At 70.5% G+C, this 53,615-nt stretch carries 65 protein-coding genes (1 of these 65 cut by a window edge); 12 read left to right on the top strand and 53 right to left on the bottom strand.

The features are described from left to right. Window positions 1-268, bottom strand: partial view of a tRNA (adenosine(37)-N6)-threonylcarbamoyltransferase complex dimerization subunit type 1 TsaB gene (gene tsaB / locus ACIGXE_RS26825; RefSeq protein ID WP_399751429.1) — the 5' portion only. 389 nt of this gene lie to the left of the window's left edge; 268 of the gene's 657 nt are visible here — the first part of the coding sequence; it begins with the start codon at window positions 266-268; its stop codon lies off the left edge, out of view. Window positions 269-377: 109 nt separating this feature from the next. On the opposite strand from tsaB, the gene ACIGXE_RS26820 reads away from it, so the two are divergent. Next, window positions 378-944, top strand: coding sequence for a L,D-transpeptidase (locus ACIGXE_RS26820; protein WP_399751428.1), 567 nt, complete (start codon window positions 378-380; stop codon window positions 942-944). Window positions 945-1,465: 521 nt separating this feature from the next. On the opposite strand, the gene tsaE is transcribed toward ACIGXE_RS26820, so the two are convergent. The 7 genes from tsaE to ACIGXE_RS26785 all read right to left on the bottom strand — a co-directional run bounded on the left by tsaE (window position 1,466) and on the right by ACIGXE_RS26785 (window position 8,985). After that, a complete protein-coding gene (gene tsaE / locus ACIGXE_RS26815; protein ID WP_399751427.1) occupies window positions 1,466-1,966 on the bottom strand; it encodes a tRNA (adenosine(37)-N6)-threonylcarbamoyltransferase complex ATPase subunit type 1 TsaE in 501 nt (166 codons plus the stop codon). A 14-nt stretch (window positions 1,967-1,980) separates the two neighbouring features. Then, on the bottom strand, window positions 1,981-3,120 hold the full coding sequence (locus ACIGXE_RS26810; RefSeq protein ID WP_399751426.1) for an alpha/beta fold hydrolase: 1,140 nt from the start codon (window positions 3,118-3,120) through the stop codon (window positions 1,981-1,983). 78 nt (window positions 3,121-3,198) lie between these two features. Beyond that, on the bottom strand, window positions 3,199-4,350 hold the full coding sequence (gene alr / locus ACIGXE_RS26805; protein WP_399751425.1) for an alanine racemase: 1,152 nt from the start codon (window positions 4,348-4,350) through the stop codon (window positions 3,199-3,201). 90 nt (window positions 4,351-4,440) lie between these two features. Next, entirely contained in the window at window positions 4,441-5,889 is a 1,449-nt protein-coding gene (locus ACIGXE_RS26800) for an NAD(P)H-hydrate dehydratase (protein ID WP_399751424.1), read from the bottom strand. Between the two features lie 68 nt (window positions 5,890-5,957). After that, window positions 5,958-6,326 (bottom strand): holo-ACP synthase, encoded by a 369-nt coding sequence (locus ACIGXE_RS26795; protein WP_399751423.1) that lies wholly within the window; start codon window positions 6,324-6,326, stop codon window positions 5,958-5,960. A 16-nt stretch (window positions 6,327-6,342) separates the two neighbouring features. Further along, entirely contained in the window at window positions 6,343-8,190 is a 1,848-nt protein-coding gene (glmS, locus tag ACIGXE_RS26790) for a glutamine--fructose-6-phosphate transaminase (isomerizing) (protein WP_399751422.1), read from the bottom strand. A 39-nt stretch (window positions 8,191-8,229) separates the two neighbouring features. Beyond that, window positions 8,230-8,985 carry a hypothetical protein gene (locus ACIGXE_RS26785; RefSeq protein ID WP_399751421.1) on the bottom strand — a complete coding sequence of 252 codons (756 nt, stop codon included), beginning with the start codon at window positions 8,983-8,985 and terminating at the stop codon, window positions 8,230-8,232. A gap of 189 nt (window positions 8,986-9,174) precedes the next feature. On the opposite strand from ACIGXE_RS26785, the gene coaA reads away from it, so the two are divergent. Both coaA and ACIGXE_RS26775 read left to right on the top strand, forming a co-directional pair. Continuing rightward, on the top strand, window positions 9,175-10,173 hold the full coding sequence (gene coaA / locus ACIGXE_RS26780; protein ID WP_399751420.1) for a type I pantothenate kinase: 999 nt from the start codon (window positions 9,175-9,177) through the stop codon (window positions 10,171-10,173). A 2-nt stretch (window positions 10,174-10,175) separates the two neighbouring features. Further along, window positions 10,176-11,120 carry a DUF389 domain-containing protein gene (locus ACIGXE_RS26775; protein WP_399751419.1) on the top strand — a complete coding sequence of 315 codons (945 nt, stop codon included), beginning with the start codon at window positions 10,176-10,178 and terminating at the stop codon, window positions 11,118-11,120. A 156-nt stretch (window positions 11,121-11,276) separates the two neighbouring features. Here the strand turns inward: ACIGXE_RS26775 and glmM are convergent, their stop codons facing one another. From glmM to ACIGXE_RS26755, 4 genes are all read right to left on the bottom strand, one after another. Next, complete coding sequence (gene glmM, locus ACIGXE_RS26770; RefSeq protein ID WP_399751418.1) at window positions 11,277-12,635, bottom strand: phosphoglucosamine mutase; 1,359 nt, start codon at window positions 12,633-12,635, stop codon at window positions 11,277-11,279. Between the two features lie 212 nt (window positions 12,636-12,847). Further along, complete coding sequence (gene rpsI / locus ACIGXE_RS26765; protein ID WP_399751417.1) at window positions 12,848-13,360, bottom strand: 30S ribosomal protein S9; 513 nt, start codon at window positions 13,358-13,360, stop codon at window positions 12,848-12,850. A gap of 44 nt (window positions 13,361-13,404) precedes the next feature. Then, the gene (rplM, locus tag ACIGXE_RS26760; RefSeq protein WP_399751416.1) at window positions 13,405-13,848 is read right to left on the bottom strand and encodes a 50S ribosomal protein L13; all 444 of its coding nucleotides are present in this window, start codon (window positions 13,846-13,848) and stop codon (window positions 13,405-13,407) included. A gap of 204 nt (window positions 13,849-14,052) precedes the next feature. Then, window positions 14,053-14,460 carry a winged helix-turn-helix transcriptional regulator gene (locus ACIGXE_RS26755; protein WP_399751415.1) on the bottom strand — a complete coding sequence of 136 codons (408 nt, stop codon included), beginning with the start codon at window positions 14,458-14,460 and terminating at the stop codon, window positions 14,053-14,055. A 115-nt stretch (window positions 14,461-14,575) separates the two neighbouring features. On the opposite strand from ACIGXE_RS26755, the gene ACIGXE_RS26750 reads away from it, so the two are divergent. Continuing rightward, complete coding sequence (locus ACIGXE_RS26750; protein ID WP_399751414.1) at window positions 14,576-15,514, top strand: NADP-dependent oxidoreductase; 939 nt, start codon at window positions 14,576-14,578, stop codon at window positions 15,512-15,514. A 103-nt stretch (window positions 15,515-15,617) separates the two neighbouring features. On the opposite strand, the gene ACIGXE_RS26745 is transcribed toward ACIGXE_RS26750, so the two are convergent. Then, window positions 15,618-17,240, bottom strand: coding sequence for an ABC-F family ATP-binding cassette domain-containing protein (locus ACIGXE_RS26745; protein ID WP_399751413.1), 1,623 nt, complete (start codon window positions 17,238-17,240; stop codon window positions 15,618-15,620). 56 nt (window positions 17,241-17,296) lie between these two features. Between ACIGXE_RS26745 and ACIGXE_RS26740 the strand changes: the two genes are divergently transcribed. Next, the gene (locus ACIGXE_RS26740) at window positions 17,297-18,244 is read left to right on the top strand and encodes a hypothetical protein (protein ID WP_399751412.1); all 948 of its coding nucleotides are present in this window, start codon (window positions 17,297-17,299) and stop codon (window positions 18,242-18,244) included. Here ACIGXE_RS26740 and truA read toward each other — a convergent pair. From truA to ACIGXE_RS26575, 33 genes are all read right to left on the bottom strand, one after another. After that, complete coding sequence (truA, locus tag ACIGXE_RS26735; protein WP_399751411.1) at window positions 18,215-19,072, bottom strand: tRNA pseudouridine(38-40) synthase TruA; 858 nt, start codon at window positions 19,070-19,072, stop codon at window positions 18,215-18,217. The two genes, ACIGXE_RS26740 and truA, sit on opposite strands and share 30 nt — an antisense overlap. Window positions 19,073-19,150: 78 nt before the next feature. Continuing rightward, window positions 19,151-19,621, bottom strand: a complete 471-nt coding sequence (gene rplQ, locus ACIGXE_RS26730; protein WP_382532495.1) for a 50S ribosomal protein L17 — start codon at window positions 19,619-19,621, stop codon at window positions 19,151-19,153. A gap of 135 nt (window positions 19,622-19,756) precedes the next feature. Further along, window positions 19,757-20,779, bottom strand: a complete 1,023-nt coding sequence (locus tag ACIGXE_RS26725) for a DNA-directed RNA polymerase subunit alpha (protein ID WP_003966937.1) — start codon at window positions 20,777-20,779, stop codon at window positions 19,757-19,759. Window positions 20,780-20,927: 148 nt separating this feature from the next. Then, window positions 20,928-21,332 (bottom strand): 30S ribosomal protein S11, encoded by a 405-nt coding sequence (rpsK, locus tag ACIGXE_RS26720; RefSeq protein WP_003956432.1) that lies wholly within the window; start codon window positions 21,330-21,332, stop codon window positions 20,928-20,930. Between the two features lie 66 nt (window positions 21,333-21,398). Beyond that, the gene (gene rpsM, locus ACIGXE_RS26715; protein ID WP_015035595.1) at window positions 21,399-21,779 is read right to left on the bottom strand and encodes a 30S ribosomal protein S13; all 381 of its coding nucleotides are present in this window, start codon (window positions 21,777-21,779) and stop codon (window positions 21,399-21,401) included. Between the two features lie 187 nt (window positions 21,780-21,966). Further along, window positions 21,967-22,080 (bottom strand): 50S ribosomal protein L36, encoded by a 114-nt coding sequence (gene rpmJ / locus ACIGXE_RS26710; protein WP_003956441.1) that lies wholly within the window; start codon window positions 22,078-22,080, stop codon window positions 21,967-21,969. Window positions 22,081-22,142: 62 nt separating this feature from the next. Then, window positions 22,143-22,364, bottom strand: coding sequence for a translation initiation factor IF-1 (gene infA / locus ACIGXE_RS26705; RefSeq protein ID WP_003956442.1), 222 nt, complete (start codon window positions 22,362-22,364; stop codon window positions 22,143-22,145). Window positions 22,365-22,536: 172 nt separating this feature from the next. Continuing rightward, window positions 22,537-23,388 carry a type I methionyl aminopeptidase gene (gene map, locus ACIGXE_RS26700; RefSeq protein ID WP_399751410.1) on the bottom strand — a complete coding sequence of 284 codons (852 nt, stop codon included), beginning with the start codon at window positions 23,386-23,388 and terminating at the stop codon, window positions 22,537-22,539. 100 nt (window positions 23,389-23,488) lie between these two features. After that, entirely contained in the window at window positions 23,489-24,136 is a 648-nt protein-coding gene (locus tag ACIGXE_RS26695; protein ID WP_399751409.1) for an adenylate kinase, read from the bottom strand. Next, window positions 24,136-25,455, bottom strand: coding sequence for a preprotein translocase subunit SecY (gene secY / locus ACIGXE_RS26690; protein ID WP_399751408.1), 1,320 nt, complete (start codon window positions 25,453-25,455; stop codon window positions 24,136-24,138). Before secY ends, ACIGXE_RS26695 begins: the two co-directional genes overlap by 1 nt. A gap of 214 nt (window positions 25,456-25,669) precedes the next feature. Further along, complete coding sequence (gene rplO, locus ACIGXE_RS26685; protein ID WP_399751407.1) at window positions 25,670-26,125, bottom strand: 50S ribosomal protein L15; 456 nt, start codon at window positions 26,123-26,125, stop codon at window positions 25,670-25,672. A 1-nt stretch (window position 26,126) separates the two neighbouring features. Beyond that, complete coding sequence (gene rpmD, locus ACIGXE_RS26680) at window positions 26,127-26,309, bottom strand: 50S ribosomal protein L30 (RefSeq protein WP_005313525.1); 183 nt, start codon at window positions 26,307-26,309, stop codon at window positions 26,127-26,129. Continuing rightward, on the bottom strand, window positions 26,309-26,914 hold the full coding sequence (gene rpsE / locus ACIGXE_RS26675; protein WP_030201551.1) for a 30S ribosomal protein S5: 606 nt from the start codon (window positions 26,912-26,914) through the stop codon (window positions 26,309-26,311). Before rpsE ends, rpmD begins: the two co-directional genes overlap by 1 nt. Before the next feature lie 45 nt (window positions 26,915-26,959). Further along, on the bottom strand, window positions 26,960-27,343 hold the full coding sequence (rplR, locus tag ACIGXE_RS26670) for a 50S ribosomal protein L18 (RefSeq protein ID WP_030759358.1): 384 nt from the start codon (window positions 27,341-27,343) through the stop codon (window positions 26,960-26,962). Window positions 27,344-27,346: 3 nt separating this feature from the next. After that, window positions 27,347-27,886, bottom strand: a complete 540-nt coding sequence (rplF, locus tag ACIGXE_RS26665; RefSeq protein WP_382532502.1) for a 50S ribosomal protein L6 — start codon at window positions 27,884-27,886, stop codon at window positions 27,347-27,349. A 20-nt stretch (window positions 27,887-27,906) separates the two neighbouring features. Further along, on the bottom strand, window positions 27,907-28,305 hold the full coding sequence (rpsH, locus tag ACIGXE_RS26660; RefSeq protein ID WP_132912404.1) for a 30S ribosomal protein S8: 399 nt from the start codon (window positions 28,303-28,305) through the stop codon (window positions 27,907-27,909). Window positions 28,306-28,528: 223 nt separating this feature from the next. Beyond that, a complete protein-coding gene (locus ACIGXE_RS26655) occupies window positions 28,529-28,714 on the bottom strand; it encodes a type Z 30S ribosomal protein S14 (RefSeq protein WP_003956452.1) in 186 nt (61 codons plus the stop codon). Between the two features lie 5 nt (window positions 28,715-28,719). Further along, window positions 28,720-29,277 (bottom strand): 50S ribosomal protein L5, encoded by a 558-nt coding sequence (gene rplE, locus ACIGXE_RS26650; protein WP_265864084.1) that lies wholly within the window; start codon window positions 29,275-29,277, stop codon window positions 28,720-28,722. After that, a complete protein-coding gene (rplX, locus tag ACIGXE_RS26645) occupies window positions 29,274-29,585 on the bottom strand; it encodes a 50S ribosomal protein L24 (protein ID WP_189974770.1) in 312 nt (103 codons plus the stop codon). The genes rplE and rplX overlap by 4 nt, the downstream gene beginning before the upstream one ends. A 2-nt stretch (window positions 29,586-29,587) precedes the next feature. Continuing rightward, window positions 29,588-29,956: a 50S ribosomal protein L14 gene (rplN, locus tag ACIGXE_RS26640; protein WP_003956455.1), complete on the bottom strand. Its 369-nt coding sequence runs from the start codon at window positions 29,954-29,956 to the stop codon at window positions 29,588-29,590. Window positions 29,957-30,059: 103 nt separating this feature from the next. Next, window positions 30,060-30,341, bottom strand: a complete 282-nt coding sequence (gene rpsQ / locus ACIGXE_RS26635; protein WP_147980755.1) for a 30S ribosomal protein S17 — start codon at window positions 30,339-30,341, stop codon at window positions 30,060-30,062. After that, on the bottom strand, window positions 30,341-30,565 hold the full coding sequence (rpmC, locus tag ACIGXE_RS26630; RefSeq protein ID WP_128985131.1) for a 50S ribosomal protein L29: 225 nt from the start codon (window positions 30,563-30,565) through the stop codon (window positions 30,341-30,343). The genes rpsQ and rpmC overlap by 1 nt, the downstream gene beginning before the upstream one ends. Continuing rightward, complete coding sequence (rplP, locus tag ACIGXE_RS26625; protein ID WP_030494257.1) at window positions 30,565-30,984, bottom strand: 50S ribosomal protein L16; 420 nt, start codon at window positions 30,982-30,984, stop codon at window positions 30,565-30,567. Before rplP ends, rpmC begins: the two co-directional genes overlap by 1 nt. Window positions 30,985-30,989: 5 nt before the next feature. Then, window positions 30,990-31,817: a 30S ribosomal protein S3 gene (gene rpsC / locus ACIGXE_RS26620; RefSeq protein ID WP_128985132.1), complete on the bottom strand. Its 828-nt coding sequence runs from the start codon at window positions 31,815-31,817 to the stop codon at window positions 30,990-30,992. Further along, window positions 31,817-32,164, bottom strand: a complete 348-nt coding sequence (gene rplV / locus ACIGXE_RS26615; protein WP_030359020.1) for a 50S ribosomal protein L22 — start codon at window positions 32,162-32,164, stop codon at window positions 31,817-31,819. The genes rpsC and rplV overlap by 1 nt, the downstream gene beginning before the upstream one ends. Before the next feature lie 44 nt (window positions 32,165-32,208). After that, window positions 32,209-32,490 carry a 30S ribosomal protein S19 gene (rpsS, locus tag ACIGXE_RS26610; protein ID WP_389204795.1) on the bottom strand — a complete coding sequence of 94 codons (282 nt, stop codon included), beginning with the start codon at window positions 32,488-32,490 and terminating at the stop codon, window positions 32,209-32,211. A gap of 12 nt (window positions 32,491-32,502) precedes the next feature. Then, the gene (gene rplB, locus ACIGXE_RS26605; RefSeq protein ID WP_046908246.1) at window positions 32,503-33,339 is read right to left on the bottom strand and encodes a 50S ribosomal protein L2; all 837 of its coding nucleotides are present in this window, start codon (window positions 33,337-33,339) and stop codon (window positions 32,503-32,505) included. A gap of 39 nt (window positions 33,340-33,378) precedes the next feature. Then, complete coding sequence (rplW, locus tag ACIGXE_RS26600; protein ID WP_282694359.1) at window positions 33,379-33,696, bottom strand: 50S ribosomal protein L23; 318 nt, start codon at window positions 33,694-33,696, stop codon at window positions 33,379-33,381. Continuing rightward, window positions 33,696-34,346, bottom strand: a complete 651-nt coding sequence (gene rplD / locus ACIGXE_RS26595; protein WP_399751406.1) for a 50S ribosomal protein L4 — start codon at window positions 34,344-34,346, stop codon at window positions 33,696-33,698. The genes rplW and rplD overlap by 1 nt, the downstream gene beginning before the upstream one ends. 4 nt (window positions 34,347-34,350) lie before the next feature. Continuing rightward, a complete protein-coding gene (rplC, locus tag ACIGXE_RS26590; RefSeq protein WP_389656392.1) occupies window positions 34,351-34,995 on the bottom strand; it encodes a 50S ribosomal protein L3 in 645 nt (214 codons plus the stop codon). A gap of 13 nt (window positions 34,996-35,008) precedes the next feature. Further along, window positions 35,009-35,317, bottom strand: coding sequence for a 30S ribosomal protein S10 (rpsJ, locus tag ACIGXE_RS26585; RefSeq protein WP_003948644.1), 309 nt, complete (start codon window positions 35,315-35,317; stop codon window positions 35,009-35,011). 453 nt (window positions 35,318-35,770) lie between these two features. After that, window positions 35,771-36,730, bottom strand: coding sequence for a hypothetical protein (locus ACIGXE_RS26580; protein WP_399751405.1), 960 nt, complete (start codon window positions 36,728-36,730; stop codon window positions 35,771-35,773). Window positions 36,731-36,830: 100 nt separating this feature from the next. After that, window positions 36,831-38,006, bottom strand: coding sequence for a hypothetical protein (locus tag ACIGXE_RS26575; protein ID WP_399751404.1), 1,176 nt, complete (start codon window positions 38,004-38,006; stop codon window positions 36,831-36,833). A gap of 122 nt (window positions 38,007-38,128) precedes the next feature. Between ACIGXE_RS26575 and ACIGXE_RS26570 the strand changes: the two genes are divergently transcribed. Continuing rightward, window positions 38,129-38,920 (top strand): RNA repair domain-containing protein, encoded by a 792-nt coding sequence (locus ACIGXE_RS26570; protein ID WP_399751403.1) that lies wholly within the window; start codon window positions 38,129-38,131, stop codon window positions 38,918-38,920. A 75-nt stretch (window positions 38,921-38,995) separates the two neighbouring features. Then, complete coding sequence (locus ACIGXE_RS26565; protein ID WP_399751402.1) at window positions 38,996-40,987, top strand: PIG-L family deacetylase; 1,992 nt, start codon at window positions 38,996-38,998, stop codon at window positions 40,985-40,987. Window positions 40,988-41,079: 92 nt separating this feature from the next. Here ACIGXE_RS26565 and ACIGXE_RS26560 read toward each other — a convergent pair whose 3' ends face one another. From ACIGXE_RS26560 to ACIGXE_RS26535, 6 genes are all read right to left on the bottom strand, one after another. Continuing rightward, window positions 41,080-43,761: a peptidoglycan recognition protein gene (locus ACIGXE_RS26560; protein WP_399751401.1), complete on the bottom strand. Its 2,682-nt coding sequence runs from the start codon at window positions 43,759-43,761 to the stop codon at window positions 41,080-41,082. A 174-nt stretch (window positions 43,762-43,935) separates the two neighbouring features. Beyond that, the gene (tuf, locus tag ACIGXE_RS26555; protein ID WP_128985141.1) at window positions 43,936-45,129 is read right to left on the bottom strand and encodes an elongation factor Tu; all 1,194 of its coding nucleotides are present in this window, start codon (window positions 45,127-45,129) and stop codon (window positions 43,936-43,938) included. A 150-nt stretch (window positions 45,130-45,279) separates the two neighbouring features. Next, a complete protein-coding gene (fusA, locus tag ACIGXE_RS26550) occupies window positions 45,280-47,406 on the bottom strand; it encodes an elongation factor G (RefSeq protein ID WP_399751400.1) in 2,127 nt (708 codons plus the stop codon). 39 nt (window positions 47,407-47,445) lie between these two features. Beyond that, a complete protein-coding gene (gene rpsG / locus ACIGXE_RS26545) occupies window positions 47,446-47,916 on the bottom strand; it encodes a 30S ribosomal protein S7 (RefSeq protein ID WP_345486254.1) in 471 nt (156 codons plus the stop codon). Window positions 47,917-47,918: 2 nt separating this feature from the next. Beyond that, window positions 47,919-48,290, bottom strand: coding sequence for a 30S ribosomal protein S12 (gene rpsL, locus ACIGXE_RS26540; RefSeq protein ID WP_003948652.1), 372 nt, complete (start codon window positions 48,288-48,290; stop codon window positions 47,919-47,921). 643 nt (window positions 48,291-48,933) lie between these two features. Further along, window positions 48,934-49,392, bottom strand: coding sequence for a helix-turn-helix domain-containing protein (locus ACIGXE_RS26535; protein ID WP_399751399.1), 459 nt, complete (start codon window positions 49,390-49,392; stop codon window positions 48,934-48,936). A gap of 244 nt (window positions 49,393-49,636) precedes the next feature. On the opposite strand from ACIGXE_RS26535, the gene ACIGXE_RS26530 reads away from it, so the two are divergent. From ACIGXE_RS26530 to ACIGXE_RS26520, 3 genes are read left to right on the top strand one after another with little or no spacing between them, the layout of a single operon-like run. Continuing rightward, window positions 49,637-49,990 (top strand): WhiB family transcriptional regulator, encoded by a 354-nt coding sequence (locus tag ACIGXE_RS26530; protein WP_399751398.1) that lies wholly within the window; start codon window positions 49,637-49,639, stop codon window positions 49,988-49,990. Then, the gene (locus tag ACIGXE_RS26525) at window positions 49,983-50,738 is read left to right on the top strand and encodes a hypothetical protein (RefSeq protein ID WP_399751397.1); all 756 of its coding nucleotides are present in this window, start codon (window positions 49,983-49,985) and stop codon (window positions 50,736-50,738) included. Before ACIGXE_RS26530 ends, ACIGXE_RS26525 begins: the two co-directional genes overlap by 8 nt. Next, window positions 50,732-50,941 (top strand): hypothetical protein, encoded by a 210-nt coding sequence (locus ACIGXE_RS26520; protein ID WP_399751396.1) that lies wholly within the window; start codon window positions 50,732-50,734, stop codon window positions 50,939-50,941. The genes ACIGXE_RS26525 and ACIGXE_RS26520 overlap by 7 nt, the downstream gene beginning before the upstream one ends. A 120-nt stretch (window positions 50,942-51,061) precedes the next feature. Here ACIGXE_RS26520 and ACIGXE_RS26515 read toward each other — a convergent pair whose 3' ends face one another. Continuing rightward, window positions 51,062-51,889, bottom strand: coding sequence for a hypothetical protein (locus ACIGXE_RS26515; RefSeq protein ID WP_399751395.1), 828 nt, complete (start codon window positions 51,887-51,889; stop codon window positions 51,062-51,064). A 309-nt stretch (window positions 51,890-52,198) separates the two neighbouring features. Here ACIGXE_RS26515 and ACIGXE_RS26510 point away from each other — a divergent pair, with 309 nt between their 5' ends. Both ACIGXE_RS26510 and ACIGXE_RS26505 read left to right on the top strand, forming a co-directional pair. Continuing rightward, window positions 52,199-52,606 carry a hypothetical protein gene (locus ACIGXE_RS26510; protein WP_399751394.1) on the top strand — a complete coding sequence of 136 codons (408 nt, stop codon included), beginning with the start codon at window positions 52,199-52,201 and terminating at the stop codon, window positions 52,604-52,606. 186 nt (window positions 52,607-52,792) lie between these two features. Beyond that, on the top strand, window positions 52,793-53,401 hold the full coding sequence (locus ACIGXE_RS26505; RefSeq protein ID WP_399751393.1) for a phage tail protein: 609 nt from the start codon (window positions 52,793-52,795) through the stop codon (window positions 53,399-53,401). The last annotated feature ends 214 nt before the right edge of the window (window positions 53,402-53,615 follow it).

Genomic DNA, 53,615 nt, shown 5'->3' with positions numbered 1-53,615 from the left:
CGGGCACGCCGAGCGCGGAGGCGAAGGTGGCGGCGGTGACGAGGCCGACGCGCAGTCCGGTGTACGGGCCGGGGCCGACCCCGACCACGAGCCCGGTCACGGCGTCGAGGGCCGACCCGGCCTCCTTCAGGACGCGGTCGACGGCGGGCAGCAGCAACTCCCCGTGGCGGCGCGCGTCGACCTGGCTCGACTCGGCGACGACGGAGTCGCCGTCGTGCAGGGCGACGGTGACGGCGGGTGTGGCGGTATCCATGGCGAGCAAGAGCACGCGAACAGCCTACGGGGCCGGAGCGGCGGGGGCGGCGCCCCGGCGGCGGGCAGCGGCGGCTGCTACGGTCGGGCACCGATACGTACGTACGACAGAAGGTGGGCGCACGGTGGGACGGAGCAGCTCGGGATTCGTGGCCGGGCTCACCGCGGCGGCCCTCGCCGCGGTCGGTTTCCTCGCCTATCAGGCCTCGGCCTCGGCGCCGTCGCCGGCGGAGCTGGCGGCGCGGCCTACGACACCGAGCACGGCGCCCTCGGCCGCGGCGAGCGACCGGCCGAAGCCGCCGAAGGACCCGCTGGCGCTGCCCGCGGGCTCCGGCACCGGCGAGCGGGTGGTGTACGCGCTCAGCGAGCGCCGGGTGTGGCTGGTGAACGCGAAGAACCAGGTCACGCACACCTTCTCGGTGATGCCGAGCACGGTGTCCCCGGCGCCCGGCGCGTACGCGGTGACCTCCCGGTCCGGTGCGGTGCGCGGCTCGGACGGGGTGCAGATCGAGCACGTCGTGCGGTTCGCGACGGTCCAGGACGTGTCGATCGGCTTCAGCGCGGCCGTGGACGGCTCGACGCCGACGCCGGACCCGTCCCGTAAGACGGGCGGCATCCGGATGAAGCGGGCGGACGGCGACGCGTTGTGGACCTTCGCGGCGATCGGCGCGAAGGTCGTCGTCGTCGCCTAGGCTCCGTCCGGCTCTGATCCGTCGGGCGGACCACGGACCGACCGCGGACAGACCATGGGGACCCCGAGCGGGCCCGGCTCTGAGCCGCCGGACAGGCCGCGGGCAGGCCCCGGGGCCCCGAGCGGGCCCGGCTCCGACACGTCGGACGGACCACGGACGGACAGTCCACGAACAGACCCTGGGGACCCCGAGCGCGCAGGCCGCCGGGACACCTTCCGGCCGTGCCTCGGCCGGGGGTGGCTCAGGCGGCCTCGTCGCGTACGGGCTCGGGCTCCTCGTGTTCCGAGGGCTCGGGGCGGCGCGGCGGGGTCGACACCGCGCTCGCCGCGGCGCACGACGCCAGCAGGTCTCTCATCGGGACACTGTCCGCGGTGCGGTCCTCGCGCTCCGGCGTCGCCATCCATGCCTCCCGTAGGTTAGGTACACCTAACCAGCTCGTGCATCCATGTCACCACGCCTCGGAGCACCCGCGCAACATTTTCCCGACAGGTTGTCGGAACCTACGTACGTTCGGCGTACGGTCAGGCCAGCGCGAGGTCCTCGGCCGCCCAGCGGGCGCCGATGCCGTTGAGCACGACGGTGCGCCGGTCGTCGTCGGCGTCCTCCGCGTTCCCCACCACCCGGTGGATCAGCACGTGCAGCCGGTCGTCGGTCAGGTCCTCGACCTTGCCGTCGCCCCACTCGACGACGACCACCGAGTCCGGCAGCGACACGTCGAGGTCCAGGTCCTCCATCTCGTCGAGGCCGCCGCCGAGCCGGTACGCGTCGACGTGCACCAGCGCCGGGCCGCCGACCAGGGACGGGTGGACGCGGGCGATGACGAAGGTCGGCGAGGTGACGGCGCCGCGCACCCCCAGGCCCTCGCCGAGGCCGCGGGTCAGCGTGGTCTTGCCGGCGCCGAGTTCGCCGGTGAGCATCACGAGGTCGCCGGGGCGCAGCAGCTCGGCCAGCCGCCGGCCGAGCTCCTGCATCCGTTCGGGGGAGTCCACTTCGAGGGTGGCCTGGGTGTGCGGAGTGTCCATGTCCGCCAACTTACCTATCGGCGGACGGGGACCGCTCCCACCCTCCCGAGCAGGTCGGCGATCCGGTCGGTGACCGCCTCCGGGTGTTCGAGCATCACCAGGTGCCCGGCGTCGGGCACGATGACCAGCTCCGCGTCCGGCAGCAGATCGGCGATGGCCTCGGTGTGCGAGCTGGGCGTGACCAGGTCGTGGTCGCCGGCGAGGGCGAGCACCGGGAGCTCGCGGAAGGCGGCCAGGGCGGCCGCCTTGTCGTGCTCGGCGAACGCCGGATAGAACTCGGCGACGACGTCGATCGGGGTGGACTCGATCATCCGCTCGGCGAACCGGGCGACGGCCGGGTCGACGTCCTTCGAGGAGAACGAGTACTTCTTGATCAGCCCGGCGAACAGGTCGGCGGTGGCCCGCCGGCCCCGCTCCACCAGCTCCGCCTGCGAGCCGAGCGCCCGGAGCACGCCGGGCAGCACCCGGCGCACCACGTTGACGCCGGCGGTCGGCAGCCCGTAGTTGACCTCGCCGAGCCGGCCGGCCGAGGTGCCCACGAAGCCGACGCCGACCACCCGCTGCCGTACGAGGTCCGGGAACAGCTCGGCGAGGGCCATGATCGTCATGCCGCCCATGGAGTGCCCGATGAGGACCAGCGGCCCCTCGGGCGCGGCCGCGTCGATGACGGCCTTGAGGTCGCGCCCCAGTACGTCGATCGAGACGGGCACCGCGTCCGGGCCGGACTGGGCGACCCCGCGCGCGGAGCGCCCGTGGCTGCGCTGGTCCCAGTGCACGGTGCGGACCAGCCCGCGCAGGGCGGCCCGCTGGAAGTGCCAGGCGTCCTGGTTGAGGCAGTAGCCGTGGCTGAGGACGACGGTGACCGGGGCGGGCTCCCTGCGCCCGAAGAGGCGTCGCCTGCGGGGCCCGGCCACCTCGGGGTCGATCTCGTCGACCTCGTAGTAGAGCGCGGTGCCGTCCTCGGCGAAGGCCCGCCCCGGCGTGCCGCGCAGGGCGCCGTACGGGCCCTCGGCGTCGAGCGCGAGCCGCGCCTTCTCCCGTACCGAACGCCCCACCGTCAGCCGCTCGACGGCGACGCCGGCCGCCGCTCCGGCGGCCAGCACGCCTATCGCGGCACCGGCCCAGCCGGCGCGCCGCCAGGTCTCGTCGCCCACGCCGGCCCTCCCTCCCTGAGTTCTGCTCGCGTACTCGCCTGTCCGCCAGTCCGCCTGCTCGCCTGTCCGCCTGTCCGCCTACTCGCCCACGTAGACGCGCGGGACGCGTGCGCCGATGCGCGTGACGATCTCGTACGCGATGGTGTCGGCGGCCTCGGCCCAGTCCTGGGCGGTCGGTTCGCCCCCGTCGCCCGGCCCGAACAGCACGGCCTCGGCGCCCGGCTCGGGTGTGTCGCCGTCGAGGTCGACGACGAACTGGTCCATGGCGACCCGGCCCGCGACGGTCCGGATCCGGCCCCCGACCAGGACCGGCCCGCGCCCGGACGCGTGCCGCGGGATCCCGTCCGCGTACCCCACCGGGATCAGTCCGAGCGTGGTCTCGCCGGGGGTCGTGTAGTGGTGCCCGTACGAGACGCCGTGGCCGCCGGGTACGTGCTTGACCAGGGCCACGGTCGCCTTGAGCGACATCACGGGCCGCAGCCCGAACGCGGCGGAGGGTCCGACCGCCACCGGATCGGGTGACACGCCGTACATGGCGATGCCGGGCCGGACGAGGTCGAAGTGGGCCTCGGGCAGCGTGAGCGTGGCGGGCGAGTTGGCGATGTGCCGCACCTCGGGCTCGACGCCGGCCTTCTCGGCGTGGTCGAGCATCGTCCGGAAGACGTCCAGCTGCGCGGGGATCGACGGGTGGCCGGGTTCGTCGGCGCAGGCGAAGTGCGACCACAGTCCGGTGATCTTCACGAGGCCCTGCGCCTCGGCCTTGAGGGCCTCGCCGACGAGTTCGGGCCAGTCGGCGGGCTGGCAGCCGTTGCGGCCGAGGCCGGTGTCCGCCTTGAGCTGGATCCGCGCGCGCCGGCCGGTCCGGCCCGCGGCCTCGACGACCTCGCGCAGGGCCCACATCCCGCTCACGGTCATGTCGAGCCCGGCCTCGATGCCCTCGTCCCACGGGTCGCCGGGGGTCCACAGCCAGCACAGGATCCGCGGCTCGGTCAGCCCGGCCGCGCGGAGGGCCAGGGCCTCCTGGGGGGTCGCCGTGCCCAGCCACGTCGCGCCCGCGGCCAGTGCGGCGCGGGCGCAGGGGACGGCCCCGTGTCCGTACGCGTCGGCCTTGACGACGGCCATCACCTGGACGTGGGGCGCGACGCGGGCGCGCAGCGTGCGGACGTTCGCACGCAGCGCGCCGAGGTCGATCTCGGCGCGGGCTCGGCGGGTCTGTGCTGTCTGAGTCATCGCGCCCAGTCTCTCAGGTATCGCCCCCCACCCCACGTAACCCCGGTGTAGCCCACCTCACCTCACCCCTCGCGGGGCGCCTCCCGAGGGTCAGGGGGTGGTGGTGTCGTGCCAGGTTGCGGGGAGGGCGGTGGCTACGTCGGTGGCGGTGATCGGGGCCGTTCCGCCCGACGCCCGGCGGGCCGCGAGGCCGTGGAGGTAGGCGCCTACGGACGCGGCGTCCAGGGCCCCCAGGCCCGCCGCCAGGAGGGAGCCGGTCAGGCCGGAGAGGACGTCGCCGCTGCCGGCCGTCGCGAGCCAGGACGTGCCCGTGGGGTTCACCCGGACCGGCCCCGCCCCGCCCGGCCCGCAGATCAGCGTCGTCGAACCCTTGAGGAGGACGGTCGCCCCGTACCGCCCGGCGAGTTCGCGGACCGCCGTCAGCCGGGCCGACTCGACCTCCTCGCGGGACGCGCCGAGCAGCGCCGCCGCCTCCCCCGCGTGCGGGGTGAGCAGCGTGGGCGCGGTCCGCGCCTTGACCGCCTCCGGCGGCAGGTCGCGCAGCCCGTCCGCGTCCACCAGGACGGGCACGTCCGAGGTCAGCACCTCCGGCACGCCGGGCCCGTCACCGAGCCCCGGCCCGACGACCCACGCCTGGACGCGCCCCGCCTTGTCCGGGGGCCCGGCGTGCACCAGCGTCTCGGGATGCGCCGCGATCACGGCGTCGCCGGCCGGACCGACGTACCGCACCGCGCCCGCGCCGCCCCGCAGCGCGCCCTCGACGGCGAGGACGGCCGCGCCGGGGTAGCGGGCGGAGCCGGCCACGATGCCGACGACTCCGCGCCGGTACTTGTCGCTCTCGGCGCCGGGCACCGGCAGCAGCCGGGCCACGTCCTCGTGCTGGAGCGCCTCCAGATCGGGCACCGAGGGCAGGGTCGCGTCGAGTCCGATGTCGACGAGCCGCAGCGCGCCCACGTACTCGCGCGCCGGATCGACGAGCAGCCCCGGCTTGTACGTGCCGAAGGTGACCGTCGCGTCGGCCCGCAGCGCCTCACCCCTGACCTCCCCGGTGTCCGCGTCCACGCCGCTCGGCAGGTCGACGGCCACCACGACGGCGTCGGAACCACGCGCCGCCCGCGCCACGGGCACGGCCTCGGGGCGCAGCCCGCAGCGCCCGCCGATGCCGGTGATCCCGTCGAGGACCAGATCGGCGGCGGCGAGCGCGTCGTACGGGTCGTCGTGCGCGCCGACGACCCGCCCGCCGGCCGCGCGGAGCGCCCCGAGCCCGCCCTCGTGGGCGCGGGCGCCGAGCAGGACGGCGGTGACCCCGGCGCCGCGCCGGGCGAGCCGGGCACCGGCGTACAGCGCGTCGCCCCCGTTGTCGCCGCTGCCGACGAGCAGCACGACCCGCGCCCCGTACACCCGGCCCCGCCCGAGCAGCGAGAAGCACGCGGCGGCGAGCCCGGCGGCGGCCCTCTGCATCAACGCCCCTTCGGGCAGCCGCGCCATCAGCTCGGCCTCGGCGGCCCGTACGGTCTCCACGCGATAAGCGGTACGCATGGCACCCACCCTGGCGGCTCGGCCCGCGCCGCGCCACCTCCACCGCGGACACGGAGGAGCCGCGCGGCTCAGCCCTCCGCGATCACCACCGCCGACGCCACTCCCGCGTCATGGCTGAGCGACACGTGCCAGTGCCGTACGCCCAGCTCCGCGGCCCGCGCCGCGACCGTGCCGCGGACCCGCAGGCGCGGCTGGCCGGTGGTCTCGACGTACACCTCGGCGTCCGTCCAGTGCAGATTGCCCGGTGCCCCGAGGGCCTTCGCCAGGGCCTCCTTGGCGGCGAAGCGGACCGCAAGGGAGGCCGGGCCGCGCCGTTCGCCGCTCGGGAGCAGCAGCTCCCGTTCGACGAACAGGCGCTGCAGCAGTCCCGGCGTACGCTCCAGCGAAGCGGCGAAGCGGTCGATCTCCGCCACGTCGATCCCCACCCCGATGATCATCTGCTCACTGCCTCACTCACTCCACCGTCACGGACTTGGCCAGGTTGCGCGGCTGGTCGACCTCGTTGCCCCGGGCCGTCGCCAGTTCGCAGGCGAACACCTGCAGCGGCACCGTGGAGACCAGCGGCTGGAGCAGCGTAGGCGTGGCCGGGACGCGGATGAGGTGGTCGGCGTACGGGACGACCGTCTCGTCGCCCTCCTCGGCGATGACGATCGTGCGGGCGCCGCGGGCCCGGATCTCCTGGATGTTGGAGACGATCTTGTCGTGGAGGACGGACCGCCCGCGCGGCGAGGGGACGACCACGACGACCGGGAGGTCCTCCTCGACGAGCGCGATCGGCCCGTGCTTCAGCTCGCCCGCCGCGAAGCCCTCGGCGTGCATGTAGGCGAGCTCCTTGAGCTTGAGCGCGCCCTCCAGGGCGACCGGGTAGCCCACGTGCCGGCCGAGGAACAGGACGGTGTCCTTGTCGGCGAGGGACCGGGCGAGCTCGCGTACCGGCTCCATGGTCTCCAGGACCCGCTCGACCTCGTCCCCGATCCGGGCGAGCTCGCGGACGACGGCGTGGATCTCGTCGCCCCACTGGGTGCCGCGCACCTGGCCGAGGTAGAGCGCGAGCAGGTAGCAGGCGACGAGCTGGGTGAGGAAGGCCTTCGTCGAGGCGACGGCGACCTCGGGGCCGGCGTGCGTGTAGAGCACGGCGTCGGACTCGCGCGGGATGGTCGACCCGTTGGTGTTGCACACGGCGAGGACCTTCGCGCCCTGCTCGCGGGCGTGCCGCAGCGCCATCAGGGTGTCCATGGTCTCGCCGGACTGGGAGATGGCGATGACGAGGGTGCGCTGGCCGAGGATCGGGTCCCGGTAGCGGAACTCGCTCGCCAGCTCGACCTCGCAGGGGATGCGGGTCCAGTGCTCGATCGCGTACTTGGCGATGAGCCCGGCGTGGAAGGCGGTGCCGCACGCGACGACGACGATCTTGTCGGCCTCGCGGAGCACGGCGTCGGGGATGCGCACCTCGTCGAGGCGGAGGCGCCCGTCGGCGCCGATCCGGCCGAGGAGGGTGTCGGCGACCGCCTTGGGCTGCTCGGCGATCTCCTTGAGCATGAAGGAGGCGTAACCGCCCTTCTCGGCGGCCGAGGCGTCCCAGTCGATGTGGTACGACCGTACGTCGGCGGGCGCGCCGTCGAAGTCGGTGACGACGACACCGTCACGGGTGAGCTCGACGACCTGGTCCTGGCCGAGCTCGATGGCCGAGCGGGTGTGCGCGATGAAGGCGGAGACGTCGGAGGCGAGGAAGTTCTCGCCCTCGCCGACGCCCACGACCAGCGGGGAGTTGCGCCGGGCGCCGACGACGACGTCCGGCTGGTCGGCGTGCACGGCGACCAACGTGAAGGCACCCTCCAGCTGCTTGCACACCAGGCGCATGGCCTCGGCGAGGTCGCCGACGGAGGAGAACTGCTCGGCGAGCAGATGGGCCACGACCTCGGTGTCCGTCTCGGACAGCAGGTCGTGGCCCCGGTCGGCGAGCTCCGCCCTGAGGGTCGCGAAGTTCTCGATGATGCCGTTGTGGACGACGGCGACGCGGCCCGCGTTGTCGAGGTGCGGGTGCGCGTTCGCGTCGGTGGGGCCGCCGTGGGTGGCCCACCGGGTGTGTCCGATGCCGGTGGACCCGCTCGCCAGCGGGCGGTCCACCAGCTCCTTCTCCAGGTTGACGAGCTTCCCGGCCTTCTTGGCCGCGGCGAGCCCTCCGTCGGAGAGCACGGCGACTCCCGCCGAGTCGTAGCCGCGGTATTCGAGCCGCTTGAGGCCCGCGATCACCACTTCGAGCGCCGACTGACCGCCGACGTAGCCAACGATTCCGCACATGGCGGCAGCCTACGGCCGAACGGCCCCGACCGGCCGGACTCAGCGCAGCTTGGCCGCCTGCGCGTCGACCAGGGCCTTGGGCATCTCCTTGACCTTGCCGCTGAGGCTCAGGGTCATGAAGCCGGCGAGGTTGTTGCCCTTGCGGAAGACGACCAGGTTGGCGATGAAGGGCTTGCCCTCCATCTTCGTGGTGAGCGTCCAGGCCAGGGCCTCGTCGCCGGCGGTCACGCTCTCCGGGGCCACCTTGGCGACCGTGGTCCTCTCCCCGCTCGCGAGCAGGGTGAAGCCGCCCGCGCAGTCGGTCCCGGCCGTCTTCAGGGCGGCGAAGGTCTGCTGGGCGCCCGCACCGGCGTACGAGCCGAGGGTGACGGTGGTGGCGGGCGTGGCGAGCACGCCGAGGGCGTTCTCGGGGGTGGCGGCGGAGTCCTTCGAGGGGACCTTGACGGCCTTGCGCCTGGCGCTGGCGCCCGGGCTGCCGGGGGCGACCCCGGACAGGGCCTCGGCGAGCGGCTCGCACGCCGGCTTGTCGGCGCTGACGTCCCCGGGGTTCAGCAGGTCCCCGGCCTCGGCCTTCTTCACCTGGTAGCCCTGGACGTCCGCCTGCGCCACGACCAGCTTCTCCAGCTCGGCGGCGGACAGCGCCTTCACGTCGGGCTTGGCCGCCGCGGAGGCGGAGGCGTCGGCCTTGCCCGAGTCGTCGGTCTTCTTCTCCTCGCCGCCGCACGCGGTGAGGAGGAGGGCCAGGGAGGCGGCGGTCGCGGCGACGGCGGTACGACGGAACAGGGTGGCGCGCATCTTCCAACTCTCGACTCGGGTCCGTAAATCCGTGCGAACTCTATCCGTGCGTCCCGGCGCCACCCCCACGGCTGCCGCCCGCGGACCCCCTCCCCGGACCGCCGAGGCCGCGCCCCTCTCCACCCCCCGACCCCGCCACGTGACCCACCCCACCCCCCACGGGCGCCCCACACCCACGACAATGGCGGGGTGATCACTTCGCCGCCACGAAGCCCCAACGGAAACGGCGCCGGTTCCCGGCGGGTCGCCGAGCCGACGCCGTACGTCGACCTCACGCGGGCCGAGTGGAGCGCGCTGCGGGACAAGACCCCGCTGCCGCTGACCGCCGACGAGGTCGAGCGGCTGCGCGGCCTCGGGGACGTCATCGACCTCGACGAGGTCCGCGACATCTACCTGCCGCTGTCGCGCCTGCTGAACCTGTACGTGCAGGCCACCAGCGGGCTGCGCGGCGCGCTGAACACCTTCCTGGGCGAGAAGGCCGAACAGCGCGGCACCCCGTTCGTCATAGGGGTCGCCGGCTCCGTCGCCGTCGGCAAGTCGACCGTCGCCCGGCTCCTCGAGGCGCTGCTCGCGCGCTGGCCCGAGCACCCGCGGGTGGAGCGGATCACCACCGACGGGTTCCTGTACCCGATGGAGGAGCTGAAGGCCCGCGGGCTGATGTCCCGCAAGGGCTTTCCCGAATCGTACGACCGGCGGGCGCTGACCCGGTTCGTCGCGGACGTCAAGGCGGGCAAGGACGAGGTCACCGCACCCGTCTACTCGCACCTCATCTACGACCGGGTGCCCGACGAGCGCCTCGTCGTGCGCCGCCCGGACATCCTGATCGTCGAGGGGCTCAACGTCCTGCAGCCCGCCCTGCCGGGCAAGGACGGGCGCACCCGGGTGGGTCTGGCCGACTACTTCGACTTCTCCGTGTACGTGGACGCCCGCGCGGAGGACATCGAGCAGTGGTACCTCAACCGGTTCCGCAAGCTGCGCCAGACCGCGTTCCAGGACCCCTCCTCGTACTTCCGCCGCTGGACCCAGGTCTCCGAGGAGGAGGCCCTCGACTACGCCCGCACGATGTGGCGGACCGTCAACAAGGTGAACCTGCTGGAGAACGTGGCGCCCACCCGGGGGCGGGCGACACTCGTCGTGCGCAAGGGAGCGGATCACAAGGTGCAGCGACTCAGCCTCCGTAAGCTCTGACCGTGCTGCACCTGCGACTGATCGTTCCGCCCGACCGGACCGAGGCGGCCGTCGCCCTCGTCGAGCGGACCGTCGGCACCACCCACCTGGTGGTGCTGCCCGGCGCCGCCCGCGAGCCGGCCGGGGACCTCGTGCTGTGCGACGTGGCGCGCGAGGCGGGGCAGGAACTCCTCCACGGGCTGCGCGAGCTGAGGATCGATCAGGACGGTTCGATCGCCGTCGACAACATCGAGCTGTCGCTGTCGGCGCGGGCCACCGCCGCCGAGGAGGAGGCCCCGGGCGAGGCCGCCGACGCGGTGATCTGGGAGCAGCTGACCGACGCCACCCACGAGGAGTCGACGCTCACCATCACCTACAGCGCCTTCATGATCCTGGCGACCATGATCGCGGCCTGTGGTGTCGTGCTCGACAACGCGATCCTGATCGTGGGCGCCATGGCGGTGGGGCCGGAGTTCGGCCCGCTCGCCGGCATCTGCACGGGGATCGTGCGGCGCGCCCCGAAACTGGTGCTGCGCTCCTCGTACGCGCTGCTCGTCGGCTTCGCCGCGGCGATCGTCGCGACGACGGTGTTCAGCCTGGGCATGGACGCGCTCGGCCTGTTCAGCGTGGAGCAGCTCGACGGGCCGCGCGCCAACACCAGCTTCATCTGGAAACCCGACCCGTTCTCCTTCGTCGTCGCCCTGCTCGCGGGGGCGGCCGGTACCCTCTCGCTCACCTCGACGAAGTCGGGGGCGCTGATCGGGGTGGCGATCTCCGTGACGACGGTCCCGGCCGGCGCGAACGCCGCCGTGGCGCTGAGCTACGCCCAGTACTCCCAGATGTGGGGCTCCGTCGAGCAGTTGCTGCTCAACCTGACCGGCATCATCCTCGCCGGCACCGTCACGCTGTTCGGGCAGGTGCTGCTGTGGCGCACCCAGCGCGGCCGCTGGACCCGCAAAGGCAGGTAGCCCCGGACGGGCCCCAGGGCCGGTCCGGCGGCGCGGACCCGGTCATGATCCACCGGACGGGCGCCGGCGGGGGAAGCTCCGGCGGGCGCCTGCCGGAACGCCGTCGGCCCCCGTCCCGGACGTACCGGAGCGGGGGCCGACGGCGTGTCGTCCGGTCTAGCCGAGGGCCGACTTCACGACGTCCGCGAGGCGGCCGGCCACCGACCGGGCCTGCTCGATGTCCGCCGCCTCGACCATGACCCGGACCAGCGGCTCGGTGCCGGAGGAGCGCAGCAGGACGCGGCCCGTGGTGCCCAGCTCGCGCTCGGCCTCGGTGACCGCGTGGGCCAGCTCGGCGGAGGTCGCCACGCGCGACTTGTCCACGTCCGGCACGTTGACCAGGACCTGCGGCAGCCGCTCCATGACCGCGGCCAGCTCGGCGAGCGACCGGCCGGTGGCGGCGACCCGGGCCGCGAGCATCAGACCGGTCAGGGTGCCGTCACCGGTGGTGGCGTGGTCGAGCACGATGACGTGGCCGGACTGCTCGCCGCCGAGGGCGTAGCCGTGCTCCTTCATCGCCTCCAGGACGTAACGGTCGCCGACCGCGGTCTGCACCAGCGAGAGACCCTCCCGCTCCATCGCCAGCTTGAACCCGAGGTTCGACATGACGGTGGCGACGACGGTGTCGCCGCGCAGCGTGCCGGCCTCGCGCATGGCGAGGGCGAGGACGGCGAGGATCTGGTCGCCGTCGACCTCGGCACCCGTGTGGTCCACGGCCAGGCAGCGGTCGGCGTCGCCGTCGTGGGCGATGCCGAAGTCGGCCTGGTGCTCGACCACGGCGGCCTTGAGCAGGTCGAGGTGGGTGGAGCCGCAGCCGTCGTTGATGTTGAGGCCGTCCGGCTCGGCGCCGATGGTGACGACGGTCGCGCCGGCCCGGGAGAAGGCCTCGGGCGAGACGCGGGCGGCGGCGCCGTGCGCCTCGTCGAGGACGATCTTCAGCCCGTCGAGCCGGTTGGGGAGCACGGCGATCAGGTGGGCGACGTACTTGTCGAAGCCCTCGTCGTAGTCGCGGACCCGGCCGACGCCCGCGCCGGTCGGACGGTCCCAGGGGGCGCCGGTGCGGTGCTCCTCGTAGACGGCCTCGATGCGGTCCTCCAGCTCGTCGGCGAGCTTGTGCCCGCCGCGGGCGAAGAACTTGATGCCGTTGTCGGGCATGGCGTTGTGGGAGGCGGACAGCATGACGCCCAGGTCGGCGCCGAGCGCGCCGGTCAGGTAGGCGACGGCCGGGGTCGGCAGCACGCCGACGCGGAGCACGTCGACGCCCGCGCTGGCGAGGCCCGCGACGACGGCGGCCTCCAGGAACTCTCCGGAGGCGCGCGGGTCGCGCCCCACCACGGCGGTCGGCCGATGGCCCTCGAAGGTGCCCGCCTCGGCGAGCACGTGCGCGGCCGCGACCGACAGGCCGAGCGCCAGCTCCGCCGTCAGGTCGGCGTTGGCCACGCCGCGCACTCCGTCCGTGCCGAAGAGTCGTCCCACAGCTGTCCTCCGAAAGTGCTCCGAGAATGCGATCCCCTGCACGGCTGATGCCCGTTCTCCGTCCGAGCCGCGCAGCAGGTGCTCACGTGTGTGCCCAGCATGATGACCGGGTCCTGCCCAAGATTATGAAAGCAAGGTGTGAAAATGCCGTACGCCCCGGCAGCACGGGCAGTGCCGCCGGGGCGTACGGACAGAAGCAGCCGAGCAGGCGATTAACGCTTGCTGTACTGCGGGGCCTTGCGGGCCTTCTTGAGACCGGCCTTCTTGCGCTCGACCGCACGGTCGTCGCGGGAGAGGAAGCCGGCCTTCTTCAGCGGGCCGCGGTTGTTCTCGACGTCGGCCTCGTTGAGGGCGCGGGCCACGCCGAGGCGCAGGGCGCCGGCCTGGCCGGACACGCCGCCACCGGCGATGCGGGCGATGACGTCGTAGCGGTTGTCGAGCTCGAGCACCTTGAAGGGCTCGTTGACTTCCTGCTGGTGCACCTTGTTCGGGAAGTAGTCCTCGAGGGTGCGACCGTTGATCTTCCACTTGCCGGTGCCCGGAACGATCCGGACGCGGGCGATGGCGTTCTTGCGACGGCCCAGGCCGGCGGCCGGCTGCGGGTCGCCGAAGCGGGAGGCGAGGGACTCGGACGTGTAGTCGCCCTCGACAACCTCGGTCTCGGTGGTGTACTCCTCGACGCCCTCGTACTCGTCGACGGGGGTCTCGGGGGTGGTCTCGGCCACGATGCTCCTCAGATTTCTTTCGTTCTTAGGGGGTGTGGCCGGAACTACTGCGCGACCTGGGTGATCTCGAACGGGACCGGCTGCTGGGCAGCGTGCGGGTGGTTCTCGCCCGCGTAGACCTTCAGCTTCGAGAGCATCTGACGGCCCAGGGTGTTCTTCGGGAGCATGCCCTTGACGGCCTTCTCGACGGCCTTCTCGGGGTTCTTGTCCAGCAGCTCGTCGTAGCGGACCGAGCGCAGACCACCCGGGTAGCCGGAGTGGCGGTACGCCATCTTCTGGGTCTTCTTGTTGCCGGACAGGTGGACCTTGTCGGCGTTGATGATGATGACGAAGTCGCCCATGTCCATGTGGGGGGCGTACACGGGCTTGTGCTTGCCTCGCAGGAGGGTCGCGGCCGTGGTCGCCAGACGGCCCAGGACGATGTCCTGCGCGTCGATGATGTGCCACTGGCGAGTGACATCGCCGGGCTTGGGGCTGTACGTACGCACTTCGTAGCCTTCGCTTCTTCAGTGGATGGAGTCCAGACACACCTGAAGCGATCATGCAGCTGGGGCCTGCACTGCCGGGAACTCCGCCCGTATGCGAGCCACTGGTAACTGCTCCAGGGAACTTGCGTAAGGGCTCTTTCGCGTGAGAACGACGAAGCCAATACGCATACGAAGCAGAAGCGTACCCGGGCTCCCCCGAGCGGGTCAAAACGCGTCGGCGCCCCGGTCGTACGCCTCCCGCGCCGAGGCCACCTCCTCGATGTGCCCGTCCGCCCACTCCTTCACGGCCCGCACCACCGGCAGCAGGCTCGCGCCCAGCGGGGTCAGGGCGTAGTCCACCCGCACCGGCACGGAGGGAGTGACCGTGCGGGCCACCAGCCCGTCCCGCTCCAGGCCCCGCAAGGTCTGCGTGAGCATCTTCTGGCTGATCCCGGCGACCGTGCGCCCCAGCTCGGCATAGCGGCGCGGGCCGTCCGCGAGGGCGTTCAGGAGGAGCGTGACCCACTTGTCGGAGAGCCGGTCGAGCAGCTGCCGGGCGGGGCACTCGGCGAGGTACGCGTCATAGGCCCGCCGGGCCTCCTCCCGGCGCTGGGCGGCGGTACGGGTGCCCATCGGCACGCTCCTTCCGGTGCGGTACGCACTCCCGGGTACGTCCTTCCCGAGGGAGCGTAGCTCTCCCTAGGTTCGTGGGGTCAGCACCACCGCTCCCCCAGGGAAGGTCCCGGCCATGCGCGCTCTCGTCATCGACTCCTTCGGCGGTCCCGAGGTCCTGCGGATCGCCGAGGTCCCGGTGCCCCCGACAGGGCCCGGAAGGGTGCGGATCAGGGTCGGGGCCGCCACCGTCCACCCGGTCGACCTCGCGACCCGCGCGGGCGTGCTCGCGGAGGCCGGCCTGATGGCCGGCCGGGGCCGCACCGGTCTCGGCTGGGACGTCGCCGGCGTCGTCGAGGAGACCGGGCCGGATGTGACCGGACTCTCACCGGGCGACCGCGTCATCGGCCTGAACGACCGCCTGGACGTGCCGCTCGGCACCCAGGCGGAGTTCGTGGTCCTGGACGCCCACGCGGTGGCCCCGGCCCCCGCGGGGCTCGCCCCGGCTGCGGCCGCGACGCTCCCGCTGGCCGGGCTCACCGCCCTCCAGGCCCTGGACGCGCTGGACCTGCCCGCCGGCGAGACCGTCCTGGTCACGGGCGCGGCGGGCGCGGTCGGCGGCTACGCCGTACAACTGGCCGCCGCGCGCGGCCTGCGGGTCGTGGCGACGGCCCGTGCCGCCGACGAGTCGCCCGTACGGGACCTGGGCGCCGAGCTCTTCGTGTCCGCCGACGCCCCGCGCCTGGGCGAGGCGGTCCGGGACGTGGTGCCCGGCGGCGTGGCCGCGGCCCTGGACGGCGCCGTCCTCGGAGCCGCCGCCCTGGACGCGGTCCGCACCGGGGGCGCCTTCGCGGCCCTGGTGGCGGGCGGCGCCCCGTACCCCCTGCGGGGCATCCGGGTCGTCCCGGTCTGGGTGCGCGCCGACCCGGCCGGCCTGGCCCGTCTGGCGGCCCTCGCCGACACCGGCGTCCTCACCCCGCGCCTGGCCGGAACCCTCCCCCTGGCGGAGGCGGCCCGGGCGCACCGGCGCCTGGCGAAGGGCGGCCTGCGCGGCCGCCTGGTGCTGGTCCCCTGAGGAAACCCCGGCTCCCCCGGCGGCCCCGCCCGCCCGTGCGGCTCCCCCCGCGGCCCCGCCCGCCCGCGGCCCTGTCGGCGGCCCTGCCCGGCCCCGCGCCGCCTCAGCGGGCCCGCTCGACCCGTCGCTCGTCCCACACCGGCTCGGTCGTCTCCCGCACCACCCCGTCGGACCCGAAGACCAGGTACCGGTCGAAGCTCTTCGCGAACCAGCGGTCGTGGGTCACGGCCAGCACGGTGCCCTCGTACGACTCCAGACCGTCCTGCAGCGCCTCCGCCGACTCCAGGTCCAGGTTGTCCGTCGGCTCGTCCAGGAGCAGCGCCGTCGTGCCGGCCAGCTCCAGGAGCAGGATCTGGAAACGGGCCTGCTGGCCGCCGGAGAGCTTCTCGAAGGCCTGGTCGCCCTGGCGCTCCAGCTCGTAGCGCCGCAGCACCGACATGGCGCCGCCCCGGTCCTTGGCGTGCTCCGTCCACAGGATGTCGACGAGGGAGCGGCCGAAGAGCTCCGGGTGGGCGTGGGTCTGGGCGAAGTGCCCCGGCACCACCCGGGCGCCCAGCTTCCACGTTCCCGTGTGGGCGACCGACGGGTCACCGGCGAGCAGCCGCAGGAAGTGGGACTTGCCGGAGCCGTTGGAGCCGAGGACCGCGACCCGCTCCCCGTAGAAGATCTCCAGGGAGAACGGCTTCATCAGGCCGGTCAGCTCCAGGTTCTCCACGGTGACCGCCCGCACGCCGGTGCGGCCGCCCCGCAGCCGCATCCGGATCTCCTGCTCACGCGGCGGCTCCGGCGGCGGGCCGGCCTCCTCGAACTTCTTCAGCCGGGTCTGCGCGGCGGCGTACCGCGAGGCCATCTCGTGGCTGACCGCCGCCGCCTGCCGCAGGTTCACCACCAGCTTCTTCAGCTGGGCGTGCTTCTCCTCCCAGCGCCGCTTCAGCTCCTCGAAGCGGGCGAACCGCTCCCGCCGCGCGTCGTGGAAGGTGTCGAAGCCGCCACCGTGCACCCACACGTCGGAGCCGGCCGGACCGGGCTCCACGGCCACGATCTTCTGCGCCGCCCGGGCGAGCAGCTCCCGGTCGTGCGAGATGAAGAGCACGGTCTTACGGGTCTCCCGCAGCCGCTCCTCCAGCCAGCGCTTGCCCGGCACGTCCAGGTAGTTGTCCGGCTCGTCGAGCAGCAGCACCTCGTCGTTGCCGCGCAGCAGGTACTCCAGGACCAGCCGCTTCTGCTCGCCGCCGCTGAGCGTGCGCACCTGCCGGAACTGGGCCTTGTCGTACGGGACGCCCATCGCGGCCGTGGTGCACATGTCCCACAGGGTCTCGAACTCGTATCCCTGCACCTCGGCCCAGTCGCTGAGCGCCTGCGCGTACGCCATCTGCGCGGCCTCGTCGTCGACCGTCATGATCCGGTGCTCGGCCTCGTCGACGGCCTTCGCGGCCGTGCGGATCCGCGCCGGGGCGACCGAGACGAGCAGGTCACGGACCGTGGACTCGTCCCGTACGGAGCCGACGAACTGCGGCATCACGCCCAGCCCGCCGCTGACGGTGACCGTGCCGCCGTGCGGCTGCAGCTCCCCGGAGATCAGCCGGAGCAGGGTGGTCTTGCCGGCGCCGTTGGCGCCGACCAGGGCGACCACGGCGCCCTCGCCGACCCGGAAGGAGGCGTCCCCGAGCAGGACCCTCCCGTCCGGAAGGTAGTACTCCAGGTGTGCGGCCTCGACATGTCCCATGAGGGGCATTGTCACCGCCGCCGCCCCCTGATCCCAAGCGGATTAGGATGCGCGGCATGAGCTTTGGGGGACCGCAGTGGCCGCAGCAGGGCCAGGGGCAGGGACAGGGACAACAGCCGTACGGACAGCCGCAGCAGCCGTTCGGGCCGCAGCCCCCGTACGGACAGGCGCCGGCGAACCCGTTCCCGGGCGCCCAGGGCGGCACGGACACCCCTGACTGGGGCGCCCTCGCCGAGGCCTCGGCCGCCCGCGCCAAGCGGAAGCGCTGGCTGGTGATCGGCGGCGGCGCGGTCGCCGCGCTCGCCGTGGGCGCGGCCGTCGCCACGGCGATCGTCACCACCAACAAGAGCAACGACGAGGCCCGGAACGGCGGGGTCGCCCCGACCGGCTCGGCCACCCCCACGGACACCGCGAGCCCGGCCCCGACCTTCTCCTCGGTCGCCCCGCTGCCGCCGCCGAACCCGATGGACTTCATCTCCGACGCGAAGAAGGACAAGGCGCCGCTGAGCGCCGAGGGCCTCTTCCCCGGCAAGAAGCTGACCATGAGCGGCCGCCCGTACCAGAAGGGCGCGACCTCCTCCACGACCGACTGCGCGGCGGTCACCCAGGGCGGCCTCGGCGCCGTCCTGAAGAACAACGGCTGCACGCGGGTGATCCGCGCCACGTACGTGAAGGACGGCATCGCCGTCACCGTCGGCGTGGCCGTCTTCCCGACCGACGAGCAGGCGCTCAAGGCGAAGAAGCAGGCGAGCGGCGGCATCGCCCCGCTCACCGGCGCGGGCGTCGGTGACTTCTGCCACAAGACGGTCTGCCTGCGCCGCACCAACTCGATCGGCCGGTACGTCTACCTGACCCAGACCGGCCACACCAGCGGCCAGAAGGTCACCACCGGCGACAAGCCGGTCTTCCAGACCGCCGACGACCTGGGCACCTTCGCCTTCAACCAGATCTACGCCCGCGGCCGCGCCCAGGCCTCAGCAGCAGCCGGCGCTCCCGGGGAGTGACCGCTTGTTGCGTGCCTCCCTGCTGCGCGCGGCGAGCTGGTCGTCGGCCGGGTAGCCGACCTCTTCGAGGGTGAGGCCGTGCGGCCGTACGACGTGCACGGCCGAGTCCCGCACACCGGCGGCCAGCACCTTGCCCGGCCATTCGACGGGACGGTGCCCGTCGCCGACGAACAGCAGCGCGCCCACCAGCGAGCGGACCATGTTGTGGCAGAAGGCGTCGGCCTTGACCGTGGCCTCCAGGATGCCGCCGGGGCGGCGCTCCCAGCGCAGCTCCTGGAGCGTGCGGATGGTCGTGGCGCCCTCGCGCTTCTTGCAGTAGGCCGCGAAGTCGTGCTCGCCGACGAGCCGCTCGGCGGCGGCGTTCATGGCGTCCATGTCGAGCGCCCAGTCGTGCCACAGGACGTGTCCGCGCAGCAGCGGGTCGACACCGCCGGGGTGGTCGGTGACCCGGTACGCGTACCGGCGCCAGATCGCCGAGAAGCGGGCGTTGAAGCCCGCGGGGGCCTCGGTGAGGCGCCACACCCGCACGTCGTGCGAGAGCCGCCCGGCGAGCCGCCTGAGCAGCTTCTCGCGGTGCTCCTCCCACAGGGCCACGGGCAGGTCGACGTGCGCGACCTGGCCGCGGGCGTGCACGCCGGCGTCGGTGCGGCCGGCGACGGTCAGCTCGTACGTCTCCTGGGAGCGGGTGACGGTCCGCAGGGCGTCCTCGATCTCGCCCTGGACGGTGCGCCGGCCCCGGGCCTGCTTGGCCCATCCGGAGAAGTCCCTGCCGTCGTACGAAAGGTCGAGCCGTACGCGTACGAACCCGGGCTGCACGTCATCACTCACGCCGTAAATCCTCTCAAACACGCGGAACGGGCCCGCACCCCGAGGGGTGCGGGCCCGGCCACGAGATCGTCAGAACGCTCAGGCGTCCTGCGCGTCCTCGGTGGTCTCCTCGGCCTTGGCGGCCTCGTCGGCCTCCTTGACGGCACGCTTGGTGGCGGCCTCGGCCTCGGCGACGGTCGCCTTCTTGGCGATCTCGCCCTCGACCAGCTCGATCACGGCCATCGGGGCGTTGTCGCCACGACGGTTGCCGATCTTGGTGATGCGGGTGTAGCCACCCGGACGCTCCGAGTAGCGCGGGGCGATCTCGGTGAAGAGGGTGTGGACGACGCCCTTGTCGGTGATCGTCTGCAGCACCAGGCGACGGTTGTGGATGTCGCCCTTCTTCGCCTTGGTGATGAGGCGCTCGGCGACGGGACGCAGACGGCGGGCCTTGGCCTCGGTCGTCGTGATGCGGCCGTGCTCGAACAGCGACTTCGCCAGGTTGGCGAGGAGCAGCTTCTCGTGAGCGGCGGAACCGCCGAGGCGGGCACCCTTCGCGGGACGCGGCATGGTGTTTCTCCTAGGTGTCTGCCCCGGCCGTGTGAGGTACCGGGGTCAGTATCCGAGCAGGCGGTCGCCTGTCGGAGATCCGGGAGCGGCCCCTGAGGGCGCTCCCGGAGGGTACGGACCGTGAGGTCCGAGCTCTTAGTACTGCTCGGTCTCGACGAAGCCCGCGTCCGCGTCGTCGTCGGCGCCGAAGGCGTCGGCGGCGGCGGTCGGGTCGAATCCGGGCGGGCTGTCCTTGAGGGCCAGGCCCATGCCGGCCAGCTTCGCCTTGACCTCGTCGATCGACTTCGCACCGAAGTTGCGGATGTCGAGCAGGTCGGCCTCGGAACGGGCGACGAGCTCACCCACGGAGTGGATGCCCTCGCGCTTGAGGCAGTTGTACGACCGAACGGTGAGCTCCAGCTCCTCGATCGGCAGCGCCAGGTCGGCGGCCAGGGCGGCGTCCGTCGGGGACGGGCCCATGTCGATGCCCTCGGCGTCGATGTTGAGCTCGCGGGCCAGACCGAACAGCTCGACCAGGGTCTTGCCGGCCGACGCCATGGCGTCACGCGGACGCATGGCCTGCTTGGTCTCGACGTCGACGATGAGCTTGTCGAAGTCGGTGCGCTGCTCGACTCGGGTCGCCTCGACCTTGTAGGTGACCTTCAGCACGGGGCTGTAGATGGAGTCGACCGGGATACGGCCGATCTCCTGGCCCACCTGCTTGTTCTGGACGGCGGAGACGTAGCCGCGACCGCGCTCGACGGTCAGCTCCATCTCCAGCTTGCCCTTGCCGTTCAGCGTGGCGAGCACGAGGTCGGGGTTGTGCACCTCGACACCGGCCGGGGGCGCGATGTCGGCGGCGGTGACCAGACCCGGGCCCTGCTTGCGCAGGTACATCACGACCGGCTCGTCGTGCTCCGAGGAGACGACCAGCTGCTTGATGTTCAGGATGAGGTCGGTGACGTCCTCCTTGACGCCCGGCACGGTGGTGAACTCGTGCAGGACACCGTCGATCCGGATGCTGGTGACAGCGGCGCCCGGGATCGAGGAGAGGAGGGTGCGGCGGAGGGAGTTGCCGAGGGTGTAGCCGAAGCCCGGCTCCAGCGGCTCGATGACGAACCGGGAGCGGAACTCGTCGACGACCTCTTCGGTCAGCGAAGGACGCTGAGCGATAAGCATGTCTTCGTTTCCTTCAGTCGTGGACGCCCACTATTTGACGCCCGACGGGTACTGCAGTACTGCGTACTGCAAGGGTACGGGCGGCACGCCCCCGAAGGGGGCATGCCGCCCGAAGTCCCACATCAGCCCAGGTGCGGCGGCACCAGGGTCAGACGCGACGCCGCTTCGGCGGACGGCAGCCGTTGTGCGGGGTGGGGGTGACGTCCTGGATCGAGCCGACCTCGAGGCCGGTGGCCTGGAGGGAGCGGATCGCGGTCTCACGGCCGGAGCCGGGACCCTTGACGAAGACGTCGACCTTGCGCATGCCGTGCTCCTGCGCGCGGCGGGCGGCCGACTCGGCGGCCATCTGCGCGGCGAAGGGGGTGGACTTGCGCGAGCCCTTGAAGCCGACGTGGCCGGCGGAGGCCCAGGAGATCACGTTGCCGGACGGGTCCGTGATCGAGACGATCGTGTTGTTGAACGTGCTCTTGATGTGCGCGTGGCCGTGAGCGACGTTCTTCTTTTCCTTGCGGCGCACCTTCTTGGCAGCGCCCTGACGACCCTTGGGGGGCATCTATAACTCCTACGGGAGGTGGTCGGTCCTACAGCGAAGACCGTGTGGTCAAGCGTCCGCTGTGGACTACTTCTTGCCCGGCTTCTTCTTGCCGGCGATGGCGCGACGCGGGCCCTTGCGGGTACGAGCGTTCGTGCTGGTGCGCTGACCGCGGACCGGCAGGCCACGGCGGTGACGGAGACCCTGGTAGCAGCCGATCTCGACCTTGCGGCGGATGTCGGCGGCGATCTCACGGCGGAGGTCACCCTCGGTCTGAAGGTTGGCGTCCACGTACTCGCGGATCTTGACGAGGTCTTCCTCGGCAAGGTCACGGACACGGGTGGACGGGTTCACGCCGGTCGCGGCGAGGATCTCCTCGGACCGGGTGCGCCCGATGCCGAAGACGTAGGTGAGTGCGACCACCACACGCTTTTCGCGCGGGATGTCAACACCGGAAACGCGTGCCATTCAATGGCTCCTGTGTTCTCGGGGGTCTGCCGCAAAGTCGTTCCCGGCCGCCGTACGAGGTACGAACCGGGTCCCCGGCCCCCGCCGGAGGTGTCGCCGACCCTGACGGGCTGGGCGGACTCTGCTGATGTACGTGTTGCTATGCGTCGCGCGAAGAACTGCGGAGGTGCAGGTCGGTCGGCGTGCGTCAGCCCTGGCGCTGCTTGTGGCGCAGGTTGTCGCAGATGACCATGACCCGGCCGTGGCGGCGGATCACCTTGCACTTGTCGCAGATCTTCTTGACGCTCGGCTTGACCTTCATGGGATGTGAGGTTCTCCGGGTCAGTGCCACCACCCGCGCGGAATGCGGGGTGCGGGCAAGATCTACTTGTACCGGTAGACGATCCGGCCACGCGTCAGGTCGTACGGAGACAGCTCCACGACGACCCGGTCGTCCGGGAGGATACGGATGTAGTGCATCCGCATCTTGCCGGAGATGTGCGCGAGGACCTTGTGACCGTTCTGGAGCTCCACCTTGAACATGGCGTTCGGCAGGGACTCGATCACGGTGCCCTCAATCTCGATGGCACCTTGCTTCTTGGCCACGCTTCGCCCTTCGAATCGGCTACCTTGATCGACTCTCGCCGCCGTGTGCGGACACACGGGTACACGAGAGCCGACGCATCAGTCTACGTCAGGCCCCCCGGAAAAGACGAATCGGGAAGTCTGCCCACCGTAGAAGATCCTTACGCGAGGGCGCTCCGGGCGCCTCTCGCCCTTACGCCAGCGGGTCCGGCGCCGCCGTGACGCCGAGCTCGGCCAGCTTCGCCTTGCCGCCGTCGACGGCCGTGAGGACCAGCGGGCCCTCCTCCGTCAGCGCCACGCTGTGCTCCCAGTGCGAGGACCAGGTGCCGTCGGTCGTGATGACCGTCCAGTCGTCGGCGAGGACCTCGGTGCGCGGGGTGCCCAGGGAGACCATCGGCTCGATGGCCAGGCAGAAGCCGGGCACCAGCTTCGGGCCCTTGCCGCGCTTGCGGGAGACGTAGTTCAGCAGGTGCGGGTCCATGTGCATCTCGGTGCCGATGCCGTGGCCGCCGTAGTCCTCGATGATCCCGTAGCGGCCCAGGCTGTGGTCGCCCACGGCCGGACGCGGCTGGCGCTTGATGTAGGTCTCGATCGCCTTCGAGATGTCGACCAGGCGCGCACCCAGCCGCATCGCGGCGATGCCGGCCCACATCGACTCCTCGGTCACCCGGGAGAGCTCGATCAGCTCCGGCGCGTGCCCGGTGCCGACGAAGGCCGTGTACGCCGCGTCACCGTGCCAGCCGTCGACGATCGCGCCGGCGTCGATGGAGATGATGTCGCCGTCCTTGAGCACGGTCTTCTCGTCCGGGATGCCGTGGACCACGACCTCGTTCACCGAGGTGCAGATGGTCGCGGGGAACCCGCCGTACCCGAGGAAGTTCGACTTCGCGCCGTGGTCGGCGATCACCTTGCGCGCGACCTCGTCCAGGTCCTTCGTCGTGGCGCCCGGAACGGCGGCCTCACGGGTCGCCGCGTGGATGGCCGCGACGACCAGCCCCGCCTCGCGCATCTTCGCGATCTGCTCGGGGGTCTTGATCTGCACCATCGTGGTCGGGGCCTTTCCTCTGCGCGTACACGGGTCGGAACAACGATACGGCCGCGGCGCCCCTCCCGGGGCACCGCGGCCGTATCGACGAACCGTGGGGTTACTTCTTCAGCGCGGCCATCGCCCGCGCCGTGACCTCGTCCACCTTGCCGAGCGCCGAGATCGTCACGACCAGGTTCTGCGCCCGGTAGTAGTCGATGATCGGCTCGGTCTGCGTGTGGTAGACCTCCAGGCGCCGGCGGACGGTCTCCTCGGAGTCGTCCGGACGCTGGAACAGCTCGCCACCACAGGTGTCGCACACGCCCGCGGTCTTCGGGGCGTTGTACTCCACGTGGAAGACGTGCGAGGAGTCGTTGCGGCAGACGCGGCGACCCGCGATCCGCTTCACGACCTCGTCCTCGGGGACCTCCAGGTCCAGGACCGCGTCCAGCTGCATGTCCTCGGCCTTGAGGACCACATCCAGAGCCTCGGCCTGGGCCACGTTGCGCGGGAACCCGTCGAGCAGGAAGCCGTTGACGGCGTCGTCCTGCTCCATGCGGTCCTTGGCCATCCCGATGGTCACCTCGTCCGGGACGAGGTCACCGGCGTCCATGTAGGACTTCGCCTTGAGGCCCAGCTCCGTGCCCTGCGAGATGTTGGCACGGAACAGGTCGCCCGTGGAGATGTGCGGGATGTCCAGGTTCTTGGCGAGGAACGCGGCCTGCGTTCCCTTGCCGGCCCCGGGCGGTCCGACGAGGACGATTCGCATCAGCGGAGGAACCCTTCGTAATTGCGCTGCTGGAGCTGGCTCTCGATCTGCTTCACGGTCTCGAGGCCCACACCCACGATGATGAGGATGCTCGTCCCGCCGAACGGGAAGTTGGCATTGGCACCGCCGAAGCCTGCCAACGCCATCGTCGGCACAAGAGCGATCAGACCCAGATACAGCGAGCCCGGCCAAGTGATCCGGTTGAGCACGTAGCTCAGGTACTCGGCAGTAGGTCGACCAGCCCGGATACCCGGGATGAAGCCACCATACTTCTTCATGTTGTCGGCGACTTCCTCGGGGTTGAACGAGATCGCCACGTAGAAGAAGGCGAAGAACACGATCAGAAGGAAGTACGCGGCGATGTAGTAGGGGTGGTCACCCTTGACGAAGTGGGCTTCGATCCAGGTCTTCCAGCCGGCGGTGGAGTTCGAGAACTGCGCGACCAGGGCCGGAATGTAGAGCAGCGACGACGCGAAGATGACAGGAATCACACCTGCCTGGTTCACCTTCAACGGGATGTAAGTGGACGTACCGCCGTACGACCTGCGGCCGATCATGCGCTTCGCGTACTGCACCGGGATGCGGCGCTGGGCCTGCTCGACGAAGACGACGAGGGCCACCATCACGAAGCCGACGAGGATGACGGTGCCGAACTCGATCCAGCCCTTGGCGAGCTTGCCGCTCTCCTTGATGGCCCACAGGGCGCCGGGGAAGCCGGCGGCGATCGAGATGAACATGAGGATCGACATGCCGTTGCCGATGCCGCGGTCGGTGATGAGCTCACCGAGCCACATGACGACGCCGGTACCCGCGGTCATGGTGATGACCATGGTGGCGGTGGTGAAGATCGACTGGTCGGGAACGACCTGGCTCGCGACCGTGCAGCCGCTGAACAGGGCGCCGGTGCGGGCGGTGGCGACGAGGCCGGTGCCCTGCAGGATGGCGAGGGCGACCGTCAGATAACGCGTGTACTGCGTGATCTTGGCGGTGCCGGACTGGCCTTCCTTCTTGAGGGCTTCCAGGCGCGGGATCACGACGGTCAGCAGCTGCAGGATGATGCTCGCCGTGATGTACGGCATGATGCCGAGCGCGAAGATGGTGATCTGCAGCAGCGCCCCGCCACTGAACATGTTGACCAGGCCGAACAGGCTGTTGTTGCCCTGGCTCGCCTGATCCACACACTGCTGGACGGCCTCGTAGCTGACGCCGGGGACGGGGATGTGTGCCCCGAGCCGGTACAGCACGATGATGCCGAGCGTGAAGAGCAGCTTCTTGCGCAGGTCGGGCGTCTTGAACGCCCGGGCGAACGCGGTGAGCACGGTGCCTCCTGCGACCCCCGCGCACGTGCGTCAGAGGTGACGGTCTTGAGGTTCGACGATGAGAGTTGCCGTCCAAAGCACTCGCGGGCATACCGCACGCACTCTAGACAGTGGACGCCACCTTACCGGCGACCATGGCCCCCTAGGAACGACCAACCGGGGATGCCCCTTTTGGGAGGCATCCCCGGTCGGATGTTCAGGCCATCGAGTCGTCTCAGACGAGCTCGGTGACGGTGCCGCCGGCGGCGGCGATCTTCTCCTTGGCGGAGCCGGAGACGGCGTCAACCGTCACCTGCAGCGCCACGGAGACCTCGCCCTGGCCCAGGACCTTGACGAGCTGGTTCTTGCGAACGGCACCCTTGGCGACCAGGTCGGCCACCGTGACCTCGCCACCCTGCGGGTAGAGCGCGGCCAGCTTGTCCAGGTTCACGACCTGGTACTCGGTGCGGAAGGGGTTCTTGAAGCCCTTCAGCTTCGGGAGACGCATGTGGAGCGGCATCTGGCCACCCTCGAAGCGCTCCGGAACCTGGTAACGGGCCTTCGTGCCCTTCGTACCACGACCGGCCGTCTTACCCTTCGAGCCCTCACCACGACCGACACGGGTCTTGGCGGTCTTGGCTCCCGGGGCGGGACGGAGGTTGTGGACCTTCAGCGGGTTGTTCTCCGCCATGTCAGTCGACCTCCTCGACCGTCACGAGGTGGCGGACGGTGTGCACCATTCCGCGGAACTCGGGGCGGTCCTCCTTGACGACCACGTCGTTCAGGCGCTTGAGCCCGAGCGAACGCAGGGTGTCGCGGTGGTTCTGCTTGCTGCCGATGTACGACTTCGTCTGCGTGATCTTGAGGCGAGCCATTACGCACCCGCCCCGGCACGCGCACGAAGCAGAGCCGCGGGGGCGACGTCCTCGAGGGGCAGACCGCGGCGGGCCGCGATCTCCTCGGGACGCTGCAGGCCCTTCAGGGCCTCCACGGTCGCGTGCACGATGTTGATCGCGTTGTCGGAGCCGAGCGACTTCGACAGGATGTCGTGAACGCCGGCGCACTCGAGCACGGCGCGCACCGGGCCACCGGCGATAACACCGGTACCGGGGGAAGCCGGCTTGAGCAGGACGACGCCCGCGGCCTTCTCACCCTGGATCGGGTGCGGGATGGTGCCCTGGATACGGGGGACCTTGAAGAAGTGCTTCTTGGCCTCCTCCACACCCTTGGCGATGGCGGCCGGCACCTCCTTGGCCTTGCCGTAACCGACACCCACGGTGCCGTCACCGTCGCCCACCACGACCAGCGCGGTGAAGCTGAAACGACGACCACCCTTGACAACCTTGGCGACGCGGTTGATCGCGACTACGCGCTCAACGTACGCGGTCTTCTCGGCGGCGGCAGCGCCACCGTCGCGGCCCTTCCGGTCCCGCCGCTCGCCGCCACCGGCACCGCTGCCGCGGCGCTGGGGTCCAGCCATTGGAATACCTCTCTCTGTTACGTCCGTTAGTCCCGGAACCGGGGCTTAGAACTTCAGCCCGGCTTCGCGGGCGGCGTCAGCCAGAGCGGCAATGCGCCCGGCGTACCTGTTGCCACCACGGTCGAACACGACGGCCTCGACACCGGCGGCCTTGGCGCGCTCGGCGACCAGGGCGCCGACCTGCTGGGCCTGCGAGGACTTGGAGCCCTCGCCACCGCGGATCGAAGCGTCCAGGTGGGACGCCGACGCCACGGTGTGACCCTTCAGGTCATCGATGACCTGCGCGGTGATGCCGCGGTTGGAACGCGTCACGACGAGGCGCGGACGCTCCGCCGTACCCGACACGTTCTTGCGGATGCGCAGGTGACGGCGCGCCTTCGCAGCGCGCTTGTAAGCGTCGCCCTTGGCGATCTTGACACCGTATGCCATGGCTTACTTACCAGCCTTTCCGACCTTGCGGCGGATGACCTCGCCCGCGTACTTGACGCCCTTGGCCTTGTACGGGTCGGGCTTCCGCAGCTTGCGGATGTTGGCGGCGACCTCGCCGACCTTCTGCTTGTCGATGCCCTCGACCGAGAACTTGGTCGGCGACTCGACCTTGAAGGAGATGCCCTCGGGGGCCTCCACCAGGATCGGGTGGCTGTAGCCGAGCTGGAACTCCAGGTTGGAGCCCTTCGCGGCCACGCGGTAACCGACACCGCTGATCTCGAGCGCCTTCGTGTACCCCTGGGTCACACCGGTGATCATGTTGGCCACCAGCGTGCGGGACAGGCCGTGGAGGGCCTTGTTCTGACGCTCGTCGTTCGGACGGGTGACGTTCAGAACGCCGTCCTCGCCCTTAACGATCTCGATCGGGCTGGCAACGGTGTGGGTCAGGGTGCCCTTGGAACCCTTCACCGTGACCGTGCGGCCCTCGATGGTGACGTCCACGCCGGCGGGAACCGGGATGGGGAGCTTGCCAATGCGAGACATAGCTTTTCCTCCGTTCCCGACTACCAGACGTAGGCGAGGACTTCCCCACCCACGCCCTTCTTCTGCGCCTGCTGGCCGGTCAGGAGACCGTGGGACGTGGAGATGATCGCCACGCCCAGGCCGCCGAGAACCTTCGGCAGGTTGGTGGACTTCGCGTAAACCCGGAGGCCCGGCTTCGAGATCCGCTTGATGCCCGCGATGGAGCGCTCACGGTTCGGACCGAACTTGAGGTCGAGCACGAGGTTCTTGCCGACCTCGGCGTCCTCGACCTTCCAGCCCGTGATGAAGCCCTCCTGCTGGAGGATTTCCGCGATGTGAGACTTGATCTTGCTGTGCGGCATCGTCACGGTGTCGTGGTACGCCGAGTTCGCGTTACGCAGACGCGTGAGCATGTCTGCGATCGGATCAGTCATGGTCATGAATTGGCCTTCGGCCTCTCTCGCCGGGGTTTCCTGGTGCACCATCCCTCTCCCCGATCCGAGACGGGGCGGGTGCGGTGCGGTGGACCTACGGCGTAGTAAGTCGTACGGGCGGCGGACGCCCAACCCTGCAAGCCTACGGCATGCGGGGTCGGACCTCCGCCCGCCCAATGCTTACCGAGAGACTCCGGTGATTCGCCAACGCCCTACGGGCGAGGGGGAATTACCAGGAGCTCTTGGTCACGCCCGGCAGCTCGCCACGGTGAGCCATCTCACGAAGGCACACGCGGCACAGGCCGAACTTGCGGTACACGGAGTGAGGACGACCGCAGCGCTGGCAGCGGGTGTACGCACGCACACCGAACTTGGGCTTGCGGGCAGCCTTCGCGATGAGAGCCTTCTTCGCCATCTCGCTTACGCCTCCTTGAACGGGAAGCCGAGGTGACGCAGAAGGGCACGGCCCTCGTCGTCGTTGGTCGCCGTGGTCACCACGGTGATGTCCATACCCCGGACGCGGTCGATCTTGTCCTGGTCGATCTCGTGGAACATGACCTGCTCCGTGAGACCGAAGGTGTAGTTGCCACGGCCGTCGAACTGCTTCGGGGACAGGCCGCGGAAGTCGCGGATGCGCGGCAGCGCGAGCGACAGGGTGCGGTCCAGGAACTCCCACATGCGGTCGCCACGGAGCGTGACGTGAGCACCGATGGGCTGGCCCTCACGCAGCTTGAACTGCGCGATGGACTTGCGGGCCTTGGTGACGGCCGGCTTCTGGCCGGTGATCGTGGTGAGGTCGCGGATGGCGCCCTCGATCAGCTTCGAGTCACGGGCGGCGTCACCGACACCCATGTTGACCACGATCTTCACGAGGCCGGGGATCTGCATGACGTTCTCGTACTTGAACTCGTCACGCAGCTTGCCCGCGATCTCCTCGCGGTACTTCGTCTTGAGACGCGGAGTGGTGGTAGCCATCAGATGTCCTCACCCGTCCGCTTGGCAACGCGGATCTTGTTGCCCTCGTCGTCGAAGCGGTAACCGACACGCGTGACGACCTTCTTGCCGTCCTTCTCCACGACCAGCTGGACGTTGGAGACGTGGACCGGCGCCTCGGTGGTCACGATGCCGCCGGCCTGGTTCGGGCCGGCCTTCGTGTGCTTCTTGACCCGGTTGACACCCTCGACGAGAACGCGGGAGTCGGCGGGGTAGGCCGCGATGACCTTGCCCTGCTTGCCCTTGTCCTTACCGGTGATGACCTGGACCAGGTCGCCCTTCTTGATCTTCATGCTTACAGCACCTCCGGCGCGAGCGAGATGATCTTCATGAACTTCTTCTCGCGCAGCTCACGGCCGACCGGGCCGAAGATACGGGTGCCACGAGGGTCGCCGTCGTTCTTGAGAATGACAGCGGCGTTCTCGTCGAAGCGGATGTACGAGCCGTCCTGGCGGCGGCGCTCCTTGACGGTGCGAACGATGACCGCCTTGACGACGTCACCCTTCTTCACGTTGCCACCGGGGATCGCGTCCTTGACGGTGGCGACGATGACGTCACCGATGCCCGCGTAGCGGCGACCCGAACCACCGAGAACACGGATGCAAAGGATCTCCTTGGCACCAGTGTTGTCGGCGACGCGAAGTCGCGACTCCTGCTGGATCACGTCTATCTCCTGATTGTCTGCCGGTTCCCGGTGGGGGCCTCAGCGGATGAGGCCCCGCACCGAGCCTGGCGGAACTGTTCCTAGGGGGTCCCCCTAGGAGGGATTACTTGGCCTTCTCGAGGATCTCGACGACGCGCCAGTGCTTGGACGCCGACAGCTTCCGGGTCTCCATCAGGAGGACGCGGTCGCCGACGCCGGCAGCGTTCTGCTCGTCGTGAGCCTTGAGCTTGTTCGTACGGCGGATGACCTTGCCGTACAGCGCGTGCTTGACGCGGTCCTCGACAGCGACGACGACGGTCTTGTCCATCTTGTCGCTGACGACGAGGCCCTCACGGACCTTGCGGGCGTTGCGCTCGGTCTTCTCAGTCACGTTGTTCTCGCTCATCAGGCGTTCTCCACCGTCTCGATGCCCAGCTCGCGCTCACGCATCAGGGTGTAGATCCGGGCGATGTCCTTACGGACGGACTTGAGCCGACCGTGGTTCTCGAGCTGGCCCGTCGCCGCCTGGAAGCGGAGGTTGAACAGCTCTTCCTTGGCCTCGCGGAGCTTGGCGACAAGCTCCTCGTTGCCCAGCTCGCGCAGCTCGGACGCCTTGGTACCGGCCGACATCACAGCTCACCTGCCTCGCGCTTAACGATCTTGCACTTCATCGGCAGCTTGTGGGCCGCACGAGTCAGAGCCTCACGCGCGATCTTCTCGTTCGGGTAGGACAGCTCGAACATCACCCGACCGGGCTTGACGTTCGCGATCCACCACTCCGGGGAACCCTTACCGGAACCCATGCGGGTCTCGGCAGGCTTCTTCGTGAGCGGACGGTCCGGGTAGATGTTGATCCAGACCTTGCCGCCACGCTTGATGTGGCGGGTCATCGCGATACGCGCGGCCTCGATCTGGCGGTTGGTCACGTAGGCCGGGGTGAGGGCCTGAATGCCGTACTCGCCGAACGCAACCTGCGTGCCACCCTTGGACATACCGTTGCGCTTCGGGTGGTGCTGCTTGCGGTGCTTGACCCTACGGGGGATCAGCATTTCGGTCAGGCCTCCGTTCCGGTGCTCTCAGCAGCCGGAGCGGCGGCGGCGTCGGCCTTGGGGGCCTCGGCAGCGGGAGCCTGCTGCGGCTTGCGACCGCGACCGCCACGCTCGCCACCGCGGCCACCACGGGCCGGGCGGTCAGCGCCACCACGGGCCGGGCGGTTGCCGGCGCGGGCAGCAGCGTTCTCGGCGCGGACCTCGGCGATGTTCTTGACGTCGCCCTTGTAGATCCAGACCTTCACGCCGATGCGGCCGAAGGTCGTCTTGGCCTCGAAGAAGCCGTACTCGACGTTCGCGCGGAGGGTGTGCAGCGGCACACGGCCCTCGCGGTAGAACTCCGAGCGGGACATCTCGGCGCCGCCGAGACGGCCACCACACTGGATCTTGATGCCCTTGGCGCCGGCCTTCATGGCGGACTGCATGCTCTTGCGCATGGCCCGACGGAAGGAGACGCGGGAGGACAGCTGCTCGGCCACGGCCTGGGCCACGAGCTGAGCGTCGACCTCGGGGTTCTTGACCTCGAGGATGTTCAGCTGAACCTGCTTGCCGGTCAGCTTCTCCAGCTGGCCACGGATCTTGTCGGCCTCGGCGCCACGGCGACCGATGACAATGCCCGGACGAGCGGTGTGGATGTCCACGCGGACACGGTCACGGGTGCGCTCGATCTCAACCTTCGAGATGCCGGCGCGCTCCATGCCGGACGTCAGCATCCGACGGATGGCGACGTCTTCCTTGACGTAGTCCTTGTACAGCTTGTCGGCGTACCAGCGCGACTTGAAGTCGGTGGTGATGCCGAGCCGGAACCCATGCGGGTTAACCTTCTGGCCCATTACCGGGTTCCTTCCTTGCTGCTGACGACCACGGTGATGTGGCTGGTCCGCTTGCGGATCCGGTAGGCACGGCCCTGGGCACGCGGACGGAACCGCTTCAGGGTCGGGCCCTCGTCAACGAACGCCTCGCTGATGAACAGCGAGGAGGCGTCCGTGTGGTCGTAGTTGTGCGCGGCGTTGGCGATGGCGCTGTCGAGCACCTTGCCGACCGGCACGGAGGCTGCCTGCGGAGCGAATCGCAGAACAGCCTGAGCCTCCGTGGCATCCATGCCACGGATAAGGTCCACCACGCGGCGGGCCTTCATGGGCGTAACGCGGATGTACCGCGCCTGGGCCCTGGCTTCCATGGTTGTCCCTCTCAGTTACTTACGTGTCTGAATGCGATCCGCTACTAGCGGCGCTTCGACTTCCGGTCTTCCTTGACGTGACCCCGGAAGGTGCGCGTCGGCGAGAACTCGCCGAGCTTGTGGCCGACCATCGACTCGGTGACGAACACCGGGACGTGGGTCTTGCCGTTGTGCACCGCGATGGTGTGACCCAGCATGCTGGGGATGATCATCGAGCGACGGGACCAGGTCTTGATGACGTTCTTGGTGCCGGCTTCGTTCTGGGCGTCCACCTTCTTTACGAGGTGGTCGTCGACGAAGGGCCCCTTCTTGAGACTGCGCGGCATCTAAACCCGCTCCTAGCGCTTCTTGTTCGTCTTGCGGCGGCGGACGATGTACTTGTTCGAAGCCTTCTTCGGCGAACGAGTACGACCCTCCTTCTGACCCCACGGGGAGACCGGGTGGCGACCACCGGAGGTCTTGCCCTCACCACCACCGTGCGGGTGGTCAACCGGGTTCATCGCCACACCGCGGACGGTCGGGCGAACGCCGAGCCAGCGCTTGCGGCCGGCCTTACCCCAGTTGATGTTCGACTGCTCGGCGTTGCCGACCTCGCCGATGGTGGCGCGGCAGCGGGCGTCGACCAGACGGATCTCGCCGGAAGGCATGCGGAGGTGGGCCATGGTGCCCTCCTTCGCGAGCAGCTGCACGGAGGCACCTGCGGAGCGGGCGAACTTGGCGCCACCGCCGGGACGGAGCTCGATCGCGTGGATCGTGGTACCGACCGGGATGTTACGGAGGGCCAGGTTGTTGCCGGGCTTGATGTCGGCCGTGGGGCCGTTCTCCACCCGGTCACCCTGCGACAGACCACGCGGGGCGATGATGTAGCGCTTCTCGCCGTCCGCGTAGTGGAGCAGCGCGATGCGCGCGGTGCGGTTGGGGTCGTACTCGATGTGAGCGACCTTGGCCGGCACGCCGTCCTTGTCGTGACGACGGAAGTCGATCACGCGGTAGGCGCGCTTGTGGCCACCGCCCTGGTGACGGACGGTCACACGACCGGTGTTGTTACGGCCACCCTTGCTGTGCAGCGGGCGGACCAGCGACTTCTCCGGCGTGGACCGCGTGATCTCGACGAAGTCGGCGACGGAGGAGCCACGGCGGCCCGGCGTCGTCGGCTTGTACTTGCGGATACCCATTTCTCAGTCCTCGTCCGATATCGGACGACTCGACCGCCCTTAGGCGGTCGGGCCGCCGAAGATGTCGATTCGGTTGCCCTCAGCAAGGGTCACGATGGCGCGCTTGGTGTTGGCGCGCTTGCCGAAACCGGTGCGGGTGCGCTTGCGCTTGCCCTGACGGTTGATCGTGTTGACCCCGGCGACCTTGACCGAGAAGACCGCCTCGACGGCCTGCTTGATCTGGGTCTTGTTGGCGGTGGGCGCGACGATGAACGTGTACTTGTTCTCGTCGAGCAGCGCGTAGCTCTTCTCGGAGACGACCGGCTTGACGAGGATGTCGCGCGGGTCCGTGAAGGTCTTGCTGGTGATCTCGGCCATCAGGCTTCGTTCCCCTCGTTGTCATCGGCCTTGGGGCCAGACACGAAGGACTCGAGGGCGGCCTGGGTGAAGACCACGTCGTCGGATCGCATCACGTCGTACGTGTTCAGCTGGCCCGGCTCCAGGATGTGGACCTGGGGCAGGTTGCGGGCGGACAGCCACGCGGCCTCGTCGCTGCGCTCGGCGACCAGGAGCAGGTTCTTGCGCTCCGAGATCTTGCCGAACAGCGTCTTGGCGGCCTTGGTGGAGATGCCACCCTCGACCACGCCGCTGACGACGTGGATGCGGGAGTGGTTCGCCCGGTCGGAGAGGGCACCGCGGAGGGCGGCGGCCTTCATCTTCTTCGGGGTCCGCTGCGAGTAGTCACGCGGCACGGGACCGTGCACGACGCCACCACCGGCGAACTGCGGGGCGCGGGTCGAACCCTGACGGGCGCGGCCGGTGCCCTTCTGGCGGTAAGGCTTCTTGCCACCACCGCGGACCTCGCCACGCGTCTTGGTCTTGTGGGTGCCCTGGCGGGCAGCCGCAAGCTGCGCGACGACGACCTGGTGGATCAGCGGGATGCTGATCTTGGCGTCGAAGATCTCGGCCGGGAGCTCGACGGTCCCGGTCTTGTCGCCGGAGGGCGACAGAATGTCAATGGTGCTCATATCCTCAGGCCCCCTTGGCCGCGGTGCGGACCAGGACGAGGCCGCCGTTCGGACCAGGAACCGCGCCCTTGATGAGGAGCAGGCCCTTCTCCGCGTCAACGGCGTGAACGGTCAGGTTCTGGGTGGTCACGCGCTCGTTGCCCATGCGGCCGGCCATGCGCATGCCCTTGAAGACGCGGCCCGGGGTGGCGCAGCCACCGATCGAACCGGGCTTGCGGTGCACGCGGTGGGCACCGTGGGAGGCCTTGCCGCCACGGAAGTTGTGACGCTTCATGGCACCGGCGAAGCCCTTGCCCTTGCTCTTGCCGGTGACGTCGACCTTCACGCCGGCCTCGAAGACCTCGGCGGTGATCTCCTGGCCGAGCGTGTACTCGGAGGCGTCAGCGGTGCGGAGCTCCACCAGGTGGCGGCGCGGGGTGACGTCGGCCTTGGCGAAGTGACCCTTGAGGGGCTTGTTCACCTTGCGCGGGTCGATCTCGCCGAAGGCGATCTGGACCGACTCGTAGCCGTCGATGTCATTCGTACGGACCTGGGTCACGACATTCGGGCCGGCCTTGACGACGGTCACCGGGACGACCCGGTTGTTCTCGTCCCAGACCTGCGTCATGCCGAGCTTCTCGCCCAGGATGCCCTTGATGTTCTTAGCCATCTCGCGCGTCACCTCAGAGCTTGATCTCGATGTCGACGCCCGCCGGCAGGTCGAGACGCATGAGCGAGTCAACCGTCTTCGGCGTGGGGTCGAGGATGTCGATGAGGCGCTTGTGCGTGCGCATCTCGAAGTGCTCGCGCGAGTCCTTGTACTTGTGCGGCGACTTGATGACGCAGTACACGTTCTTCTCAGTGGGCAGCGGCACCGGGCCCGCGACCGACGCACCAGTGCGGGTCACCGTCTCGACGATCTTCTTCGCCGAGGAGTCGATGACCTCGTGGTCGTAGGCCTTGAGCCGGATGCGGATCTTCTGTCCCGCCATGGCTACTCAGTAGTCCTGTCTCTCGTAACGCTCTGGAACCCGGGGGTTCTACCGACTCCTCCTCCGACCCACGCGGTCGGGCGTGTCGCACTCCCTCTACGAAGAAGTCCCGAAGGATTTCCCAACCAAGGGGGTACGGGCCCAAAAACCCGCGAAGCCGGGGGCGGAACACCCACCGGGTGCCTGGTCGGCGCCCCGCTGACACTTCCCGGAAGATTCCCGTACGTCCGCCCCGGCCCTCTCAGCTGAGAAGTGTGGGACGACGAGTACTGTGGGACTCGCTTCCGGTCCTCCCGGCGGGAGGCGCGCAGCATCGGCACTCAACCGAGCAACCCCGACAGTCTGCCATACCTCACCTACCGGCCGCCAATCGGGGCCGAAGACTGTACCCCACGTCACGCAGAGGTACACACAGGGGCGCGCCGCACGGCGGACACGCCCCCTGGTCACCGCTCAGGTACGCGAGGACGTGCCGCACTCCTGCGGGAGCTGGGCGAGGTCCTTGCTGCGGTCGTACGGATCCACGGCCGGCCCCGCCGGCTCCGGCGCGGCCGGATCGCCGGCCCCGTCCTCGTCGAACGCGGGGTGGTAGTAGCCGTCCACCGGCCGGGTGCAGTCGTCGTTGCCGACGTTCGAGCTCCACTCGCTCACCCCGAGCTTGCCCTGGGTGACCTCGAACCTCGCCGGGTCGGCCAGGGAGAAGGTGATCTGGCGGCGGACGATCGTACGCTCCACCTCGTCGGAGCCCGGCCGGGCCTTCACGATCGGATAGACGAAGGTGTAGTCGGTGCGGATCAGCACCGTCCCGGCCTGCTCGCCCCTGCCGTTCTCGACGCTCATCCGGCCGCGTACCTTCACGACCTCGCCGACGGGCCGGACCTCGGCCGGGGAGAAGCGGCTGAAGAGCATGGTCGGGTCGTCCCGATCCGTGGGCTCGGCGAAGGCCCTCTCCAGGTCCGACCGGAGATCCGGCTGCCGCGGGTCGAGCAGCCCGAGCGCCCGCTGCGGCCGCGCGCCCCTGATCACCGCCGGGTCCAGGTTCGACGCGACCAGGAAGTCCTTGGCGGTCGCCAGGGCCGTCGTGACCTGCGCCTTCGACATCCAGCCGGTCGCCTTCGCCGGTGGTGGCACGATGCCCGCCGCGCCGTCGGCCCAGCGCAGCGCCGGGGAGCCCTTGAAGGGCTCCCGCAGCGTCGGCCGGTGCGGGAACGCCTCGTCCGCGGGGGCCCCGGACGGCCGGCCCGTCTCGGCGGCGAGCGGCAGCGTGTCCCCCGGGTCGTGCCACGGCATCAGCTCCGGCCGCAGCGCCGCGAGCGCCAGGCCGGCGACCACCACGAGCCCCACCGCCCCCGACGCGATCCGGGCCGCGGGGCTCTGGCCCTGGCTCCCGTGGTCGTCGTAGTCCCACCCCATGTGTTCCACCCCTGTGTCGTCGCGCCTGTCGCGCCTTCGTGCGTGTCGTGCGTGTCGTGCCTGTCGTGCGTGTCGTGCCTGTCGTGCGTGTCGTCGCGTGTCAGCTGCGGGTGACGGTCCCGCACCCGTGCGGGAGCTCGTCGAGGGTCTTGCTGCGGTCGTACGGGTCGACCGCCGGGCCCGTCGCGGAGGGCGCGGGCACGGGCGCGGCCTTGTCGTCCTCGTGGAAGGCCGGGTGATAGAACCCGTCGGTGGGCCGGTCGCAGGAGCTGTTGCCGACGTTGGACCGCCAGTCGTGGAGCACGAGCCGGCCCTTGGTCACGGCGTAGCCGCCGGGGTAGAAGGCGAAGACCACCACGCGGCGCACGATCGTGCGGGCGACCTCGTCGGCACCGGGGCGGATCTGGACCAGCGGATAGACGAAGGTGACGTCGGCGTGGACGAGGACCGCGTCCGCCGCCTGCCCCGCGCCCTTCTCCACGGTCATGCGGCCACGCGTCTTCACGACCGTGCCGACCGGGCGGACCTCGGACGGCTTGAAGCGGCTGAACAGGCTGCTGGGATCGTTCTTCTCGGTCGGCGTGACCAGGCCGCGCTCCAGTTCCTCGCGGACCTCCGGCTGCTTCGGGTCGATCAGCTTCAGCGCCGCGACCGGCCGGCCGCCCCGGACGACCGCCGGGTCCAGGTTCGACGCGACCAGGAAGTCCTTGGACTTCCGCAGCGCCGCCGCGACCTGGCTCTTCGACATCCAGCCCGTCGCCTTCGCCTCCGGCAGCTCGATGCCCGCCGCGCCGTCCGCCCAGCGCAGCGCCGGGGAGCCGCGGAAGGGCTCCTTCAGGGTCGGCCGGTCCGGGTCGACCGGATCCGGCGCGGCGGTCGGCCGGGCCGTCTCGGCGGCCAGCGGCGTGGCGTCCTCGGGATGCTCGCTCCAGCTGTGCGGCAGGGCGGAGGTCACGCTCTCCGGGAGGAGGCCGGTGACCAGCTGCGGCCGTACGGCGAGCAGCGCCAGCGCGGCGGCGAGGGTGACACCCACGACGGCCTTGGCCTTGCGCCGGCGCGGCGCGCGCCCGTTCATCTCCTGCCAGGCCGGGCCGGTGCGCCAGCCCGCGGGCTCCTCGCGCTTCGGCCGCTTGGGAGCCTTCGGGGCCTTGGGCCGCTTCGGCGGCCTGACCTTCCGCAGGGCCCGCTCCTGCTCCTCGGTACCGAGACCCTGCTCGCGCGCCGCCTCGACGAACGCGGCCCACTCCTCGTCGGAGACCGACGGCTTCTCACTCATCTTCCCCACCCCTGTGCATGCTCGTGCGATCCGGACGCTCTCATGCCGCCGCACGGGCGGAAAAGCCAGGTCAGGGGCTCTTCATCAGTTCGTGATCAGCCGATTCCGGGCACAGGTCGGGTATGCGTACGAGCGACGAGGTCTACCACCGGGTCGTGTGGGACCCACGCCTCGACGCCGAGCGCTTCGTCATGGGGATCGCCGAGCGCGGCGCCGGTCCGAAACGGGTGGACCTGGTGGACTTCGTCCCCGGTGGGGAGATCCCCTGGCACCGGGTGCTGTTCTTCGAGGCAGACGGGGAGCTCGTCTGGGACCGGGCGACCGGCGTGGACCGGCTCGACGAGTCGCCCGCCGGCCACGCCCACGCCGACGTCCTGGCCGTCCCGCCCACGTACCGCACGGCCGTCGCCTGGCTTCCGCCCGAAGCGCTCCGGGAGCCGATCCAGGAGATCCGGCGCGTCCACGACCGCCAGATCGGCCGCTGGCCGCCGCACGTCAACGTCGTCTACGGCTTCGTGCCCGAGTCCGACTTCCTCCGGGCCGTCCCCCTGGTCGCGGCCGCCCTGCGGACCGTCCCGCCGTTCCGGGCCCGGCTGCGGGGCGTGCGCTGGTTCCGGCACCGTACGGACGCCACGGTCTGGCTCGACCCGGCCGCGGCGGGCGAGGAGCCGTGGCTGCGCCTGCGGGAGGCCCTGGAGGACCGCTTCCCGCTGTGCGTCGACACCCGCGGCTTCACCCCCCACCTGTCCCTCGGCCGCAGCCGCGACCCCGCCGCCCTCGCCGCGCGCTGCGAGGAACTGCTCGGGACGATGAGCGTCCGGGTCACCGAGCTCGCGCTGCTCTCACGGCGCGCCGACGGGCCCATGCGGGTACGAGCCACCCTGCCGCTCGGCCCCGGCTCCCCCTCCGGTTGAACCCCCGGCCGCGAAAATCCGTCTAGCCAGTCGCCCACACATGACCAGCACAGACGTACAGGGGACACACGAGCGGTGGACAGCAGAAGAGTGGCACGGCGCGGTGTGCTCGCGGGCGCGGCGGGTCTCGCCGCCGCGGCCGTCGCCGGATGTTCCGTACCCACGCGGCCCGGCAGCGCGGTCTCCGCCGACCCGTCACCGGGGCGGCCCGTCGCGACCGGCGGGCGGGCCCTGCTCATGCAGTTCGCCGCGCACCCGGACGACGACCTGTACTTCATGAACCCGGACACGCAGCGGCTGCTCGACGCCGGGGTCCCGCTCGTCTCCGTGTACGTGACCGCCGGCGAGCACACGGGCAACAACCGGATCAAGGGGATGCCGGAGACCCCGCCCGACCGGGCCGCGTACTCCTCGGCACGCCACCAGGGACTGCGCCAGGCCTACGCGGAGGCGCTCGGCGCCGACCGGTTCACGGCCTGGGACCGGCGCGTGACCACGCTCGCCGGCGGGCGCGGCGCCGAGGTCGACACGCTCGTCCACGGCGGGCGCCGGGTCCAGCTGGTCTTCCTCAACCTGCCCATGCACGCGCTCCGCCGCTACATGGCGCTGCCCGCGCTGTGGGAGGACCGCGCCGTCGAACTGCGCACCCACCTGTCCACCGGCTCCCCCGTAACCCGCGCCGACGGCTACGACCACGACCAGCTCATCGAGGTCCTCGCCGGGCTCCTGGCCACCCACCGGCCGACCGTCGTGCACACCCTCGACCCCGATCCGGACATCCAGCTCAGCGACGAGGCCACCCGCAAGCGGGACAGCGAGCAGTCCGGCTACTCCGACCACGGCGACCACACGGCCGTCGCCTGCTTCACCTGGGCGGCGCTGCTGCGCTGGGTCGCCGACGCGACCAAGGGCGGCGGCCCGGTGCCGGCGTTCACCGTGAACGCCTTCCGCGGCTACTACAACCGGCACTGGCCGAAGAACCTCCCGCCCGGCGTCCTCGCCGAGAAGGCCGCCCACCTGGTCCCGTACGGCGGCGACCCGTCCTGGGACTGCGGCAACCCCTCCGGCTGCGGCGACTACGGCGTCGGCGGCGACCGCCCGCTGACCAACCGGAAGGGCTGGGTGCGCTCCACCCACTACCGCTGGCCCGCCCCGGGACCGGCCGTCGCCGAGGAGCCGGGCGGCCGGCTCGCCGCGTACGGCGTGCTGGGCCTGCGCGCGGTCCGCTGGCGCGAGACGGCCCCGGCGTCCGGCCGGTGGGGCGAGCCGGAGGACCTGGGCGGCGGCCCGCTGGCCCCCGCCCTCGCCTCCGCCGCCCTCCCCGACGGGCGCCTCCTCCTCTTCGGCGTCCGCTTCGCGGCGCTCTCCGGCCGCGGCGGCGCCAACCGGCGCGAGCTCGTCCTCCTGGAGCAGCGTTCCCCCGGCGGCCCGTTCCTCGCCTGGCGGGGCCTCGGCAACCCCGAGCGCGGCGACGACCGGGGCCGCCGCATCGGCGCCCCGGTGGCCGTCACCGCCCCCGACGGGCGGGTCCACCTCTTCGTGCGGAACGCGGACAAGGGCGTCTCGACGCGGGTCCGGGCGGCCGACGGCAGCTGGGGCCCGTGGGCGCCGCTGCCCTCCCAGGAAGAGCTGCAGGACGGCCTGACGGCGCTGGTCGACGCCACCGGCCGGGTGCACCTCCTGGCGACGGGCCGCACGGCCGTACGCCACTGGATCGACGGCTCCCCCGCCGCCCCGCTCCCCCTCGCCGGCGACCCGGTCGCCGCGCTCCCGGCACCGGGCCCGGACGGCGTCCAGGTCTTCTACCGTGCGCCGGCCGACGGGCGGCTGCGCGCGACGACCGGCGGCGCCCCGGCCTTCGAGGGCTACGGCCCCCTCGCCGCGGCCCCGGGCCCGGCCCTCCTCGGCCGCGACCCCCACGGCCGTGTCCAGCTCCACCGCGCCGGCCGCCTGTCGGTCCGCACCCGGGGCACGGCCCCGGTGGGGGCCCCGGTCCTGCACGGGGCCGGGACGGTGATCGGCCTCGGGGCGGACGCACGCCCGTGGGTGTGGCGCCCCAGGGCCTAGGAAGCCGGAGGGCCCGCCTCCCGGAGCGGGAGACGGGCCCGAACTCGCGGCCGTGTCAGGCCACTTGCTCAATCGGTCACTCGGTCACTCGGTCACTTGACGAAGTACCCGGTGATGTCGGCGAGCAGGTCGACACTGCCCGCGTGGTTGTAGAAGCTGACCTTGCCGTCGGCGCTGACCGGGACGACCACCAGGTTCGGGATCGACAGGCCGGTGGTGAAGTTCAGGTTCGACACCGGCGGACGGGTCTGGTCGCTCGGGTAGACGGACACCCAGCCCGAGCTGGTCGGGTTGGTCGCCGTCACGTTGATCACGACGGCCGTGACACCGCTGGCCGGGATGCCGTTGGCACCGGTCACCTGAAGGGTGACGGTTTCCTTGGCCCCGACCTTGCCCTGCCGCACGCCCTGGCCCGCGATCGTGTTCATCAGACGCTTCGGACCGATGTTGACGTGCTTGGCCTGGGTGGTGTCGGTGGTGAAGTAGCCGGTGACGTCACCGAGCAGGTCCACCGAACCGGCGTGGTTGTAGAAGCTGACCTTGCCGTCGGCACCGACCGGGACGATCACCAGGTTCGGGATCGACTGGCCCGCCCTGAAGTTCAGGTTCGAGGTGCTGGGGCGCGTCGTCCCGCTCGGGTAGACCGAGACCCACCCGGAGTTGGTCGGGTTGGTCGCCGTCACGTTCATCACGACCGCGGTGACACCCGTGGACGGGATGCCCGCCACGCCGGTGACCTGGAGGGAGGCCGTCGAGGCCGGACCGAGCTTCGTCGGCACGCCCTGGCCCGCGATGGTGTTCATGATCCGCGCGGGGCCGGTGGTGGCGAACGTCGAGCCGCTGGCGTCCTTGGTGTAGTAGCCGGTGATGTCGGCGAGCAGGTCGACGGAGCCGGCGTGGTTGTAGAACCGCACCTTGCCGTCGACGACCGGGACGACCACGAGGTTCGGGATGGAGACCCCGGCCGTGAAGTTCAGGTTCGACGTGGACGGACGGTTCGTCCCGTTCGGGTACACCGACACGAAGCTGGACGCGGTCGGGTTGGTGGCGGTCACGTTGAGGACGACCGCGCCGACACCGGTGGCCGGGATGCCCTGGACGCCGGCGACCTGGAGGACGACCTCCTGGCCGGGTCCGACCTTGGCCTTCGGGACGCCGAGGCCCGCCATCGTGTTCATGAGGCGCTTGGGGTCGACCGGGTGGAAGGTCTTCGGCCCGGGCACGGTCACGGTGACCGGCGCGGAGGTCGTGACCTTGCCGGAGACGTGCGTGGCGCGGACGGCGACGGTGTGCTCGCCGTAGCCGCTGACGGACACGGCGGCGCTGCGGATGTGGCCCCAGGGCGACATGACGACCTGGCCGTCGACCAGCACCTCGAACTTGTGGATGAGGCTGTTCGGGGAGGTGGTCGTGGACCAGTTCACGGTCAGCGGGCCGGGGGTCTCGTAGCCGGTGCCGGCCTTGGACGCTCCGCCGGTCAGCGAGTCGATCTTGAGGTTGGCGACGGAGCCGGTGGCGTAGCTGCGGATCTGCGGCAGCTGCGGGTAGAGGCTGTTGCCGGGGCACTGGGTGTTGAAGCCGTCACGGTGGCCGTTGACCGCGCTGAAGGTGTACTGCTGCCCCGGGGTGAACTTCTTGCCGAAGTAGTTGGACAGCGTCTCCGTCGCCGGATCGCCGCCCGCCGTCAGCGTCACGCTGGTGCTGCCCGGGTCGACACCGTACTGACCGAGCTTGTACGCGACGACCCGCGCGGCGGAGATCAGCGCGGCCTGCGGAGCGGTCTGGCTGGTGTAGTCACCGATGAAGGAGACGCTGGTCGACTCGGAGTTCCAGCCGTAGGTGTGGGCGCCCATCACCGGCTGGTCGACGCCGCCCTGACGCCCCTCGAAGATCTTGCCGCACTTGTCGACGAGGAAGTTGTAGCCGAGGTCGCGCCAGCCGTTGGTCTTCACGTGGTAGACGTGAATGGCCCGGACGACGGCGGCGGAGTCCGCGCAGCTGTAGTCGGCGTCCGTGGTGTGGTGGACGAACACCGCCTTGATCTTCCCGCCGGGCAGGTAGATCGGACCCTCGTTGTTGAGCGACTCGTCGGCTCCCCACTCGGCGCGCGAGACGATCGTCGGCCTGGGTGCGGTCGACGCGGGACCGGTCGGAGTCGGCGGCGCGTCGGCGACGTAGGCCGCGGGCGCCGCGTTCAGGTCGCCGGACGACTTCTCGGCGGTGTTGCTGGCACCCGGGTCGACCAGGTCGAGGCGCAGGCCGGCGGGCAGCTTGCCGTCGGCGGCACCGTCGGAGACCCGCACCTCGGCGCCGTCGGAGGCGCCGACCCAGATCGGCTCGGTGGAACCCCGAGCGCCCGCCCGCTTTCCGTCGAGCAGTGCCGGGTAGGGCACCAGGTCCATCCACTCGGTCCACTCGCCGGTGTCGGCGCTCCGGGTCCGGGCCTGCACCTTGCCCTTGATCTTGGCCTGGGGGTCCGTCCAGGACACGCCCAGAAGGCCGAAGCGGGCGGTGTCGCGCTGCGACAGAACCGCTTCTCCGTGCCCCTGGTCGGCGAGGGCGAGCTTGTGGACCTCGCTCTTGACGGGGCCGTTCTCCTCCCCGTTCGCGCTGTACACGTCCGCCGGAGCCGGCGTCTCCCCCTCGGTCCCGAAGACCGCCCCGTTCGCCGCCGCCTGGAAGGCGAGGACCGTGACGCCCGCGAGGGCGGCACCTATCGCCGTACGGCGTATTCGCGTTGCCGTTCTGCGACGCGCTCGACGTCCCGATTTCAAGTTGTCTCCACCCCTGCTGGTCATGACACGCCTGACCGGCCGCATGCTACGGGACGTCAGGTTTGCGTTCGCCACCGGGGGGTAAAACGGAGGACCCCGCACCGCCGAAGCGGTGCGGGGTCCTCGCGGGAGCTCTGTCGAGCTACCAGGTCAAACCACCGAGTTCGTGAGAACTTACTTGGTGATCTTGACGACCTGGCCGGCGCCGACGGTCCGGCCACCCTCACGGATGGCGAACTTGAGGCCCTCCTCCATGGCGACGGGCTGGATCAGCTCGACGGACATGGAGGTGTTGTCGCCCGGCATGACCATCTCGGTGCCCTCGGGGAGGGTCACGACGCCGGTCACGTCCGTGGTACGGAAGTAGAACTGCGGGCGGTAGTTGTTGAAGAACGGGGTGTGACGGCCACCCTCGTCCTTCGACAGGATGTAGGCCTGGGCCTCGAAGCTGGTGTGCGGCGTGACCGAACCCGGCTTGATGATGACCTGGCCGCGCTCGACGTCCTCGCGCTTGATGCCACGGAGGAGCAGACCGACGTTCTCACCGGCCTGGCCCTCGTCGAGCAGCTTGCGGAACATCTCGATGCCGGTGACCGTGGTGGTGGTCTTCTCGGTCTTGATGCCGATGATGTCGACGGTCTCGTTGACCTTCAGGACACCACGCTCGATACGACCGGTGACGACGGTGCCACGACCGGTGATCGTGAAGACGTCCTCGATCGGCATCAGGAACGGCTTGTCGACGTCACGCTCGGGCTGCGGGATGGACTCGTCCACGGCCTTCATGAGGCCGAGGAGCTTCTCGCCCCACTCCTTGTCGCCCTCGAGCGCCTTGAGCGCCGAGACGCGGACGACCGGCAGGTCGTCGCCCGGGAACTCGTACTCGGTGAGGAGCTCACGGACCTCGAGCTCGACGAGCTCCAGGATCTCCTCGTCGTCCACCATGTCGGCCTTGTTCAGGGCGACGACGATGTACGGAACGCCGACCTGGCGGGCCAGGAGCACGTGCTCCTTGGTCTGCGGCATCGGGCCGTCGGTGGCGGCGACCACGAGGATGGCGCCGTCCATCTGCGCGGCACCCGTGATCATGTTCTTGATGTAGTCCGCGTGACCGGGGCAGTCGACGTGGGCGTAGTGACGCGACTCGGTCTGGTACTCGACGTGCGCGATGGAGATCGTGATACCGCGCTGGCGCTCCTCAGGAGCCTTGTCGATCTGGTCGAAGGCCGAGGCCTCGTTCAGGTCCGGGTACGCGTCGTGCAGCACCTTGGTAATGGCGGCCGTGAGGGTCGTCTTACCGTGGTCAATGTGACCGATGGTGCCGATGTTGACGTGCGGCTTAGTCCGCTCGAACTTCGCCTTCGCCACTGGGGTCCTCCTGTGGAGTGGTTCTGTACGCCTTACTCATCGGCGCCAGGTGATCTTTGCTGGGATGCCGTCCGCCGGGGGCTCTCGCCTCGGGTTCGAAGATCGAGCCCCGGCGGACGGTGTCAAGCCTAAAGCGTGAACTCGGGAGAGTTACTCGCCCTTGGCCTTCGCGATGATCTCCTCGGCGACGTTCCGCGGAACCTCGGCGTAGGAGTCGAACTGCATCGAGTAGCTTGCGCGACCCGAGGTCTTGCTGCGGAGGTCGCCGACGTAGCCGAACATCTCCGACAGGGGCACGAGGCCCTTCACGATGCGGGCACCGTGACGCTCCTCCATGGCCTGGATCTGGCCACGGCGGGAGTTGATGTCGCCGATGACCTCACCCATGTAGTCCTCGGGCGTGGTGACCTCGACGGCCATCATCGGCTCAAGGAGCACGGGAGAAGCCTTGCGCGCGGCCTCCTTGAAGGCCTGCGAGCCGGCGATCTTGAACGCGAGCTCGGAGGAGTCGACCTCGTGGTAGGCACCGTCGAGAAGGATGACGCGGACGCCAGTCATCTCGTAGCCGGCCAGGATGCCGAACTGCATGGCCTCCTGCGCACCGGCGTCGACCGAAGGGATGTACTCCTTCGGGATACGACCACCGGTGACCTTGTTCACGAACTCGTACGAGGTCTCGCCACCCTCGATCGGCTCGATCGCGATCTGCACCTTGGCGAACTGGCCGGTACCACCAGTCTGCTTCTTGTGCGTGTAGTCGACGCGCTCGACGGCCTTGCGGATCGTCTCGCGGTAGGCCACCTGCGGCTTGCCGACGTTGGCCTCGACCTTGAACTCACGGCGCATACGGTCGACCAGCACCTCGAGGTGCAGCTCGCCCATACCACCGATGATGGTCTGGCCGGTCTCCTCGTCCGAGTGGACCTGGAAGGAGGGGTCCTCCTCCGCGAGACGCTGGATGGCGACACCCAGCTTCTCCTGGTCGCCCTTGGACTTGGGCTCGATGGCGACCTGGATGACCGGGGCCGGGAAGTCCATGGACTCCAGGATGACCGGGGCCTTGTCGTCGCAGAGCGTCTCACCGGTGGTGGTCTGCTTGAGACCCATCACGGCGATGATGTCGCCGGCGCCCACCGAGTCGATCTCCTCACGCTTGTTCGCGTGCATGCGGTAGATCTTGCCGATGCGCTCCTTCTTGCCCTTCACGGAGTTCAGGACAGAAGAACCGGAGTCCAGGCGACCGGAGTACACGCGGACGAAGGTGAGCTTACCGAGGTGCGGGTCGCTCATGATCTTGAACGCGAGGGCCGACAGCGGCTCGTCGTCGGACGGCTTGCGCTTGACGACCTCCTCCGGGTCGTTGACGGCGTGGCCCTCGATGGCCTCGACGTCAAGCGGGGAGGGGAGGTAGCGCACGACCGCGTCGAGCAGGGGCTGAACACCCTTGTTCTTGAACGCGGTACCGCAGAACACCGGGGTGACCGTGGTGTCCTTGGACTTGCCGGAGGCGATCGTGATGCGACGGACGGCCGCGTACAGCTGCTCCTCGGTGGGCTCCTCGCCCTCGAGGTACAGCTCCATGATCGCTTCGTCGTTCTCGGCGACGGCCTCGATCAGCTTGCCGCGGTACTCGTCGGCGAGCTCGGTGTGCGAAGCCGGGATGTCGACGACGTCGTACATCTCGCCCTTGGTGGCCTCGGCGGACCAGACAAGAGCCTTCATGCGGACCAGGTCGATGACGCCCTGGAAGTCGGCCTCGGCACCGATCGGGAGCTGCATGACGATCGGCTGGGCGCCGAGGCGGTCCTCGATCATGCCGACGCAGCGGAAGAACTCGGCACCGGTGCGGTCGAGCTTGTTGACGAAGCAGATGCGCGGAACGCCGTAGCGGTCCGCCTGACGCCAGACGGTCTCGGACTGCGGCTCGACGCCGGCCACGCCGTCGAACACCGTCACAGCACCGTCGAGCACGCGCAGCGAACGCTCCACCTCGACGGTGAAGTCGACGTGACCCGGCGTGTCGATGATGTTGATCGTGTGATCGACATCCTCGAGCGGCCAGTGGCAGGTCGTCGCGGCGGACGTGATCGTGATGCCGCGCTCCTGCTCCTGCTCCATCCAGTCCATCGTGGCAGCGCCGTCGTGGACTTCACCGATCTTGTAGGAGACGCCGGTGTAGAACAGGATCCGCTCGGTGGTGGTCGTCTTGCCCGCGTCGATGTGGGCCATGATGCCGATGTTGCGCACCTTGGCCAGGTCAAGCGAAGTGGTAGCCATAAGGCTTCAGTCTTCTCTCGGTCTCGATGTGGGTTGCGACTACCAGCGGTAGTGCGCGAAGGCCTTGTTGGACTCGGCCATCTTGTGCGTGTCCTCACGCTTCTTGACCGAAGCACCGAGGCCGTTCGAGGCGTCGAGGAGCTCGTTCATGAGGCGCTCGGTCATGGTCTTCTCGCGACGGGCGCGGGAGTAGCCGACCAGCCAGCGCAGCGCGAGGGTGGAGGCGCGACCGGGCTTGACCTCGATCGGCACCTGGTAGGTGGCGCCACCGACACGGCGGGACTTGACCTCGAGGGACGGCTTGACGTTCTCGAGAGCGCGCTTCAGCGTGATGACCGGGTCCTGGCCGGTCTTCTCACGAAGACCCTCCATGGCGCCGTACACGATGCGCTCGGCGGTGGAACGCTTGCCGTCCAGCAGGATCTTGTTGATCAGCGAGGTGACAAGAGGAGAGCTGTAGACCGGGTCGATGATGACCGGGCGCTTCGGGGCGGGGCCCTTACGAGGCATTCTTACTTCTCCTTCTTGGCGCCGTAGCGGCTGCGAGCCTGCTTACGGTTCTTGACGCCCTGCGTGTCGAGGGAACCGCGGATGATCTTGTAACGAACACCCGGCAGGTCCTTCACACGGCCACCACGCACGAGCACGATGGAGTGCTCCTGCAGGTTGTGACCCTCACCCGGAATGTAGGCCGTGACCTCGATGCCCGAGGTCAGACGCACACGCGCGACCTTACGGAGGGCCGAGTTCGGCTTCTTCGGGGTGGTCGTGAACACACGCGTGCAGACGCCGCGGCGCTGAGGGGAACCCTCGAGTGCGGGCGTCTTGTTCTTCTCGACCTTGTCCTGCCGGCCCTTACGGACCAGCTGCTGGATCGTAGGCACTACTTCTCCGGTTTCTGTGTGCCGTCGGTAAAACTAACCTGGAACGTCGCCGACCCACGCGGTCGGGTGTGTCGAATCCCGCGGACCTCCGCCGAGGGCGGAAAAGGGCGCGGATTGCGGCGGCCGGTCTCGGATCCGACGTGCGGTGGAAGACACGCACACGACTCCGGGCACACCCCAGGCACAAGGCATGAGCGTACCTATCGCATGGACTCCGGTCAAAACAAATGCCCACGCGCAAGGCCGCCGGTCGACGTGGGAGAACACCGTTCGCCCGGGGGCGGGCGATGGTACCTGAAGAAGAGGCTCCGCGCCCGCCGGAGCCACCCGCCGCGCCGGACCGCCCGGACCCTTCCGCCGCGCCGGGCGGGGACCCGGAGACACCCGGCCGGACGCAGGCCGGACACGGGGGCGCCGGGACCGGCCGGTGGGGGCCGACATGCGGGCCGGTGCGGGCCGGTGCGCCGCCCGGTGCGGGCCGGTGTGCGCCCGGTGCGGGCCGGGGGCGGTGGCGGCTGGGTGACCTGGGGCCGGTGGCGGCGGCTTGCCGGCCCGCAGCGGGCCGGTGCCGGTCGGCGGGGACCGCCAGGGCCCCGACAGGCCCGAGGTGGGCCCGGGTCCCGGACCGGGTCCGGGACCGGGGTCAGTCCTGGGCGGCGCGCCGGGACTCGCCCGCGGGCCGGGCGACGTCACCGTCCGCCTCCGCCTCGGGCTCCACCAGGAACTGCGTGACGACCTTGACGAAGACGTCCATGCGCTCGTCGGGGACCCCGAGCCAGCGCGCGAAGTCCTCCATGGTCGGCTGCCAGTCACCCGGCGCCAGCAGGTCCTCGGCGAGCGGAAGCTCCTCCGGGGTGACCCGCCCGGACCGGATGAGCATGTCGCGGACGGAGACCCCGAGGAGCGGGGCGATCCTGCGCATGGTCTCCAGGTCGGGCATGCTCTGCCGCTGCAGCAGGCGTGTGACGGCCGCCCGGTGCACGCCGGCCTCGTCGGCGATCCGGGACTTCCCTCCGCCGCGGGGGCTGTCGATGTCGTAGCCGCGCGCTCGCATCAGGCCCTCGACCCATCCCGCGAACTCGTCGAGCCCTTGAGTGCTCATGTGTACCGCTCCCTTTTACTCCCCCACCCTTCGGGCCCCTTACTTTAGCGTGCTTGCGCGCACGGAATTACGTGCTTTCGGGCACGCAATCGTGTCGAATCGGTGAAGGGTCCTCCACGAAGGTAGTTGCGAGCTCGCACGCAACATGTCTATGTTGCTCGCCGCCGCACTCGTCGGCCTCATGAGTCCCAAGGGCCCCACAAGCCCCGGAGGTCCCATGGGCCCCGGACCGTGGAGATCCACCTTGCACCAGCCCGACACCTCCCCCTGGCAGGCCGCCGCCGCGTGCGCCGGCCTCTCCCCGTCCGTCGTCTTCTCCCGGCGCGGCAAGGAGGCGGCCCCCGCCCTGCGCGCCTGCGCCGTCTGCCCCGTCAGCCGTGAGTGCGAGGCGGCCGTCGCCCCCGCCGAGAGCTGGTTCGACGGCGTCTGCGCGGGCCGCCTGTGGCGCAACGGACGCCCCGTGAAGCCCCGCCGCCGCCGCGGCGAGGCCGCCGCCGAACTCACGTCCGAGCTCACGGCCGCCGCCCTGGACGCGACCCTGGACGCGACCGCCCTGGACGCCGCCGGAGCCGCTCTCGCCGGGGGCTCCCGTGGCTGAGCAGCACGCGCACGCACCGGCGGAGGCCGGCGCCGACGAGCGGGTGGTACGGGACGTCGTCCTGTGGGCCGCCTCCCTCGTACGCCAGTTCCCCGAGCTCGCCGAGGAGCTCGCGCCCGGGCGGCGGGCGCCCGCCGGGAGCGCGCCGACCAAGCCGCACCCCGGCCGGGACGAGCTGATCCGCGCCGAGCGGCGCGAGGCCCTGCTGCTCGAACAGCGGCACGGCCTGGCCGTGCCCGGACACGGCGCCGCGCCGATCCGACTGCACATCTCCGACGCCATCCGTGACATCACCGACGGCGTGGTGGAGCTGGAGGAGGCCGTCTGCGCCCGCCTCGGTCTGCCGCGGCCGCGCCGCGCCGACGTCGTCGAGCGACTCCGCCGGGTCGTCGGCCTCCTGGACGAGATCGCCGCGCACCCGGTGCTCACCCGGCACGTGCGGGACGAGATCCGCCGCATGGCGCGCCGCTGCGCGCGCACCCTGGGCGACGCGGAGACGGTCGTCCGCGTCTCGGGCCGGTGCCCCTGGTGCGACTCGGTGTCGCTGCGGGCCTTCCCGGACCGGCGCGCGGTGCTGTGCGTGAACCCGGCGTGCGTGTGCACCGACGCGGCCTGCGGCTGCCAGGACGACCCCTCCTACCGGCACCTGTGGCCGGAGGACGAGTGGGCGGAGCTCGCGGACGCGTCAGGAGCGCGTACGGACGAGATCGAAGCGGCGATGGACGACACGAAGGAGACCTCATGCTGAGCTCGACCGCGCTTTCCCTGCCCGCGCTGATCCCGGGTCCGCTCGCCGCCGAGGAGGCGGGGGTCGCCCCGGCGACGATCCGCAAGTGGGTCCAGCTGGGCTACCTGCGGGCCGCGGGCAAGGCCGGTCGGGCACAGCTCTTCCGCCTGGAGGACGTCTTCGCGGCGGAACGCGCGACACGGCGGAAGCCGCGTACCGCCTGAGCCGCGCACCTACGAGACGAAGCGCCCCGTGTCTCCCCCCTGGGAGACACGGGGCGCTTCGTCATTCCCCCTGTCCCCTCCGTCCCTCTGCCCCCTCTGTCGCCTCTGTCGCCTCTGCCCTCATGCCCGCAGGAAGTCGTGCAGGGAGGCGGTCACGGCGTCGACGAACCGGTCGCGGACGGCCGCCGGCACGCGGTCGAGGGAGAGGTACGGATTGAGGTCCTCCAGCTCGACGAGCAGCAGCTCGCCCTCCCGGGTGCGGCAGGCGTCGACGCGCTGGATGCCGTGGTCGAGGGTGTTCCAGTCGACGAAGCGGCGGGCGAAGGCGAGGTCGGCCTCGGTGGCCTCGTAGGGCTCCAGGACCCAGCGCCGCTCGGGGTCGGGGGCGTGGAGGGCGTACTGGAACCGGTCGTCGACGAAGTAGAAGGACACCTCGTACGCGAAGTCGACGCGCGGCTGGACGAGGACGTCCCCGTACGAGAGCCCGGCGAGGCGCTCGTACGGCACGAACTCCAGGCCTATGGAGTCGGCGCCGGCCTTGGGCTTGACCACGTACGACGCGGCGGCGGGGAGCCGGTCGAGGTCGGCGGCGCGGTCGACGGTCGGGATGACGGGATGGCCGGCGGCGGTCAGGTCGAGCAGGTACTGCTTGCCGGCCATGTCCCCGCGCCCGTGGAGCGGGTTGTAGACGCGGGTGTCGAGCGCCTCCGCCCGGGCACGGAAGGCGTCGTAGGCCTCCCGGTAGTGGAGGACGGGCCCGCTGTTGCGGACGACGACGGCGTCGAAGGCGTCCATGAGGGCGGCGGCATCCAGGGGATGGCACAGCGCGAGGTCGAAGTGCGCGCGCAGCCGGGCGGTCAGGTCGATGTCCTCGTCGCAGTAGCGCCGTCCGCGGGCGGGGTAGGCGAGGTCGGTGACGTAGAGGAGGCGGGGGCGGGCGGGGGACACGGGCGACTCCTGGGGCTGTTGAGGCGGGCGGATTCCCAACCTAGCCGCCGTCCCGCCGGACTCCTAGACCCGCTACTACGCCTCCCACCTGGGCTTTTTCGAGATCGACGGATCTGATCACCGAACTAGTTGCGTGCGCGCACGCTCTCTGTCACAGTTGGTGCAGCGGCGGAGCTGTGCCCGCGAGACGGGCCGCAGACTCCGCCGCACGCCGTCCGGGCGCGCTCCGCGCCCTTCCCCCTTCGCCCGCGTCGAGCGCCCCGGACGGCACCCCGCCACCCAAGCCCCCGTCTCCTGAGGAGCATCGTCATGACCACTCCCCCGAGTGCGTTCCCGGACGTCGAGAAGCTGGTCGTCGACGTCCTCAAGGCCGACCCGGCGCTGGCCGGCGTCACGGTCGCCGCCCAGGCGCCCGCCGGCTTCGACGGCACGCAGAACGCCGTCCTGGTGAACCGCCGCGGCGGCGCCTGGATCGGCGACCTGCACGTCGACAAGCCGCTGATCGAGTTCGAGGTGTACGGGCCGACGAAGACCGCGGCCCACGTCACCGCGAACGCGGCCCGCAAGGCACTGCTCGCCACGATGGGCAAGCAGCTCGGCTCCGTCTTCGTGAGCGACGTCGAGGAGCAGGACGGGCCGCGCTGGATGCCCGACTACCTCTACCGCGGCGCCAACCGCTACCTCTGCGTCATCCAGCTCGCGCTGGACGTCTTCTAGACCTCCGGGCGCCCCCGCCGCGCCTCCGCGCGCTTCCGCGCCCCACCCCGAGCGCGTCGCCCCCGCGGCCGCTCCCCACAGACCAGGCCTCGCCGGCCCATCCGGCGGGGCCTTTGCCGTACCCGGACCCGGAATCCCTCCGGCCGGGGCGGCGCCCTCACCCTCTCACCAAGGAGAAACCCCACCATGGCAGGAAACAACTCCGCCGAGATCCGCGTCGCCGGCGTCGGCAAGCTCTTCGTCGCCAACGCCGGTGCCACCGCCCCGGCCTTCGGTGCGGACCCGGCGACCGACTGGGCGTCCACGACCTGGACGAACCTCGGCTACACCACCGGTGACGGTGTCACGTTCTCGAAGAAGGACAAGCTGGAGGCCATCGACTCGTGGCAGTCGGTCTCCCCGATCCACTACATCTACTCGGCCCGTGACCTGTCCCTGAAGTTCTCGCTGCTCCAGTTCAACGAGGACACGCTGCCGTTCTTCATGGGCGGTGGCAGCGTCAAGGCCGCTCCGGCCCCGGCGACCGACGTCTACACCTACGACATCGCCGAGCGTCCGTTCGCGGACGCCCGCGCCCTCGGCCTGGAGTTCACCGACGTCAAGGCCGGTGGCACCACCGCCGTCACCTACCGCTTCATCATCCCCCGCGGCCAGGTGACCGCCACCGACGACATCAAGCTGAACCGCAAGGGTGCCGCCACCCTCGGCGTCACCTTCACCGCGATGTCGAACGGCGACGGCAAGCCGCTGGCGACCTTCCTCATGAAGGACACGCAGTACAGCGCGTCCGTCTGATCCATCCCCACAGGGCTCCCTGACGGAGGTCTGTCCCCGGCAGGGGTCCGTCCTCGGCAGGGGTCCCGTCCGGGGCGGGGCGGCGCCCCCCCCGCCCCCCCCCCCCCCACCCCCCCCCACCCCCCCCCCCCCCCCCCACCCCGCGAACAAAGAGTTAGCCCCCCAATGGCCCATTAGACCGAACACCCCCGACCCCCCCCCCACAGTCGGCCCC

The sequence above is a fragment of the Streptomyces sp. NPDC053431 genome (genome assembly GCF_044544925.1).
GTDB lineage: Bacteria > Actinomycetota > Actinomycetes > Streptomycetales > Streptomycetaceae > Streptomyces.
This window is presented reverse-complemented; position numbering and strand designations above follow the sequence as displayed.

Bases quoted from the DNA above. Each gene is read 5' to 3' on its own strand.
- tsaE (WP_399751427.1), bottom strand. From the start codon at position 1,966: ATGGACACTCCGCACACCCAGGCCACCCTCGAAGTGGACTCCCCCGAA.
- alr (WP_399751425.1), bottom strand. From the start codon at position 4,350: ATGACTCAGACAGCACAGACCCGCCGAGCCCGCGCCGAGATCGACCTC.
- ACIGXE_RS26800 (WP_399751424.1), bottom strand. From the start codon at position 5,889: ATGCGTACCGCTTATCGCGTGGAGACCGTACGGGCCGCCGAGGCCGAG.
- ACIGXE_RS26795 (WP_399751423.1), bottom strand. From the start codon at position 6,326: ATGATCATCGGGGTGGGGATCGACGTGGCGGAGATCGACCGCTTCGCC.
- glmS (WP_399751422.1), bottom strand. From the start codon at position 8,190: ATGTGCGGAATCGTTGGCTACGTCGGCGGTCAGTCGGCGCTCGAAGTG.
- ACIGXE_RS26785 (WP_399751421.1), bottom strand. From the start codon at position 8,985: ATGCGCGCCACCCTGTTCCGTCGTACCGCCGTCGCCGCGACCGCCGCC.
- ACIGXE_RS26755 (WP_399751415.1), bottom strand. From the start codon at position 14,460: ATGGGCACCCGTACCGCCGCCCAGCGCCGGGAGGAGGCCCGGCGGGCC.
- ACIGXE_RS26750 (WP_399751414.1), top strand. From the start codon at position 14,576: ATGCGCGCTCTCGTCATCGACTCCTTCGGCGGTCCCGAGGTCCTGCGG.
- ACIGXE_RS26745 (WP_399751413.1), bottom strand. From the start codon at position 17,240: ATGGGACATGTCGAGGCCGCACACCTGGAGTACTACCTTCCGGACGGG.
- ACIGXE_RS26740 (WP_399751412.1), top strand. From the start codon at position 17,297: ATGAGCTTTGGGGGACCGCAGTGGCCGCAGCAGGGCCAGGGGCAGGGA.
- rplQ (WP_382532495.1), bottom strand. From the start codon at position 19,621: ATGCCGCGTCCCGCGAAGGGTGCCCGCCTCGGCGGTTCCGCCGCTCAC.
- ACIGXE_RS26725 (WP_003966937.1), bottom strand. From the start codon at position 20,779: ATGCTTATCGCTCAGCGTCCTTCGCTGACCGAAGAGGTCGTCGACGAG.
- rpsK (WP_003956432.1), bottom strand. From the start codon at position 21,332: ATGCCCCCCAAGGGTCGTCAGGGCGCTGCCAAGAAGGTGCGCCGCAAG.
- rpsM (WP_015035595.1), bottom strand. From the start codon at position 21,779: ATGGCACGCGTTTCCGGTGTTGACATCCCGCGCGAAAAGCGTGTGGTG.
- rpmJ (WP_003956441.1), bottom strand. From the start codon at position 22,080: ATGAAGGTCAAGCCGAGCGTCAAGAAGATCTGCGACAAGTGCAAGGTG.
- map (WP_399751410.1), bottom strand. From the start codon at position 23,388: ATGGTGCAGATCAAGACCCCCGAGCAGATCGCGAAGATGCGCGAGGCG.
- ACIGXE_RS26695 (WP_399751409.1), bottom strand. From the start codon at position 24,136: ATGCGAATCGTCCTCGTCGGACCGCCCGGGGCCGGCAAGGGAACGCAG.
- rplO (WP_399751407.1), bottom strand. From the start codon at position 26,125: ATGGCGGAGAACAACCCGCTGAAGGTCCACAACCTCCGTCCCGCCCCG.
- rpmD (WP_005313525.1), bottom strand. From the start codon at position 26,309: ATGGCTCGCCTCAAGATCACGCAGACGAAGTCGTACATCGGCAGCAAG.
- rpsE (WP_030201551.1), bottom strand. From the start codon at position 26,914: ATGGCTGGACCCCAGCGCCGCGGCAGCGGTGCCGGTGGCGGCGAGCGG.
- rplR (WP_030759358.1), bottom strand. From the start codon at position 27,343: ATGGCATACGGTGTCAAGATCGCCAAGGGCGACGCTTACAAGCGCGCT.
- rplF (WP_382532502.1), bottom strand. From the start codon at position 27,886: ATGTCTCGCATTGGCAAGCTCCCCATCCCGGTTCCCGCCGGCGTGGAC.
- rpsH (WP_132912404.1), bottom strand. From the start codon at position 28,305: ATGACCATGACTGATCCGATCGCAGACATGCTCACGCGTCTGCGTAAC.
- ACIGXE_RS26655 (WP_003956452.1), bottom strand. From the start codon at position 28,714: ATGGCGAAGAAGGCTCTCATCGCGAAGGCTGCCCGCAAGCCCAAGTTC.
- rplX (WP_189974770.1), bottom strand. From the start codon at position 29,585: ATGAAGATCAAGAAGGGCGACCTGGTCCAGGTCATCACCGGTAAGGAC.
- rpsQ (WP_147980755.1), bottom strand. From the start codon at position 30,341: ATGAGCGAGAACAACGTGACTGAGAAGACCGAGCGCAACGCCCGCAAG.
- rpmC (WP_128985131.1), bottom strand. From the start codon at position 30,565: ATGTCGGCCGGTACCAAGGCGTCCGAGCTGCGCGAGCTGGGCAACGAG.
- rplP (WP_030494257.1), bottom strand. From the start codon at position 30,984: ATGCTGATCCCCCGTAGGGTCAAGCACCGCAAGCAGCACCACCCGAAG.
- rpsC (WP_128985132.1), bottom strand. From the start codon at position 31,817: ATGGGCCAGAAGGTTAACCCGCATGGGTTCCGGCTCGGCATCACCACC.
- rplV (WP_030359020.1), bottom strand. From the start codon at position 32,164: ATGGAAGCCAGGGCCCAGGCGCGGTACATCCGCGTTACGCCCATGAAG.
- rpsS (WP_389204795.1), bottom strand. From the start codon at position 32,490: ATGCCGCGCAGTCTCAAGAAGGGGCCCTTCGTCGACGACCACCTCGTA.
- rplB (WP_046908246.1), bottom strand. From the start codon at position 33,339: ATGGGTATCCGCAAGTACAAGCCGACGACGCCGGGCCGCCGTGGCTCC.
- rplW (WP_282694359.1), bottom strand. From the start codon at position 33,696: ATGGCCGAGATCACCAGCAAGACCTTCACGGACCCGCGCGACATCCTC.
- rplD (WP_399751406.1), bottom strand. From the start codon at position 34,346: ATGAGCACCATTGACATTCTGTCGCCCTCCGGCGACAAGACCGGGACC.
- rplC (WP_389656392.1), bottom strand. From the start codon at position 34,995: ATGGCTAAGAACATCAAGGGCATCCTGGGCGAGAAGCTCGGCATGACG.
- rpsJ (WP_003948644.1), bottom strand. From the start codon at position 35,317: ATGGCGGGACAGAAGATCCGCATCCGGCTCAAGGCCTACGACCACGAG.
- ACIGXE_RS26580 (WP_399751405.1), bottom strand. From the start codon at position 36,730: ATGGGGTGGGACTACGACGACCACGGGAGCCAGGGCCAGAGCCCCGCG.
- ACIGXE_RS26575 (WP_399751404.1), bottom strand. From the start codon at position 38,006: ATGAGTGAGAAGCCGTCGGTCTCCGACGAGGAGTGGGCCGCGTTCGTC.
- ACIGXE_RS26570 (WP_399751403.1), top strand. From the start codon at position 38,129: ATGCGTACGAGCGACGAGGTCTACCACCGGGTCGTGTGGGACCCACGC.
- fusA (WP_399751400.1), bottom strand. From the start codon at position 47,406: ATGGCTACCACTTCGCTTGACCTGGCCAAGGTGCGCAACATCGGCATC.
- rpsG (WP_345486254.1), bottom strand. From the start codon at position 47,916: ATGCCTCGTAAGGGCCCCGCCCCGAAGCGCCCGGTCATCATCGACCCG.
- ACIGXE_RS26535 (WP_399751399.1), bottom strand. From the start codon at position 49,392: ATGAGCACTCAAGGGCTCGACGAGTTCGCGGGATGGGTCGAGGGCCTG.
- ACIGXE_RS26520 (WP_399751396.1), top strand. From the start codon at position 50,732: ATGCTGAGCTCGACCGCGCTTTCCCTGCCCGCGCTGATCCCGGGTCCG.
- ACIGXE_RS26510 (WP_399751394.1), top strand. From the start codon at position 52,199: ATGACCACTCCCCCGAGTGCGTTCCCGGACGTCGAGAAGCTGGTCGTC.
- ACIGXE_RS26505 (WP_399751393.1), top strand. From the start codon at position 52,793: ATGGCAGGAAACAACTCCGCCGAGATCCGCGTCGCCGGCGTCGGCAAG.